At 62.4% G+C, this 48,367-nt stretch carries 49 protein-coding genes; 24 read left to right on the top strand and 25 right to left on the bottom strand.

The genetic code is table 11. The annotated features are described in order from the left end of the window. The 3 genes from AC2FM3_RS11820 to AC2FM3_RS11810 form a co-directional block, all read left to right on the top strand. The coding region (locus tag AC2FM3_RS11820; RefSeq protein WP_496681963.1) for an extracellular solute-binding protein at positions 1-807 on the top strand (807 nt) is incomplete at its 5' end. 108 nt (positions 808-915) lie between these two features. Continuing rightward, positions 916-1,470 (top strand): helix-turn-helix domain-containing protein, encoded by a 555-nt coding sequence (locus AC2FM3_RS11815; RefSeq protein WP_496681961.1) that lies wholly within the window; start codon positions 916-918, stop codon positions 1,468-1,470. Beyond that, on the top strand, positions 1,467-1,985 hold the full coding sequence (locus tag AC2FM3_RS11810; RefSeq protein WP_496681960.1) for a GNAT family N-acetyltransferase: 519 nt from the start codon (positions 1,467-1,469) through the stop codon (positions 1,983-1,985). The genes AC2FM3_RS11815 and AC2FM3_RS11810 overlap by 4 nt, the downstream gene beginning before the upstream one ends. Here the strand turns inward: AC2FM3_RS11810 and AC2FM3_RS11805 are convergent. The 4 genes from AC2FM3_RS11805 to AC2FM3_RS11790 form a co-directional block, all read right to left on the bottom strand. After that, positions 1,982-2,620, bottom strand: coding sequence for an AAA family ATPase (locus tag AC2FM3_RS11805; protein WP_496681958.1), 639 nt, complete (start codon positions 2,618-2,620; stop codon positions 1,982-1,984). The genes AC2FM3_RS11810 and AC2FM3_RS11805 overlap by 4 nt on opposite strands. After that, positions 2,617-3,393: an ATP-binding cassette domain-containing protein gene (locus tag AC2FM3_RS11800; protein ID WP_496681957.1), complete on the bottom strand. Its 777-nt coding sequence runs from the start codon at positions 3,391-3,393 to the stop codon at positions 2,617-2,619. The genes AC2FM3_RS11805 and AC2FM3_RS11800 overlap by 4 nt, the downstream gene beginning before the upstream one ends. Further along, positions 3,393-4,466, bottom strand: a complete 1,074-nt coding sequence (locus AC2FM3_RS11795; RefSeq protein WP_496681955.1) for an ABC transporter permease — start codon at positions 4,464-4,466, stop codon at positions 3,393-3,395. The genes AC2FM3_RS11800 and AC2FM3_RS11795 overlap by 1 nt, the downstream gene beginning before the upstream one ends. 114 nt (positions 4,467-4,580) lie before the next feature. Beyond that, positions 4,581-5,549 (bottom strand): sugar ABC transporter substrate-binding protein, encoded by a 969-nt coding sequence (locus AC2FM3_RS11790; RefSeq protein WP_496681953.1) that lies wholly within the window; start codon positions 5,547-5,549, stop codon positions 4,581-4,583. A gap of 305 nt (positions 5,550-5,854) precedes the next feature. On the opposite strand from AC2FM3_RS11790, the gene AC2FM3_RS11785 reads away from it, so the two are divergent. Next, positions 5,855-6,979 (top strand): ROK family transcriptional regulator, encoded by a 1,125-nt coding sequence (locus tag AC2FM3_RS11785; protein ID WP_496681970.1) that lies wholly within the window; start codon positions 5,855-5,857, stop codon positions 6,977-6,979. A 51-nt stretch (positions 6,980-7,030) separates the two neighbouring features. Here AC2FM3_RS11785 and AC2FM3_RS11780 read toward each other — a convergent pair whose 3' ends face one another. Together AC2FM3_RS11780 and AC2FM3_RS11775 are read right to left on the bottom strand one after the other, a co-directional pair. Then, entirely contained in the window at positions 7,031-7,507 is a 477-nt protein-coding gene (locus tag AC2FM3_RS11780; protein ID WP_496681951.1) for a GNAT family N-acetyltransferase, read from the bottom strand. Then, positions 7,508-7,819 carry an ETC complex I subunit gene (locus AC2FM3_RS11775; RefSeq protein WP_149777332.1) on the bottom strand — a complete coding sequence of 104 codons (312 nt, stop codon included), beginning with the start codon at positions 7,817-7,819 and terminating at the stop codon, positions 7,508-7,510. It lies immediately after the preceding gene. Positions 7,820-7,979: 160 nt separating this feature from the next. On the opposite strand from AC2FM3_RS11775, the gene uvrB reads away from it, so the two are divergent. Then, positions 7,980-10,166: an excinuclease ABC subunit UvrB gene (uvrB, locus tag AC2FM3_RS11770; RefSeq protein WP_496681948.1), complete on the top strand. Its 2,187-nt coding sequence runs from the start codon at positions 7,980-7,982 to the stop codon at positions 10,164-10,166. 15 nt (positions 10,167-10,181) lie between these two features. Here uvrB and AC2FM3_RS11765 read toward each other — a convergent pair whose 3' ends face one another. Further along, on the bottom strand, positions 10,182-10,919 hold the full coding sequence (locus tag AC2FM3_RS11765) for a hypothetical protein (protein ID WP_496681946.1): 738 nt from the start codon (positions 10,917-10,919) through the stop codon (positions 10,182-10,184). 292 nt (positions 10,920-11,211) lie between these two features. Here AC2FM3_RS11765 and AC2FM3_RS11760 point away from each other — a divergent pair, with 292 nt between their 5' ends. Continuing rightward, positions 11,212-11,919, top strand: a complete 708-nt coding sequence (locus tag AC2FM3_RS11760; protein WP_496681943.1) for an ORF6N domain-containing protein — start codon at positions 11,212-11,214, stop codon at positions 11,917-11,919. On the opposite strand, the gene AC2FM3_RS11755 is transcribed toward AC2FM3_RS11760, so the two are convergent. From AC2FM3_RS11755 to AC2FM3_RS11735, 5 genes are all read right to left on the bottom strand, one after another. Continuing rightward, the gene (locus AC2FM3_RS11755; protein ID WP_496681940.1) at positions 11,916-12,269 is read right to left on the bottom strand and encodes an MmcQ/YjbR family DNA-binding protein; all 354 of its coding nucleotides are present in this window, start codon (positions 12,267-12,269) and stop codon (positions 11,916-11,918) included. The two genes, AC2FM3_RS11760 and AC2FM3_RS11755, sit on opposite strands and share 4 nt — an antisense overlap. Before the next feature lie 64 nt (positions 12,270-12,333). Next, positions 12,334-12,561, bottom strand: a complete 228-nt coding sequence (locus AC2FM3_RS11750; protein WP_496681939.1) for a hypothetical protein — start codon at positions 12,559-12,561, stop codon at positions 12,334-12,336. A gap of 177 nt (positions 12,562-12,738) precedes the next feature. Next, a complete protein-coding gene (locus tag AC2FM3_RS11745) occupies positions 12,739-13,194 on the bottom strand; it encodes an excalibur calcium-binding domain-containing protein (protein ID WP_496681937.1) in 456 nt (151 codons plus the stop codon). 63 nt (positions 13,195-13,257) lie between these two features. Next, positions 13,258-13,665: a universal stress protein gene (locus AC2FM3_RS11740; RefSeq protein WP_496681934.1), complete on the bottom strand. Its 408-nt coding sequence runs from the start codon at positions 13,663-13,665 to the stop codon at positions 13,258-13,260. Positions 13,666-13,737: 72 nt separating this feature from the next. Next, on the bottom strand, positions 13,738-14,058 hold the full coding sequence (locus tag AC2FM3_RS11735; protein WP_496681932.1) for an antibiotic biosynthesis monooxygenase family protein: 321 nt from the start codon (positions 14,056-14,058) through the stop codon (positions 13,738-13,740). A 152-nt stretch (positions 14,059-14,210) separates the two neighbouring features. On the opposite strand from AC2FM3_RS11735, the gene AC2FM3_RS11730 reads away from it, so the two are divergent. Beyond that, positions 14,211-14,876, top strand: a complete 666-nt coding sequence (locus tag AC2FM3_RS11730) for a hypothetical protein (RefSeq protein WP_496681930.1) — start codon at positions 14,211-14,213, stop codon at positions 14,874-14,876. 43 nt (positions 14,877-14,919) lie between these two features. On the opposite strand, the gene AC2FM3_RS11725 is transcribed toward AC2FM3_RS11730, so the two are convergent. The 3 genes from AC2FM3_RS11725 to AC2FM3_RS11715 all read right to left on the bottom strand — a co-directional run bounded on the left by AC2FM3_RS11725 (position 14,920) and on the right by AC2FM3_RS11715 (position 19,370). Next, complete coding sequence (locus AC2FM3_RS11725) at positions 14,920-17,205, bottom strand: glycosyl hydrolase family 28-related protein (protein ID WP_496681928.1); 2,286 nt, start codon at positions 17,203-17,205, stop codon at positions 14,920-14,922. 139 nt (positions 17,206-17,344) lie between these two features. Beyond that, positions 17,345-17,746, bottom strand: coding sequence for a DUF4864 domain-containing protein (locus AC2FM3_RS11720; protein ID WP_496681925.1), 402 nt, complete (start codon positions 17,744-17,746; stop codon positions 17,345-17,347). A 49-nt stretch (positions 17,747-17,795) separates the two neighbouring features. Then, positions 17,796-19,370 carry a lysine--tRNA ligase gene (locus tag AC2FM3_RS11715; RefSeq protein WP_496681923.1) on the bottom strand — a complete coding sequence of 525 codons (1,575 nt, stop codon included), beginning with the start codon at positions 19,368-19,370 and terminating at the stop codon, positions 17,796-17,798. A gap of 258 nt (positions 19,371-19,628) precedes the next feature. On the opposite strand from AC2FM3_RS11715, the gene AC2FM3_RS11710 reads away from it, so the two are divergent. Continuing rightward, complete coding sequence (locus AC2FM3_RS11710) at positions 19,629-20,051, top strand: tellurite resistance TerB family protein (RefSeq protein WP_040633393.1); 423 nt, start codon at positions 19,629-19,631, stop codon at positions 20,049-20,051. 11 nt (positions 20,052-20,062) lie between these two features. Here the strand turns inward: AC2FM3_RS11710 and dacB are convergent, their stop codons facing one another. Together dacB and AC2FM3_RS11700 are read right to left on the bottom strand one after the other, a co-directional pair. Then, a complete protein-coding gene (gene dacB, locus AC2FM3_RS11705; RefSeq protein ID WP_496681921.1) occupies positions 20,063-21,541 on the bottom strand; it encodes a D-alanyl-D-alanine carboxypeptidase/D-alanyl-D-alanine endopeptidase in 1,479 nt (492 codons plus the stop codon). Between the two features lie 81 nt (positions 21,542-21,622). Then, a complete protein-coding gene (locus tag AC2FM3_RS11700; protein ID WP_496681920.1) occupies positions 21,623-22,228 on the bottom strand; it encodes a nicotinate-nucleotide adenylyltransferase in 606 nt (201 codons plus the stop codon). Between the two features lie 150 nt (positions 22,229-22,378). Between AC2FM3_RS11700 and ettA the strand changes: the two genes are divergently transcribed. The 4 genes from ettA to AC2FM3_RS11680 all read left to right on the top strand — a co-directional run bounded on the left by ettA (position 22,379) and on the right by AC2FM3_RS11680 (position 26,400). Further along, on the top strand, positions 22,379-24,046 hold the full coding sequence (ettA, locus tag AC2FM3_RS11695; protein WP_496681918.1) for an energy-dependent translational throttle protein EttA: 1,668 nt from the start codon (positions 22,379-22,381) through the stop codon (positions 24,044-24,046). Positions 24,047-24,141: 95 nt separating this feature from the next. Then, complete coding sequence (locus AC2FM3_RS11690; protein WP_496681916.1) at positions 24,142-24,963, top strand: sulfotransferase family 2 domain-containing protein; 822 nt, start codon at positions 24,142-24,144, stop codon at positions 24,961-24,963. A 154-nt stretch (positions 24,964-25,117) separates the two neighbouring features. After that, positions 25,118-26,002: a sulfotransferase domain-containing protein gene (locus tag AC2FM3_RS11685; RefSeq protein WP_496681913.1), complete on the top strand. Its 885-nt coding sequence runs from the start codon at positions 25,118-25,120 to the stop codon at positions 26,000-26,002. A gap of 191 nt (positions 26,003-26,193) precedes the next feature. Beyond that, a complete protein-coding gene (locus AC2FM3_RS11680) occupies positions 26,194-26,400 on the top strand; it encodes a cold-shock protein (protein ID WP_149777124.1) in 207 nt (68 codons plus the stop codon). Between the two features lie 29 nt (positions 26,401-26,429). Here AC2FM3_RS11680 and trxC read toward each other — a convergent pair whose 3' ends face one another. Together trxC and AC2FM3_RS11670 are read right to left on the bottom strand one after the other, a co-directional pair. After that, a complete protein-coding gene (gene trxC / locus AC2FM3_RS11675) occupies positions 26,430-26,855 on the bottom strand; it encodes a thioredoxin TrxC (protein WP_496681910.1) in 426 nt (141 codons plus the stop codon). 155 nt (positions 26,856-27,010) lie between these two features. Beyond that, complete coding sequence (locus AC2FM3_RS11670) at positions 27,011-27,676, bottom strand: arylesterase (RefSeq protein WP_496681908.1); 666 nt, start codon at positions 27,674-27,676, stop codon at positions 27,011-27,013. A 26-nt stretch (positions 27,677-27,702) separates the two neighbouring features. Here AC2FM3_RS11670 and AC2FM3_RS11665 point away from each other — a divergent pair, with 26 nt between their 5' ends. Then, positions 27,703-28,398: an ABC transporter ATP-binding protein gene (locus AC2FM3_RS11665; protein WP_496681905.1), complete on the top strand. Its 696-nt coding sequence runs from the start codon at positions 27,703-27,705 to the stop codon at positions 28,396-28,398. After that, positions 28,395-30,923, top strand: a complete 2,529-nt coding sequence (locus AC2FM3_RS11660) for an ABC transporter permease (RefSeq protein WP_496681902.1) — start codon at positions 28,395-28,397, stop codon at positions 30,921-30,923. Before AC2FM3_RS11665 ends, AC2FM3_RS11660 begins: the two co-directional genes overlap by 4 nt. A gap of 3 nt (positions 30,924-30,926) precedes the next feature. Here the strand turns inward: AC2FM3_RS11660 and AC2FM3_RS11655 are convergent, their stop codons facing one another. Further along, complete coding sequence (locus tag AC2FM3_RS11655) at positions 30,927-31,373, bottom strand: RrF2 family transcriptional regulator (RefSeq protein WP_005978780.1); 447 nt, start codon at positions 31,371-31,373, stop codon at positions 30,927-30,929. 96 nt (positions 31,374-31,469) lie between these two features. Between AC2FM3_RS11655 and AC2FM3_RS11650 the strand changes: the two genes are divergently transcribed. Further along, positions 31,470-32,039, top strand: a complete 570-nt coding sequence (locus AC2FM3_RS11650; protein ID WP_496681899.1) for a gamma-glutamylcyclotransferase family protein — start codon at positions 31,470-31,472, stop codon at positions 32,037-32,039. 69 nt (positions 32,040-32,108) lie between these two features. Here AC2FM3_RS11650 and gltX read toward each other — a convergent pair whose 3' ends face one another. Further along, on the bottom strand, positions 32,109-33,434 hold the full coding sequence (gene gltX, locus AC2FM3_RS11645) for a glutamate--tRNA ligase (protein ID WP_496681897.1): 1,326 nt from the start codon (positions 33,432-33,434) through the stop codon (positions 32,109-32,111). A gap of 140 nt (positions 33,435-33,574) precedes the next feature. On the opposite strand from gltX, the gene AC2FM3_RS11640 reads away from it, so the two are divergent. After that, entirely contained in the window at positions 33,575-34,507 is a 933-nt protein-coding gene (locus tag AC2FM3_RS11640; protein WP_496681895.1) for an MBL fold metallo-hydrolase, read from the top strand. Positions 34,508-34,635: 128 nt separating this feature from the next. On the opposite strand, the gene AC2FM3_RS11635 is transcribed toward AC2FM3_RS11640, so the two are convergent. Both AC2FM3_RS11635 and AC2FM3_RS11630 read right to left on the bottom strand, forming a co-directional pair. Further along, on the bottom strand, positions 34,636-34,902 hold the full coding sequence (locus AC2FM3_RS11635; protein ID WP_496681893.1) for a hypothetical protein: 267 nt from the start codon (positions 34,900-34,902) through the stop codon (positions 34,636-34,638). A gap of 270 nt (positions 34,903-35,172) precedes the next feature. Then, the gene (locus AC2FM3_RS11630) at positions 35,173-36,831 is read right to left on the bottom strand and encodes an NAD+ synthase (RefSeq protein ID WP_496681968.1); all 1,659 of its coding nucleotides are present in this window, start codon (positions 36,829-36,831) and stop codon (positions 35,173-35,175) included. A 155-nt stretch (positions 36,832-36,986) separates the two neighbouring features. On the opposite strand from AC2FM3_RS11630, the gene AC2FM3_RS11625 reads away from it, so the two are divergent. Further along, positions 36,987-38,456: a 2-isopropylmalate synthase gene (locus tag AC2FM3_RS11625; RefSeq protein WP_496681890.1), complete on the top strand. Its 1,470-nt coding sequence runs from the start codon at positions 36,987-36,989 to the stop codon at positions 38,454-38,456. Between the two features lie 4 nt (positions 38,457-38,460). Here AC2FM3_RS11625 and AC2FM3_RS11620 read toward each other — a convergent pair whose 3' ends face one another. Next, a complete protein-coding gene (locus AC2FM3_RS11620) occupies positions 38,461-39,126 on the bottom strand; it encodes an SDR family NAD(P)-dependent oxidoreductase (protein ID WP_496681889.1) in 666 nt (221 codons plus the stop codon). A gap of 287 nt (positions 39,127-39,413) precedes the next feature. Between AC2FM3_RS11620 and AC2FM3_RS11615 the strand changes: the two genes are divergently transcribed. Continuing rightward, entirely contained in the window at positions 39,414-40,985 is a 1,572-nt protein-coding gene (locus AC2FM3_RS11615) for a 2-isopropylmalate synthase (protein WP_496681966.1), read from the top strand. Positions 40,986-41,154: 169 nt separating this feature from the next. Here AC2FM3_RS11615 and AC2FM3_RS11610 read toward each other — a convergent pair whose 3' ends face one another. Continuing rightward, positions 41,155-41,940 carry a 23S rRNA (adenine(2030)-N(6))-methyltransferase RlmJ gene (locus AC2FM3_RS11610; protein ID WP_496681888.1) on the bottom strand — a complete coding sequence of 262 codons (786 nt, stop codon included), beginning with the start codon at positions 41,938-41,940 and terminating at the stop codon, positions 41,155-41,157. A 156-nt stretch (positions 41,941-42,096) separates the two neighbouring features. Here AC2FM3_RS11610 and AC2FM3_RS11605 point away from each other — a divergent pair, with 156 nt between their 5' ends. The 6 genes from AC2FM3_RS11605 to AC2FM3_RS11580 form a co-directional block, all read left to right on the top strand. Continuing rightward, positions 42,097-43,143 (top strand): rod shape-determining protein, encoded by a 1,047-nt coding sequence (locus tag AC2FM3_RS11605; protein ID WP_093963423.1) that lies wholly within the window; start codon positions 42,097-42,099, stop codon positions 43,141-43,143. A 61-nt stretch (positions 43,144-43,204) separates the two neighbouring features. Next, positions 43,205-44,110 carry a rod shape-determining protein MreC gene (gene mreC / locus AC2FM3_RS11600; RefSeq protein WP_496681886.1) on the top strand — a complete coding sequence of 302 codons (906 nt, stop codon included), beginning with the start codon at positions 43,205-43,207 and terminating at the stop codon, positions 44,108-44,110. Then, positions 44,103-44,639, top strand: coding sequence for a rod shape-determining protein MreD (locus tag AC2FM3_RS11595; RefSeq protein ID WP_496681885.1), 537 nt, complete (start codon positions 44,103-44,105; stop codon positions 44,637-44,639). Before mreC ends, AC2FM3_RS11595 begins: the two co-directional genes overlap by 8 nt. Next, positions 44,636-46,582, top strand: coding sequence for a penicillin-binding protein 2 (gene mrdA / locus AC2FM3_RS11590; protein WP_496681883.1), 1,947 nt, complete (start codon positions 44,636-44,638; stop codon positions 46,580-46,582). The genes AC2FM3_RS11595 and mrdA overlap by 4 nt, the downstream gene beginning before the upstream one ends. Beyond that, positions 46,579-47,718, top strand: coding sequence for a rod shape-determining protein RodA (gene rodA, locus AC2FM3_RS11585; RefSeq protein WP_496681881.1), 1,140 nt, complete (start codon positions 46,579-46,581; stop codon positions 47,716-47,718). Before mrdA ends, rodA begins: the two co-directional genes overlap by 4 nt. 15 nt (positions 47,719-47,733) lie before the next feature. Beyond that, positions 47,734-48,367 (top strand): NAD(P)-dependent oxidoreductase (locus AC2FM3_RS11580; RefSeq protein ID WP_496681879.1); only part of this gene is annotated, 634 nt, incomplete at its 3' end.

Here is a 48,367-nt window from a genome sequence, read left to right as displayed (position 1 = left end):
GCGAACTCGCCCGCCGACATCCTGCTGACCGTGGACACCTCGCGCCTGGCGCGGGCCAAGAACGTGGGCCTGCTGCAGGCGGTCAACAGCGACGTGCTGGAAGATCGCATCCCCGCCAACCTACAGGACGAGGACAACCAGTGGTTCGGCTTCTCGCAGCGCGCGCGCATCATCTTCTACGACAAGAATGACGTGACCAACCCGCCGGCAACCTACCTGGACCTGGCGAATCCCGAATACAAAGGTCTGGTCTGCATCCGCTCGTCGACCAACACCTACAACCAGACGCTGCTGGCCTCGATCATCACCCATCACGGCGCCGAGAAGGCCAAGGAATGGGCCGCGGGCGTGGTCGCCAACATGGCGCGTGACCCGCAGGGCGGCGACACCGACCAGCTGCGCGGCATCGTCTCGGGTGAATGCGAGATCGCCGTGTCGAACTCCTACTACTTTGCACGCGCCCTGCGCAAAGACGTCAAGGGCCTGTCGGACAGTGTCGACATGATCGGCATCCAGTTCCCGTCGCAGGACGCGGAAGGCGCGCATATGAACCTGTCGGGCGCCGGTGTCGCGGCACATGCTCCGAACAAGGACGCCGCCATCAAGTTCCTGGAGTATCTCGCCAGCGATAAAGCGCAGGTCTATTTCTCGAACGGCAATGACGAATACCCCGCCGTTCCCGGCGCGCCGCTGGCCGAGAACGTGGCTGCTCTGGGTGAGTTCAAGGCCGACGACGTGAACCTGTCTGAAGTCGCCAAGAACATCCCCGAGGCCCAGAAGATCTTCAATGAGGTTGGCTGGAAGTAAGCCGCCATCATATCGAGCAGTTCAAGGGGCGCGGCACACGCGCCCCTTTTTATTTTATTTATTTCTGTTACTTTTCTCACAATCGAAAATGTTTCCCGGATATGACCAATGCTTGACTGCTTGTCCAGCCGCCTCGCCCGCCACCTGAGCGACCTGCGCCGCAGTCGGGGCTGGTCGCTTGAACAACTCGCCCAGACCAGCGGGGTCAGCCGAGCCACTCTGTCTCGCATGGAGAAGGCCGAGGTCAGTCCGACAGCCGAGAATCTTGGCCGGTTGTGCGCAGCCTACGGACTGCCGATGTCGCGCCTGTTGATGATGGTCGAGGACAGCTTCGACCCCAAGGTTCCGTACGAACGGCAGATCGAGTGGCGCGACCCCGAAACCGGGTTCACGCGCCGATCGGTGTCGCCGCCCTCGGCGGGGCTGACGGGCGAGGTCCTGGAATGTCACCTGCCGCCCGGCACCACGATCGCCTATGACGCGCCGCCACGACCCGGGCAGGAACACCACCTGGTCGTACTGGATGGCGCGCTGACCCTGACGGTCGATGGCACGCCCCACGCGCTGAACGCGGGCGACTGCCTGCGCTATCACCTGTCCGGCGCAACCCGTTTTGAAACCGAGGCGTCCCGCGGCGCCCGCTACATTCTGGTGCTGATATGATTACACGCCTGACCGAAACGACTTTTGACCAGGCGGTGGATGATCTGGCGGATATCCTTTACGGCTGCGTGCATACCGGCGCCAGCATCGGGTTCATTCTGCCGTTTTCCCGCGACGCCGCGCGCGCCTATTGGCAGGAGCGCGTGCGCCCCGGGCTGTCAGCCGGAGAACTGGATCTTTTCGTAGCCCATGATGACGGACGCATCCAAGGGACGGTTCAGCTGATTCCGGCTGCGATGCCCAACCAACCGCACCGCGCCGATGTAGCCAAGCTGCTGGTGCATCCCGACGCACGGCGGCGCGGGCTGGGCCGTGCCTTGATGGGTGCCCTACTAGAGCGCGCCACCGAACTTGGCCGAACCCTGTTGGTGCTGGACACGCGCAGCACCGACCCCTCGCGTATCCTGTACCAAAGCCTGGGGTTTAAAACTGCCGGAGAGATTCCCGGCTATTGCCGCAACCCGTTCGAGCCCGTGTTCGAACCAACCACCTACATGTACAAGGCGCTTGGCTAACGCAGCACTAGGTCGGCCGAGCCCGAGTTCTGCACCACGCGCCGGGCGTTGGGAATGTCATTGGCGAAGGCTCGGCGCTCGGCTTCGTCGCGAGGCAGGCCCAGCCCGATCCAACGGTCCAGCAAGCGCGCCTCCAGCGTGGGCAATGGCACGTCCAAAAACACGGTCAACGCCCACAGGTCGCGCAGATCGCGCCACCCCGGTTCGTCCAGCAGGAGATAATTTCCCTCTACGATCACCACCTTCTGGTCGCGGGTTACGAACGAACAGGCGGCGATGGACTTGTCGAGCACACGGTCGAACTCGGGCACGGCGACCTCGTCTTCGGCCTGGAGGCGGCGCAACAAGGCATGAAAGCCCGGCAGGTCGAATGTCTCGGGCGCACCCTTGCGCGGCAGCAGATCGCGCGCCGTCAGAATCTGGTTGTCATAGTGGAAACCATCCATCGACAGCAGACCGGTCGGAATGCCGCGCACCTGCAGCGCCTGTTGTGCAAGCGCGGCCACCGTGGATTTCCCCGCGCCCGGCGGCCCGGCCACGGCGACAAGCTGGCGCGTTTCACGGGCCGCCAGCCCGGCTGCGGCGTCGGCGATCCGCTCGGCCAGCGCCTGCGGCGATGACCCTGCAGCCGTCATGCCGCGCGATCCTGTTCCGGCGGCTCTTTGGCGCCCGTCATGAACGCCACGGCATCGGACATGGTGTAATCATTGGGGTCGATCACGCAGAGCCGCTTGCCCAACCGATGCACATGGATGCGGTCGGCCACTTCGAACACATGGGGCATGTTGTGGCTGATCAGAATGATCGGAATACCACGCGATTTCACGTCTTGGATCAGCTCCAAAACCCTCCGGCTTTCCTTGACACCAAGCGCCGCGGTGGGTTCGTCGAGGATGATGACTTTGGATCCGAACGCCGCCGCCCGGGCCACTGCAACGCCCTGACGCTGTCCACCCGACAAGGTCTCGACCGCCTGGTTGATGTTCTGGATCGTCATCAGCCCCAGTTCGTTCAGCTTGTCGCGGGCGAACTTCTCCATCGCAGGGCGGTCGAGCATCCGGAATACCGAGCCCAAAGGACCCTTGCGCCGGATCTCGCGCCCCATGAACATGTTGTCGGTGATCGACAGGGCGGGCGACATGGCCAACGTCTGATAGACCGTTTCGATCCCGGCTTCGCGCGCGTCGATGGGCGAGTGGAAATCGACCTTGCGCCCTTCCAGCCAGATCTCGCCCTCATCCGGGGCGACGGCACCGGAAACCGCCTTGATCAAGGTCGATTTACCTGCACCGTTGTCGCCGATCACGGCCAGGATTTCGCCCGGCATCAGGTCGAAATCGCAATGATCCAGCGCCGTGACCCTGCCATAGCGTTTGACCAAGTTGCGCCCTTTGAGAATGGGTTCCATCACGCTGCTACCTTTCTGATCCACTGGTCCACGGCCACGGCGGCGATGATCAGCATACCGATAAGAAGGAAGGTCCACTGCGCATCCGCGCCCAACAACCGCAGGCCTAGGGTGAACACGCCCACGATCAGCGCCCCGAACAACGAGCCCAGGATCGACCCGCGCCCCCCGAACAAAGAAATGCCTCCGATCACGACGGCGGTGATGCTTTCGATGTTGGCCAACTGCCCCGAAGTGGGCGAGACCGAGCCTATGCGCCCGATCAGCGCCCAGCCGGCAAAGGCGCAAATCAGCCCCGAAAGCATGTAAACCGACATCAGCGTTCGATGCACGTTCACGCCCGACAGCTCGGCGGCCTCGGGGTCGTCGCCCACGGCATAGACATGGCGGCCCCACGCGGTATGCCGCAGCGCATAGGCCAGCACCAGGATCAGCACCAGCATGAAGATCACTCCGACCGTGAACACCGCCCCGCCGACATTGATTTTGGCGCCGAACAGCTGAAGGATCGGGGCGTTGGCCTCGATTTCCTGCGACCGGATGGTTTCATTCTGTGAATACAGGAAGTTGGCGGCCAGTACGATCTGCCACATGCCCAGCGTCACGATGAAGGGCGGCAGCTTGACCCGGCTGACCAGGAATCCATTCACCGCGCCGATTGCGGTCCCGATGGCCAGACCGCACAGGATCGCCACCGTAGGCGGCAGCCCGTAGCGGAAAGTGAACTGGCCCATCACAACCGACGACATGACCATGATCGCGCCCACGCTCAGGTCGATCCCGGCTGTCAGGATCACGAGACTCTGGGCGGCGGCCACGATGCCGACGATCTGCACCTGCTGCAGGATCAGGGTCAGGGCAAAGGGCGAAAAGAACTTGGCGCCCAGCAAGACGCCGAAAATCAGGATCGCCGCCACCAAAACGATCAGCGGCACCAGCGACGGGTTCACATGTAGAAAGTGTTGGACCGTCCCCATGAACCCGCGGTGGTGATCTTCGAATTCGGCAACCTGTTCCGGGCTGCCTTTGGCTGCGGCTTCGAAATCGTCGGACTGTCTCGATGTGTCGGACATCAATGAGGTTCCCCCATGCGTCAAGCTCCCGTCTTGGGGCGACTCTAGCAAAATTTCGGGTGAGGTCGTGGTTCAATTCAGGGGCCGCAGCGCGCGGCCCCTGAAGGGATCAGATCAGCCCCAGCAGAGGTCCATGCCCTCTTTGACCGAGATCGACTCGACGCCAGCGGCCGGCTTGTCCGTTACCAGCGCAACACCGGTGTCATAGAAATCTTTGCCGGGCGTGTTCTCGGGCTTCACGCCCTCGTCGGCCCATTTCTTGACCGCCTCGACGCCAAGCGACGCCATCAGCAGCGGGTATTGCTGCGAGGTAGCGCCGATCACACCGTCGGCCACGTTCTGCACACCGGGGCAGCCGCCGTCGACCGAAACGATCAGCACATCGTTTTCGCGGCCGATGGCCTTGAGCGCCTCATACGCACCGGCGGCAGCCGGTTCGTTGATCGTGTAGACCACATTGACCATCGGATCCTTGGCCAGAAGGTTCTCCATGGCCTTGCGGCCGCCCTCTTCGTTCCCGGCGGTGACGTCATGGCCCACGATGCGCGGGTCGGTCTCGTCGCCCCATTTGTTCGGGTCGCCCAGGTCAATGCCGAACCCCTGCAGGAAGCCTTGGTCGCGCAGCACCCCGACCGAGGGCTGGCTGACTGCCAGGTCCAGCATGGCGATCTTGGCGTTCTGGGCTTCGTCCCCCAGTGTGGCTGCGGCCCATTTGCCGATCAGCTCGCCGGCCAGAAAGTTGTCGGTGGCAAAGGTTGCATCCGCCGCGTCGATCGGCTCCAGCGGTGTATCCAGCGCGATGACCAGCACACCCGCGTCGCGCGCCTGCTGGACGGCCGGGACGATCGACGAGGTATCGGATGCGGTCAAGAGGATACCCTTGGCGCCATCCAGAATGCAGGTCTCGATCGCCTGCACCTGAGTTTCATGGTCGCCGTCGATCTTGCCGGCAAACGCCTTGAGCGTCATGCCCAGCTCTTCGGCCTTGGCGGTGGCTCCCTCTTTCATCTTCACGAAGAAGGGGTTGGTGTCGGTTTTGGTGATCAGACAGACCGTGTCCTGCGCGGCGGCAGCGCTCGCCATGGCTGTCAGGGCCAACGCGGTCGCGCCAGCAAATGCTGAAATTTTCAAAGCTTTTCCTCCCGTTATCTCCGACGCCCGCAGACGTCTTGGGCAAGCGGGCGAAATTCGATCCGCTCCCATGGGCAAAACCATCAAGCAATTCCCGATTCCTGTCAATAATTAAATCACTCTTAATTATTATTGACACCCCACGGCCCACACCACATTCTTGCGGGAACAAGGAGCACCCCGTGACCGAGAAACCCGCAATCGAGACCGGCCCCTCGCACCGCTCGTCAAACGTGCGCGGGACCAACCAAAGCGGCATGCGCGCGCGCAATGAAAAACTGGTTTTGTCGCTGGTCCGGCGCCATCAGGCGCTGGCCAAGTCAGAATTGGCGCGCATGGCCGGCCTGTCGGCGCAGACCGTCTCGGTCATCATGCGGCAGTTGGAAAGCGACGGGCTGCTGTTGCGCGGCGAGCCGCAACGAGGCAAGGTCGGACAGCCTTCGGTGCCGATGCGATTGAACCCGGACGGTGCCTATTTCCTGGGCCTGAAGGTCGGGCGCCGTAGCTCGGAGATGGTGCTGACCGATTTCCTGGGGCGGGTTCGCGACCGGTCCCGCACCACTTATGACTACCCCACCCCGCAGCAGACGCTCGATTTCGCAGTCCGGTCCCTGACGCACATGACAGAGGCGCTGTCCGAACCCGCACGCGCGCGAGTGGCAGGCCTGGGCATCGCCATGCCCTTTTACCTGTGGGACTGGGCACAGATCCTGCAGGTCCCGCAGGAAAAGATGGACCCATGGCGCATGGCCGACCTGCGGGCCAGCCTTTCGGACATCTGCGATGTTCCGGTCTATGCCCAAAATGATGCGACGGCCGCCTGCGGCGCGGAACTGGTATTCGGCCCAACCGAAGGACCGCGGGATTTCCTTTATTTCTATGTCGGCTATTTCGTCGGCGGCGGCGTTGTGTTGAACGGGTCCATCTTTGCCGGCCGGGGAAACGCCGGCGCGTTGGGGCCGATGCCGGTCTCCGTCGGGTCGGGGCCGGTGCAACCCCTGATCGAGGTGGCCAGCCTGTATGTCCTCGAACGCGCGTTGGCGGCCTCTGGTTGCGACGCATCGGGCCTGTGGCATTCGCCCGAGCGCTGGACCATTCCCGCCGACCTGCTCGAGCGGTGGCTGAACCGGGCGGCACAGGGTCTGGCCCACGCCATCCTGTCCAGTTGTAGCCTGATCGATTTCGAGTGCGTCAAGATCGACGGCTGGATGCCGAATGCGGTCAAGTCCCGGCTGATTACGTTGGTTCGGGACCGCCTGTCCCGGCTGAACCTAACCGGGCTGGAAGCACCGTCGATTTCGGCCGGCTCGGTCGGACCGGACGCACGCGCGTTGGGCGCCGCCAGCCTGCCATTGTCGGACCGATATCTGGTCGAGACGTGAAGCGGCCCTTGAACATGGGCTGTCGAATGTGTCGTCGGGTCACCTGGCCGATCAGGACCGGGGCACAAGATCCAAACGCATGAATGCGCTGTTGGGATCGTGATGATATCCAAAGATTGGGCCGCAATAGCCGTAGCCCAACGCCTCGTACAGTTTGCGAGCAGCGTCATAGTCCGGGAGATGCGCCGCGCCGGTTTCCAGAACAAGCGCTGCAAAACCTTCTGACCGGGCGATTTCAGCCAGATGCTCCATCATCCGGCGGGCCAGCCCCCGGCCCCGCGCCTGCGGCAGCACATGCACCGATTTGACCTCGGCCGTGCCATCGGGCAGCGCCTTGAGCGCCCCGCAGCCCAGCACCTGATCGTCCTCAAGGATCGCCCAGAACCGGATGTCCGGCGCGGTCAATGCATCAGGTTGCAGCGTATGATTGCTCTCTGCAGGGCCGGCCCACCGGCTGTGCGCGACATGGGCCTCTACCACCGGACGCAATGCATCCGATGTCGGATCGGCCGGACAAATCCGGATCATTCAGTGGGTCCAGGGGCCGCGCCGGTCGGTGGCAAAGTTTTCGCCATATCCGCGCGGGCGGATATTGGGCTTGCGCTTGTGGGGCTCGACGACCTGCGCGTCGATGCCGTGTTCCCGCGCATAGTGCAGCGCCTCTTCCTTGGTGTCGAACCGCAGGCGCACCTGGGTCTGGGTGTCGCTGGAAGATGTCCAGCCCATCAGCGGATCGACCTCGCGCGCCGAGGCCGGGGCGTATTCCAGAACCCATTTGCGGGTCTTGGCCATTCCCGACGTCATTGCGTTTCGGGCAGGCTGGTAAATCCGTGCGCGCATGTCGCCTCTCCATACTCGGGTTGTCGCGCCCGTTTATGCGTCAGAGCGCGGGCGGCGACAAGATTGCAATTGCCGCAGGGCGATGCAAATGACCCGCCCGGCGGGGGTTGCATGCGGACAAAATAAGAACAAATGTAAGGGGCCGAAGCGGAGCCTGCCCATGCCCTATGCTCATTCCGACAAGACCCAGCTGACTGCCGACGACGTGCGCACCCGCCTGAAGCTTGAGGGCGGCAAGCGTTTCGTGATGCACACCGAATTCGCCCCTGCAGGCGACCAACCCACCGCGATCAGGGAACTGGCGCAGGGCATTCTGGACGGCGAGCGTAACCAGGTGCTGCTGGGCGCCACCGGCACCGGCAAGACCTTCACCATGGCCAAGGTGATCGAGGAAACCCAGCGCCCCGCCATCATCCTCGCCCCCAACAAGACGCTGGCGGCGCAGCTCTATGGCGAGTTCAAGGGCTTCTTCCCGGACAACGCGGTCGAATATTTCGTCTCGTACTACGACTACTACCAGCCCGAAGCCTATGTGCCGCGCAGCGATACCTATATCGAAAAGGAATCGCAGATCAACGAACAGATCGACCGGATGCGCCACTCGGCCACCCGCGCGCTGCTCGAGCGTGACGACGTGATCATCGTGGCCTCGGTCTCGTGCATCTATGGCATCGGCTCGGTCGAGACCTACGGGGCGATGACGCAGGATCTGAAGGTCGGGAACGAATACGACCAGCGGCAGGTGATGGCCGATCTGGTGGCCCAGCAATACCGTCGCAACGATCAGGCCTTCCAGCGCGGCAGCTTCCGGGTGCGGGGCGATTCCCTGGAAATCTGGCCCGCCCACCTCGAGGACCGGGCGTGGAAACTCTCGTTCTTCGGCGAAGAACTGGAACAAATCACCGAATTCGACCCCCTGACCGGCGAGCGTACCGACACGATGGACCAGATCCGCGTCTATGCGAACTCGCACTACGTCACGCCGAAACCGACGATGCAGCAAGCGATCCTTGGCATCAAAAAGGAATTGCGCCAGCGCCTCGACCAACTGGTGGGCGAGGGCAAACTGCTGGAAGCACAGCGGCTGGAGCAGCGCACCAATTTCGACCTCGAGATGCTCGAGGCGACCGGCGTTTGCAACGGGATCGAGAACTATTCCCGCTACCTCACCGGCCGCGCGCCGGGCGAGCCGCCGCCGACCCTGTTCGAATTCATCCCCGACAACGCCATCGTCTTTGCCGATGAATCCCACGTCAGCGTACCGCAGATCGGCGGCATGTATCGCGGCGACTACCGGCGCAAGTTCACGCTGGCGGAACACGGGTTCCGCCTGCCCTCCTGCATGGACAACCGTCCCCTCAAGTTCGAGGAATGGGACGCCATGCGCCCGCAATCCATCTTCGTCAGCGCCACCCCCGCGGCGTGGGAGCTGGAACAGACCGGCGGCGTTTTCACCGAACAGGTGATCCGCCCCACGGGCCTTTTGGACCCCGAGGTCGAGATCCGCCCGGTCGAAATGCAGGTCGACGACCTTCTGGACGAGGTGCGCAAGGTCTCGGCCAAGGGCTATCGCACGCTGGTGACGACGCTGACCAAACGCATGGCCGAAGACCTGACCGAATACATGCACGAACAGGGCATCAAGGTCCGCTACATGCATTCCGACATCGACACGATCGAGCGGATCGAGATCCTGCGCGACCTGCGGCTGGGCGCATTCGACGTGCTGGTGGGCATCAACCTGCTGCGCGAGGGGCTGGACATTCCCGAATGCGGTCTGGTCGCGATTCTGGACGCGGATAAGGAAGGCTTCCTGCGCTCGGAAACCTCGCTGATCCAGACCATCGGCCGCGCCGCCCGCAACGCCGAGGGCCGCGTGATCATGTATGCCGACCGCATCACCGGCAGCATGGAGCGCGCGCTGGAGGAAACCAACCGTCGCCGCGCCAAGCAGATCGCCTATAACGAGGAACACGGCATCACGCCCGAGACGGTGAAGAAGAATGTCGAGGACGTTCTGGCCGGTCTCTATGCTGGCGACGTGGACATGAACCGCGTCACCGCCACCATCGACAAACCGATGCACGGCGCCAATCTCGAGGCCCATCTGGACGGGTTGCGCGAGCAGATGCGCAAGGCGGCCGAGAACCTGGAATTCGAGGAAGCCGCCCGCATCCGCGACGAGATCAAGCGTCTGGAAGCGGTCGACCTAGCCGTCGCCGACGACCCCATGGCGCGTCAATGGGCGGTCGAGAAAGCCTCGGAAGACGCGGTTCGCTCGCAGGGGCGGTCAACGGCCGGACGGCCGGGGCAGCGGGGTGGGAATGTGAAGAGAAGGAAGAGGTGAGTCTTTTGTTAGTCTTCACCAAACTTTTTCTGGCAGAAGCTCCTTCGCGGCATCAAGCGTTTCTTGATAGCGGTCATTATAGCGGCCTTTAAGTCGCTCAACTGACTCATTATAAAACGAAGTAGCGGAGCCGACTACTGATTGTGTCGACGCGGTAACCCACTCCCAGCTTTGAGCAAAGACTTCGGACTCAAGCAGTTCCGGAAAGTTTTCTTTGACTGTCGCCAATGCTTCGCCAGGTGCGGTGTATGCCGCTCTCCAAATCTCCGATGCGGACGGGAGGTCTTCTCGATCTGGTATTAGAGTTTCGGAACAATCAAAGCTTTCCATTGCCTCAATTTGTGCTGCCGTCGGATCCTTCTCTGCGTTGATAGCCGCCTCCAAGCCGGCCATTTCTTTTGCGTTTTGGCAGGCATCCTCGATTTCCAAGTATAATCCGCCAACAATTACTGCCGTACCCAGAAACGGAACCGCCTCACCAAAAGATGTTCCGATGTTTCTTGCCGCAGCTTTTCCCAGCCGTTCAGAGACACTTTTTCTCGTTTCTTTCGCGATTTTCTTTTGAGCCTTTCTTTTCCCAACACGCTCAGAAACCTCTTGAGTGGCGGCCGTTGTAATACCAACGCTGTTTAGGGCACCAGAAACCATCGCAAATGCGCCCCAAACTGAAAAGACAACGACATTCAATGCTACTGAAATACATAGCGTCACCGCCGCAAACAGCCTGAAAGCCAGCCTAATCCGTCGAGTCATGTCCTGAACTCCAATCTTTCAACAAACTTGTTCATCACGTAATTGGCGTTTGCACCAACTTTAGTCTTGCTTTCTCCAGCCAATTGCTTGCGCCTTCCGGACATGAAACATCGGGTTTTTGGTCTCTATGTGTGTTTGACTTGTTTCTGTGTCCTGACTGGCGAATGTGGGTCGATTGCTTTGGACGCCGACTGACTTTCGTTTATGAATGAGGTAGTCCCAATCCACCCTTGCCACCCACCCCTCCCTCCTCCACGTTTGAAATCACAAATTGTGATTCCAAACGGACGCTATGACGAACGCCAAGAACCTGCCCTCCACGCATGAGGTCCAAAGCGCCATTCACCGGGTGCGCGGCACCCGCGTGGTGCTGGCCGAGGATCTGGCACGGTTCTACGGAAAATCCGTGAGCGCCTTCAATCAGGCCGTCGCGCGCAACAAGGACCTGTTCGAGGGCTACCGCTTTCAGCTGACCGATGCCGAGGTGGCCGATTTGATATCACGGAATGTGATTTCAAAGCCCAAAGGCCGCGGTGGGCGGCGGGTCAATCCGTGGGTCTATACCGATTACGGCGTGGCCATCGCCTCGACCCTGTTCAAGGACCCGCGTGCGATCAAGATTACCCGCATGATCACCGAGGCCTTCGTCGACGGCGCCAACGCCCTGGCTGAAACCCCACGCAGCGCGCCCGAGATCCTGCCGCCCGAAGGCACTCCCGCCCCGCTGCTGCCCAATGGCGAGCAGTTGAGGGCGCTGGCCGAAAACATCCTCGATTCCGGGCAGCAGAGCCTGGTCGACTACATCGCCAACCCCACCACCAAGCGCCAGCAGGCGGTGGCGGTGATCATGAAGACGCTGGCCGAAACCGCAGGCGAAGAGGTGCGCACCCAGCACGAGCGCCTGCGCCTGCGCATCGCCGAACGGTTGGCCGCGGGCGATTACGCCGATGACGATGATCGCAAGCGGCTGATCGAACTGCTGCAGGCGATGAAGGGTTAAAGCCCCAGCTCTGCCCGCATCTTTTTCGTAAGCTTGGCCACGACCATCTCGTAGGACGTAACGATGTGGTCGCGCAGGGACGCGTCGCTGATCCCGCGTTCGTCGTAAACCTGCAGCCATTTCATGCCGCGCGAGGCCAGATAGGGCGCGGGGCGGATGCCGGGCTGATCCTGCAGTACTTCGTAGGTCAGATCGGTGGCCTTGAAAGTAAAGGCGTCCTTGCCGTCGTTCCAGCCGCAGATCGCAAACACCTTGCCGCCCACCTTCCACACATCCGCGTTGCCCCACTGCACAACGTGGCTTGTGGCCTTTAGAGAGGCGCAGAAGGCGTTGAATTCGTCCCGGGTCATGGGGCGCAGTGTCACCGACCCGCTCAACACTGGCAAGCGGGTAGCGATGGCCATGCCAAAGGGATCAGCCCTTGTCCCAGTGCGCCACCACATCAAAACCGGCCGGCGAGGGCGGTCCTTCCATGAATTCGGCGAAATGGCCCCACAGCTCGGCCACCTTCGGCGCATTCGCGTTCGAGGTTTCCTCGCTCTCGACCACCGAAATCACATATCCGCTGCCGTCTTCGTTCATCACGTTGGTAAAGCAATGCATGCCGGGCATGCCCATTATTTCGGCCTTCAATTCATTCATTTTTGCCGTGGCCGCCTCACGCGTTCCAGGCTTCATCTTGAATTGGGTTATTCTTGCAAACATGGTTTTTCTCCCTGTCTGTGGGCGAAATTGCCGCTTGCAGCTTAGCATACACGGGCAATTTTCCGTACAGACACAGGCAGAACGATCTCTGCATGCGGACGAGACAACCGCAGGTCAATCCACTTGGGGACGAACGAATTTGGCAGCGCCAATCTTACGTTGAGTTTGGCTGTTGGACCGGTCGGGCCTCGGCGCGACCGATTGAACTGGCGCCGGCGCGTTGAACCGATCTGTCGCGCCGGTTTCGCAGGCGATCCCGTTGCCATCGGGGTCGTTGCGCTCGTGATACCCCAATTGCCCCTTGCGCATCGGGCCAAGCCCGACCGAACGCGCCGCCTCGCAGCCCGCCAGCGCCCAAAGGTGCATCATCGCACCGGTGCGGTCATACTCGGACGTGCGCAGGTAGATACCCAAGGCGATGCCCGCAACGGTCACCGGCAGGGTCAGCACCATGAACAGGATGCGCCACGGCGAAAGCGCCCGCCGCCGCGTGGCGTCCGCCCTGCGTTGCCGCCGCAAGGCACGTCTGTCGGTAGCCGAGCCTTGGGCGGCCTTCGTTTCATCGATCATGCGCCGTTTCTGAACCAACACTGTGGCAATGCCGTGGCGCCGACACCGAACCGGCACACGGCGTCAACGCACCACATGCACCGCACATTTGGCGTGGCGCACCACATGGGTCGCCGTCGACCCCAGCAGCAGATCCTGCATGCCGGGCCGGTGCGAGGCCAGAATGATCAGGTCAGGCTTGTTGGAATCGGCCCAGTCAAGGATCGTACGGCCTGAATGACCCTCAACCACGACGCCCTTGGCGTTTGGCAGCTTTGCGGCCAGGGTGTTGAGCTCGTCCTGGATCGCCTTGCGCGCCTCGGTCAGATATTCTGCCGGCATATAGGAAATCGCATAGTCGGGAATGTGCTCGACCACATGCAACAGCGTCACCTTCGCATCCGGTGTCGCCAGGATCTTCGCCAGTTTCAGCGGCGCCGAGGTGTCACGCTCAGCATCGAAGGAAATCGGGACAAGAATATTGTGATACATGGCTCGCGCCTCCTTGAGTTTCGCCGGCAGAATGAAACGCCCGGCGGAAACGGACCTTGATCCAGGTCACGGTCAGCCGAAAGTTTCGGCAACGTCGTACATCACCGGCTCGAAACTTTTGCACAGTTCGTTGATCCGACGGTTGCGCTCTCGCATCTCGGGCGTCCGCAGCATGGCCAGAAAGTCCTCGCGCCGCCGCCACTGGGAATAATTCGCGATCCGAGTCTGGGCGTCGTTGACATGCAAGCCCGCGGCAATGAACCCGGGCTGCTTGGAAATGAAGTTCGCATAGGCGTCCGTCAGCGCTTCGAGCAGGTCCTGGCATGTGCCCGGCGTCATCTCGAACGTGGTGATAACGGTCTGAACATTCGCATCTTTTGAAATCCTGGGCATCTTGCTCCTCCTGTTTTGAGATCAAGATTATCACAGCTTTTCGTAAGGTCTCGGTTTTCCTGCATTGGCGGGAACGCCCCGGTTCAAGTGGCATTCAGAAAAATGAAAGCAAAGCTAACACTCTGTTAACCAAGATTGACGAATTTGCCTTCATGACCCGTTTGATCGCGCTTCTGCTCTCTTGCCTTCTTGCGTCCGGCCCGGCGCTGGCCGGTGCCTGGCTGCGCGAACAGAACAACGCGTTCACGGCCCTGTCCGTGACCGGGTTCCGCGAAGAGGATGGGGCGACCGCCTACAAGACGTCGCTGTACGCCGAATGGGGGCTGCGGCCGAACCTGACCATAGGGTTGGACGCCGAGGAACACCGCGATCTCTACGGCCATGCGCTGGTGTTCGCGCGGGTTCCCGTGGCGGATCTCGAAGAGGCGGGGCGTTTTGCCGCCGAATTCGGCATCGGCGCCCATCATCGGCAGCTTCAGGCCTGGGCGATGTACAAGGCGACATTGTCGTGGGGAAAAGGGTTCAAGACCCGGGTCGGCGGAGGGTGGATGGCGGTGGACGCGTCTTTTGAATACCGAACCCACGAGGCGGTGATCCGAAAGCTGGACTTTACCGCAGGCCTGTCCTCGCCGCGGCGCATCGACCCGCTGTTGCAGGTCGAAACCTCTTATGTGTCCGGGCGCCCGTTCTATTGGAGCGCCCGGCCATCCATCATGTATCGCCCGAAAGACGGCCCAAACACCTGGCTCGTGGGGCTCGAGAAGAACTCGTTCAAAGAGTCGGTCGGCCTCAAGCTATCCCTGTGGCGCGATTTCTGATCGCAGGCGACCGGCAGCGCTGAGACTGCCGGTCAACGGACGATCACCTCTCGACGCGCATGACCACAGTGACCTGACCACTCAGGCTTTCTGGCCACCGCAACCGCACCCGATCCTCTGCGCCACCCTGTTGCAATTGCACGTAAGGGGCCGCATAGCGAACCGCGCCCAGCGATGACTTGAGCGCCGCAACGGCCACAACACTGTCGCAACCGCGGGCTTGCCCGCCAAAGGGCAAGGCGCCACCGGAATCGACCAACCAGGCTTGCGCGGCCGAGTTCTGTTCGTGGCGCACCCGCAGAGGGTTGGCGGTTTTAATGGTCACGTTGTGATAGGTATTGTTGGCGAAGGTGACGTTGACAAAGCGGTCTGGGTCCAGCCCGGCAAAGCTGGTGTCGACGCGATCCACCCGATCGATCTTCCCATTGGCGGTACGGAACTTGTTGCCCGTAACCGTCAGCCCGTTCAGGAAGTGGCCGCTTCCATAAGGCCGGATCACGATATAGCTGAACCAGGCCGCGACATCGCTGCTGTAGAAGATGTTGTCGGTGATGCTCATGGCGCTGAACGAAAAGCCCGAGGCATAGTCCGGCGCCGCATCTCGTTCGTTGGTCCATTCGACAAAGCAGTTGTCAATGTAATTCTCGGCAATGGCTGAGCTGTTGTACGTGCCGATCATGACCAACCCGGCGTTCCGCACCCCGTTCGGAACGCTGTCCCCCTGAAAGAAGTGGTTGCCTAGGACAAGGTTGTTGTCGCCGCCCAGCACCGCAAAGTGATGGAACCGCACCGCCCGGTTGTGGCGCAGCTTGACGTCATTGGCGTTGGCATTCAGCGCGATCGAACTGCGATCCGGCACATCCAGGGCCTCCTCGCTGGACAGAAACTGACACCCGTCGATCAGCATCCCCTGGCAGCCCACCCCGATCGAGGTGATGCCGCGATCCTTGGGCCGGCTGACGAAACAATTCTTCAATACGAAGGTGTTGCCACCCGGTGCCAAGCGAATGCCGCTGGACCGGCCGTTGCACTGGAATTCGATGTCCTCCATGCCGAATTTCTGCAACGCGCTGAAGCCGCTGAAGTCCAGCAGATACTTGAAATCCACGAAAGTGTAGGTCTGTGTTCCGGCGGCGTCATGGATCGGAGCGTTCAACGTGATCTCGTCCGCGCCTTCGTTTTTGGACCGCACATAGATTTCGCGTCCGACGCCGCTTCCCTGGACCAGGGCGCCGACCGGAATGTTGGCAACGTTTGCCACGTTGGTCAGCCTGTATGGATCCGCCGGATCATAGGTCGCGGTCGAGGTGAACGTCTGGGTATCCCACGCAGTGCTGTCCTTAACGTCGAACTGCCCGTTTCGGATCACGCGGCGGGTGGAATAGCTGGAGCGGTTTGGCACGGCGGCCTGCATGTCGATGCGGGCCGAGACCGAAATCTTGCGGCCGCACAGATCCAGCGACTCGTGATCGACGTTGTTCAACAGCGCCTGAAACGCCTTCTTGAAGGCAAGTGTTTCGTCGCCAAACGCCGTGACATAGGTCGACAGGTCGAAATTCTTGGTCAGCAGCAGCATCCGGTCATCGGGCATAATGACCGTACCTTCGAAATCGACCTCCGAGTCCAGCCCCACGTCCTGGCCTAGGTAATAGACGCCCTCGGGCACGTAGACCCGGCGGCCGTTTGCAGCCTGATCGGCCGCCTCGAAGGCGGCAGAATCATCAGTGACCCCATCGCCCACGGCGCCGAAATCGCGCACGTCCACCAAGCTGATCATGTCGCGCAGAAACACGCCGGTCACGTCGGTGATCTCGATGTCATCGACGCGCACCACGGCCCCGTTGGCGCCTTCGATATCCAGCCCGAAATGCCCATAAATGGCCGACATGCCCCACGGCATGTCCACGCCGGAGCGCTGGCCAGTGCCGACGATGGCCGTGATCTCGTGAACCAAGCCATAGGCCGTCAGTTGCGTGGCAGGCCCCTGTTCAACCAGTCCCGGAACATGCATGTCGCCGGCACCGCCGGCCCAACCGGCAATCCGTACTTGCGGCAGCGGACCGCTGACCGCCTTGACCCGTGCCTTGATCTGCAAATAGCACCCTGGCAACAGCGGTGTCTGTCCCATATAGCGCAGCTGCTGGATTGTATTGACCTTCAAGATCTCCAGGCACCCGCCGAAATCCGCATCCGCCGGCACAAACGCCCCCGAACCCGATCCATCGTATGTGGGCGTACCGGGCGTCCCGTCGCCGCTTGACCATACATCCAGACCATTCGCGAATTGCGGCGGCATGAACACGATGCCGTCGGTGATTGCCTTGTTCATTGAATACCCTTTCCCAATCGCGCCACGCTCCAACGCAGCACATACCCATTCCCCGGCCCGGATGTTTCCGGACACACGGGCTTGAGATATCGGAAAGGATTTAACCGCCGCTCACGGCACCGTGACGGTGGGTGTTGCGTCAGGCCGCGGGGTCGGCGTTGCCCAGAAGGAGAACGCCATTGATTTTCCAGCCGCTCTCCCGCTGCACCATCTGATAGTCCAGGATATGCGCCCGACCGTCACCATCGACCACCATAACCTTTTGCCACCAATGGCCGTCGATCTGACGCAGGTCGAGAAACCTGACATCGGCCGGTCGCCAAACCATCGGATAGCCGTTGCGCACCATGGCACCGAAGTTTTCGGGCGTACGAAACAGGGTCTGGATTCCGGGGCTGGCGTAGGTGAAAGCGGTAACGAAGTCATCCGCCTGGAACGCCCGCATCTGGGCGCGGATATTAGCCTCGATCTCGGCGTTCTGGGCCAGGGCACCGGTTGCCATACCGGCGATCAGAGAAACGGCAATCAACAAACGACGCATGGGGCCACCTCCTGTGTCAGATCGTAGCCCCGGGCGCGTTCGGGTCAAATCAGGCCAATTCTCCGGCCAGGGCCTTATCGATCAGGGCGATGGTTTCCGGCACGCCATAAAGCGCGATGAACCCGCCGAAGCGCGGCCCCTGGCTGGCGCCCAGCAGCACCTCGTACAGCGCTGTGAACCAGGCGCGCATCGGATCGAACCGTTCGCGGCCGATCGCATAGACCACCGATTGCAACGCTTCGTCTTCGACCGGGCCGTCATAGGTCTCCAACGCCGCCTGCAATGCCTCCAGCGCCTCGCGCTCCTGCTCGGTCGGCAGGCGGAACGTGCGGGTCGGCTTGACGAAATCGTTGTAGTAACGCACCGCGAACCCGGCCGCCTGGTCCAGGTCGGGATGGGTCTCGGGTGTGGCCTCGGGCGCATAGCGGCGGATGAAGCCCCACAGCGTCTCCTTGTCCTCGGCGCCGGATACCGAGGCCAGGTTCAGCAGCATGGCAAAAGGCACGATAAGGGTAGATTCAGGCACCTCGCCGCCGTGGATATGCCAGACGGGGTTGTTCAACTGCGCCTTCAGCTCCTGCCCCGGATAGGCCCGCAGTTGCTGATGATATTCGTCCACCGCCTTGGGGATCACGTCGAAATACAGCCGCTTTGCCGTCTTGGGCTTCTGGTACATGAAGTACGACAGGCTCTCGGGCGCGGCATAGGTCAGCCACTCCTCCATCGACAACCCGTTGCCCTTCGATTTCGAGATCTTCTGACCGTGCTCGTCGTTGAACAGCTCATAGCTCAGCGACTCGGGCGGCTGCTTGCCCAGCGCCCGGCAGATCTTGGAGGATTGCGTGACCGAGTCGATCAGGTCCTTGCCCGACATCTCATAATCCACGCCCAGAGCGGCCCAGCGCAGCGCCCAATCGGGCTTCCACTGCATCTTGACGTGACCACCGGTGACCGGGATCTCGACCCGCTCGCCATCGGGTTCTTCGTAGACGATGGTGCCCTTGGCGACATTGCGCTCCAGCGTCGGCACCTGCAACACATGGCCCGTCTTGGGCGAGATCGGCAGGAACGGCGAATAGGTCTCGCGCCGCTCGGGGCCGAGCGTCGGCAGCATGATCTCCATGATCTTGTCGAACCGTTCCAGCGCCACCAGCAGCATCTCGTCAAAGCGCCCGGAGGTGTAATACTCGGTGGCCGAGGCGAACTCGTAGTCGAAACCGAAACTGTCGAGAAACTCGCACAGCCGCGCGTTGTTGTGCTGGGCAAAGCCCTCATGCGTGCCGAACGGATCGCGCACCTTGGTCAGCGGCAGGTTCAGGTCCTGCTTCAGCTCTTCCTGCATCGGCACGTTGCCGGGCACCTTGCGGAACCCGTCCATGTCGTCGGAAAAACAGATCAGCTTGGTGGGGATGTCGCTCAGCTGCTCGAAGGCGTGACGCACCATCGAGGTCCGCGCCACCTCGCCGAAGGTCCCGATATGCGGCAGGCCCGAGGGGCCATAGCCGGTCTGGAACAGCACATATCCCTTTTCCGGGGGAGCCTTCTGATAGCGTTTGAGCACCCGGCGCGCCTCTTCGAAAGGCCAGGCCTTGGACGACATCGCGGCTTCACGCAGTTCAGACATTTGATCGGGTCTCCATCGGGACAAACAGCGCCGGCCACCCCATGCAACCGGACCACCCCTCCTATTGTGCCGGTGCAGCATAAGTCAATAAAGCACGCCCCCTCTTGCCCGACAAAACTGCTGTTTTTCGCAGCAACCTCGCACCCGCCAGGTCCTGCCGCACACCAGGGTCGTTCGGCGCGTTCGCAAGAAGCGGTTGAACCCTGCTGCGCGCGCTCCTATCGTGCCGCGGCAGACAGCGCAATTCAGGACGAACCGATGACCCAAGCCGTTGCCCACCCCATGTCGCCCCAGGACTGCCTCGTGGCAATCATGGTGGCCGTCTCCGCATCTGACGAGAACATCCGCACGGCCGAACTGGTCAAGATCGAGGCTGCGGTGAATATGCTGCCGGTTTTTGCCGAATACGACATCGACCGCATGCGGCGCGTCTCGCAGATCGTGTTCGACCTTTTCGAGCAGGAAGACGGCCTGGATGCGCTATTCGGTCTGATCCGAGACAACCTGCCGGAGCGGCTGCATGAAACGGCCTATGCGCTGGCCTGCGACGTAGCTGCCGCAGATGGTGCGCTAGCCGAAACCGAGCTGCGCCTGCTGGAAGAAATTCGCTATGAATTGAGCATCGACCGCCTGCATGCCGCCGCGATCGAACGCGGCGCCCGGGCCCGGCATACGGTCTGACGCGATTCGGTTCAGCTTCCGTACAGCGCGCCCCAGCGTTCGATCAGCGCCTTCTGCAGCCTGCGAGACCGACGGTTCCAGCTGCGCGCGCCGTCGGGGCGTTCCCGGGCTTGACGCGGGATAGTCGCACGGTGCGCCATGTCGGCGGTGAAGATCGCAAAAGCCAGATCGGTTCCGCCGGCCGTGGTCAGAAACCCGCCAAGACCGGACACGAAGTTCAACGTCCCGGTCTTGGCATCGACCCGGACCGGGTTTCCGACCACACGCCTCCCCTTGGCGTCCGTCAACGTGAACGGCTTGAGTAACGGCCGCAGCAGCCCATCCTGCCGGGCGGCGACCAGCGCCTTGACCAGATCCGAAGGCGCCATACGAGACGCTTCACCCAGACCCGAATGATCCACCATCGCAATCCGTCTGGTCCCGTATTTTGCGGCGGCCCAGCGGTTCATTTCGGCGGCGGATGCCGCCAATGAACCCGGGTACACCCCGCGCGCCCTTGTCGCAGCCATCCCCACCATCTCGGCCGTCAGGTTCGTGGAATATTTGAGCATGCCCTTCAGGATGCTGTCCAACGCATCGCTCTGATGCACAACCAGCACCTGTCCCCGTGGGGCCTGCCGCGTGACCTGCACCCGGCCCAGAACGATCCCGTTTACCCGGGCCAGCGTTCGGAAAACGTCGCCGGCATAAAGCGCCGGCTTGCGCACCGGCAACCACCGCGCGCCGCCCTTGCCCAACGCGCCCTTGGCCACTGTCCACCGGTCCTGCCGGGCGCTGCGTTGATAGGTGTAAATCGGCAGACTGCGCGGCTCGACCCGAATCCGCGCCATGTCCACGGACGGGGTGTAGTTGGCGCTGCGCGCATCCATCGACACGTCGTACCCCGAAGTCCCCAGTTTCCACTCGAAATGCACGCGGTTGAAGTTCAGCGAGATACCGCTGACCGACGGACTGTAACCCACATGGTCCGGCTGACCCGGGTCAATGCTGAACACAAAGGGCAAGGCCCCGTCATACACCTTGAAGGCGCCGCGCACCTCGGTCACCCCGGCCTTGCGCAGATTGGCGGCCATACCTGCCAGCGCATCGGTATCCAACAGCGGATCACCGCCGCCCGCCAGAATCAGATCGCCCTTCAGGATACCGTTCTCGATGGGTCCATCCGCAATCAGCGCCGTCTCGAACCGATGGTCTGGTCCGAGCACATCCAGCGCGTAAAGCGCCGTCAGCGCCTTGGCGACGCTGGCTGGCGGCAACCCCTGATCGCCCCCGAAAGCCTCCAGTTCTGCGCCTGTTTCGACATCGGCTACGGCAAAGACCACCTCGCCTTTAAGGCCCGCCGCCGCAACGATCCTCTCGGCCGCGGAGAGCTCGGCACCCCGAGCAATCGGCCGCAACGACACCGCTGGCGCACCGGCCGCGCCGACTGTGGGGATCAAACTGGCCCCCAATCCCCCCAAAAATACACGGCGCGAAAAACGATCAGGCATGGGTCAATTAAAATCCCATAGATCAGAGCAGACAACTACTCAAATCCAATATGCGCCAACAGGGGCCATTCCGGCAACACTTCAACCTGTCCATTCGCCGCTGGAACGAATCTGGGTCGAACTGACGTCAATCATCGGCACGTTCACGAAACACCAAGCAGGAGAGTCGGCACGACCCAGCAGGTGCCGTGCAGTCCCGTCGATGCGATACCGCGCATAGATCCGCGCCGCGGGCGACATCCGCGCCGAGATCCTGTCTCCGGGCCGGGCAACAACACCGACCGAAACGTTGTCCATGATCCAGCGCCAGTCCTTCCAAAGGTGGAACTGCGCGAGGTTGTCGGCGCCCATCAGCCAGACGAACCGGACGCCGGGATACAGGCGGCGCAGGGCGGCCAGCGTATCGGCCGTAGCCCGCGTGCCGATGCGCGCCTCGATATCCGTGACCGCGACGCGGGGATGACGCAAGATCGCGCGCGCCGCCTCCATGCGGCGCATCAATGGCGCGGGACCGCGCTCCTTCAGCGGGTTGCCCGGCGACATCAACCACCAAACACGGTCCAGCCCGAAGGCCTTCATCGCCTCCAACGTCGCGTGGACATGCCCCGCATGCGGCGGATCGAATGACCCGCCGAACAAGCCAACGACCTGCCCGGGCCGCGCGAATGGGATGGCGCTGCGAAACATCCTCCGTGGATGTTCAGAACCGGGCGGACTTGTCAATCCAAGGCCGCCACCGGACGGCGAGCGAATGCACGGAACGCATCAGCTTGCCCCGCCTGCCATGCTTGGCTATCAAGCGGGTCAACCCGAATTCCCCGATCCAGAGGACGTGACATGGCCGCCTATCAATATGTCTACCACATGCAGGGTGTCTCGAAGACCTATCCCGGTGGCAAGAAGTGTTTTGAGAACATCCACCTGAGCTTTCTGCCCGGCGTGAAGATCGGTGTCGTCGGCGTCAACGGCGCCGGTAAATCGACCCTGCTCAAGATCATGGCCGGCCTCGACAAGGACTTCACTGGCGAGGCGTGGGCCGCCGAAGGCGCCAAAGTGGGTTATTTGCCGCAGGAGCCGCAGCTGGACCCGAACCTGACCGTCCGTGAAAACGTCATGCTGGGCGTGGCCGAGAAAAAGGCCAAGGTCGACCGCTTCAACGAGATCGCGATGGAAATCGCCGAGAACTACTCGGACGAGTTGATGGAAGAGATGACCGCCCTGCAGGACGCGATCGACGCGGAAAACCTGTGGGATCTGGACAGCCAGATCGACGTGTCGATGGAGGCGCTGCGCTGCCCGCCCGACGATGCCGATGTCACAACCCTTTCGGGCGGCGAGAAACGCCGCGTGGCGCTGTGCAAGCTGCTGCTCGAAGCACCCGACATGCTGCTGCTCGACGAACCCACCAACCACCTGGATGCCGAGACCATCGCCTGGCTGCAGCAACACCTGATCGACTACAAGGGCACCATCCTGATCGTCACCCACGACCGGTACTTCCTGGATGACATCACCGGCTGGATTCTGGAACTCGACCGTGGACGCGGCATCCCGTACGAGGGCAACTATTCCTCGTGGCTGGAACAGAAGGCCAAGCGGCTGGAGCAGGAAGCCCGCGAGGACAAGTCCAAGCAGAAGACCCTACAGCGCGAACTGGAATGGATGCGTCAAGGTCAAAAGGCCCGCCAGGCCAAATCCAAGGCCCGCATCAACGCCTACAACGAACTGGCCCAGCAATCCGAACGCGAAAAGCTGTCGCGCGCCCAGATCGTCATTCCCAACGGCCCGCGCCTGGGCAGCAAGGTGATCGAGGTCAACGGGTTGTCCAAGCACATGGGCGACAAGCAACTGATCGAGGATCTCTCGTTCAGCCTTCCGCCGGGCGGCATCGTCGGCGTCATCGGCCCCAACGGCGCCGGCAAGTCGACCCTGTTCAAGATGCTCACCGGCCAGGAAAAGCCCGATGCCGGCACCATCGAATACGGCGATACGGTGCAGCTGTCTTATGTCGATCAATCGCGCGACGACCTCAACGACAACGACACCGTGTGGGAGGCCATCACCGGCGGCGCCGAGATCATCCAACTGGGCGATGCACAGGTCAATTCCCGCGCCTATTGCTCGTCGTTCAACTTCAAGGGCGGCGACCAGCAGAAAAAGGTCTCGCTGCTGTCAGGGGGCGAGCGCAACCGCGTCCACATGGCCCGCCTGCTGAAAGAGGGCGGCAACGTCCTGCTGCTGGACGAACCGACCAACGATCTTGACGTCGAAACCCTGCGCGCGCTGGAAGACGCGCTGGTCGATTTCGCCGGCTGCGCGGTCGTGATCTCACACGATCGTTTCTTCCTCGATCGGATCTGTACGCATATTCTGGCCTTCGAAGGTGACGCCCATGTCGAATGGTTCGAGGGCAACTTTGCCGACTACGAGGAAGACAAGAAACGCCGCTTGGGGCCGGATGCGCTGGAGCCCAAACGGCTGAAGCACAAGAAGTTCGCGCGATGAGACAGTTGGAATGAGAATACGTTTGCGGATATGTCCGCCCCGTGATCGTGACAGGGTCAATACAGGCTGCTTCGCAGTATCGAAAGGCTAAAGTGATGATTAGAGCATCCAAGCGACGCATCCAGCATTGCCGTTCGCTACTTCAGGAGAGGCTCGCCTTGCTGGAATCTAAACTTTCGCGGTCTTTCGAGCGCAAAAAGAACGCGATCAATCGCCAACTGAACTATCACCGTGGACGGCGCGAAGTTCGGCAAACGGGTTTTTGGTTCGTGGACATCCCGCGCACATCATCTTCGTCCATTCGAGCGCAACTTGGTGAAAGGTTTGGTATTGGTCATGGAAAGCTGAATATCCCCGAAAAAGACAAAGCGACCGAACAGATTTTTGAAGACCACCTGACCGCCGTTGAAATGCGCGACCTCCTTGGCGTTGAACTCTGGGAGAAGATCTTCACTTTCACGGTCGTGCGCAATCCGTGGGAGCGGATTCTGTCTCTGTACATGTACATGCGAAAAAACACGTCAGCTGTGGACGATTTGACATTTGAGCAGTTCGTGAAAAGCATCCATCAGGAACGTCTGTCCCCGGGCTCAACGATATTTACGTACCGTCCACTGACGCGAACGTGCCTGGAATTCATTTCTGATGAAAATGGCAAAATCATCGTCGACAAGATCGTTCGCTTTGAAAACCGACAGGAGGAATTGCCGAAAATCGGACAACAAATCGGCTGCCCGGAACTCGGCTCTCTGAAAATCAACAGCGCGCGTCCGCAGAAATCAAGGTACCAAGACTCTTACACTGACGAACTTCGTGATTTGGTCGCTGAGATCTATGCGCAGGACATTGACTATTTTGGCTATTCGTTCGACGAGCCGACGGACAACCAAGACTCAAGCAGCGCGGATAGCGGTTAGGTAGGTTTCGGCTCTGCTACAGAAGGCAGTAGCGTCGAAAAAATGCCGCAAATACCTTTTCGCTCGCCGACAGTCGGATAAACTGAACAAATAGCCGCCATTACGCAAGACAACTGGCTTTTCCCATTGCTGCCAGGCCCAGACGAGGTTGAAATTGAAGAAACTGTTCGAAAAACTGCATCGTTCCGTTGATGAAGATCCGACACCCATCGAGCCGCCGATGCAGGAACAAGAGCTTTTCCTAGCCGCCAAGGAGCGGGTCTTGGAGGCGAACAACCGACCAAAGACACACAAGTCTTTTCTATTCTTCACCACGCATAAGTGTGCTTCGACCTTCGTCACCGCCCTGTTGGAAGAGCTTGCAGATCAAAGCGAATATGAAACCTTCAACTACGCCAGTGCGTATTGGGAACTGGGCGATGCGGTTGACTCGGCGGGCCTTCACATCCGCAAATTCCTTCCGCAGAACTACGATATGCTCTTCCGGCAATACGGCGAAATCTACGGCCCGCTCCGATTTCCTGTAGAGTTTCCCGGCCGGGAAAACTTCAAGCACATTTTCTTCTTTCGTGATCCGCGCGACGTCCTTGTTTCTTCCTTTTATTCATGGGCATATACTCATCCGGAACCCCTGAACACCAAGGCTCGCGAGAAATTCTTGGAGAAGCGCGCCAAGTTGTCCGAGGAAGGAATCGACGCATATGTGCTCAGGCAAGCACAGGAGTGGATTCTGCCGTTGTTCACGGAGTACCGAGAACTCGCCGAGACGGTTCCGGATGCCTTGTTCTTGACATACGACGAGTTCTCGCAACACACGGATGTCTTCCTGCGCAAGGTCACCGACTATCTTGAGATCGACCTGAGCGAGGAAAGCATTGAAAAACTGTCGAATTTTGCAAGCCCCATCCAGAAAGGCGCGCCAAAGCTGGAACACAAACGTTCGGGCAAAAGCGGGCAGTGGAAAAATGAGCTCAAGCCGGAAACCGCCGACGAACTGAATCGGATTCTTGCACCGATTCTGGACTATTGGCGGTTTTGATCCCGACATGTTCGCCCCGGTCGTGGTGACAATCGCCCTTGTCACCTGACCCGGGCAGTGCCATATACAACAAGCTTACGTTTTTCTACTTCGACCTACTGTCTCCGTTTTCGGCGTTCAGTCTATCGATACAGACAACGACGCCAGGCTGCCGCACTTCCGCGGGCAGCACCAAAACAGGAGACTACGGAATGCCCGCAGGCACCGTGAAATGGTTCAACACCACCAAAGGCTACGGCTTCATCGCACCCGAAACAGGCGGCAAGGACGTGTTCGTGCACATCTCGTCCGTCGAGCGTTCGGGCCTGACCGGTCTGGCCGACAACCAGAAAGTGACGTACGAGCTGCGTTCGGGCCGTGACGGCCGCGAAAGCGCCGACAATATCGAACTGGTGTAAGACCCTAAGGGTGGGCGCTCAAGCCCACCCTATCCCTTCACCCACGCCACGATCTGCCCGTCCCGCATCGCGCCGGACTGCCGCTTGGTCTCTTTCCCCCGCTGAAACTCCACCATCGTCGGGATACCCCGTATCCGATACCGCGCACCGGCGGATTGGTGTTTCTGAGTGTCCAGCTTGACCAACCGGGCCTGCCCGGCCAGCGTGTCGGCCGCTTTCGAGAACTCGGGTGCCATCATGCGGCAGGGTCCGCACCACGGCGCCCAGAAATCGACCACCAACGGCAGGTCGTCATGTTTTGCCGCCTTCTCCAATATGGCCGGGTCCACTTCGACCGCCTTGCGCGGAACCAACGCAGCGCCACAGGTCCCGCATTTAGGACCAGCCGCCAGTTTTTCTGCGGGTACGCGGTTGAGTTGACCGCATTCCAGACAGGTCAATGTCTTGTCAGCCATTCCGGCTCCCATATTCAACTTCTCGAATGCATATAGGCAGGATGGCCGATCGTGCAATGGCCGCACCAAACACGTTCCATCCGTATTTCACGACCAAGCAGCACAAGGCAATCAGTACTGAAACGTCGGTGCATCAGAAAGCCCGCGCGAACTTTCTAGCGATCCTCTTTGACGGCTTCGACCAGCTCCAGAACCCTCGGGCCAAGGTTTTCCACGATCAACGCCACCCCTCGAGAGTTGGGATGAATGCCATCGGGCTGCATGTATGCCCGGGCCGCGCCCGGGTCGCCCCCAGCCGACAGCCCGGCAAAAAAACTGGGCGCAAAGATGGTGCCGTATTGTTGGGCCAGCTCCGGATAGATGGCGTCGAACGCGTCTTTGTAGTCCGCCCCGTAATTGCCCGGCGCCTGCATGCCGATCAGCAGAACCGGAACGCCCGCGGCCTGGGCCGTCTGCAGAATGCGCTCGAGATTGGTGCGCGACACTTGCGGCTCGATCCCTCGCAACAGGTCGTTGCCGCCCAGCGCGACGATCATGGCGTCGACATCCGGCGTCAGAGTCCAGTCGACCCGCGCCGCGCCGCCCGCCGTGGTATCGCCCGAGACCCCGGCATTGATCACCCGCGCCTCAACGCCGCGTTCCCGCAACCAGCGGGTCAACTGCGGTACGAACCCGTCCTGCTCGATCAGCCCATAACCCTGCGTCAGCGAATCCCCCAGCGCCGCGATGACGACCTGCTCGGCTGTGGCAGCAAAGCCGCAAACGGCAAATGCGCCCGCCGTCAGCACCTTGCGCAAATTCCGCATCGCTCCATATCCCATCTAAATCGCTCCAGCCGGATTGCCCGATGACTACACCCGTTCTGACCCTTGAAAATGCCGCTTTGACGCTGAATGGCAATGCCGGACCCATCGAAATCCTGCACGACATCTCCCTTTCGGTAGGCCGGGGCGAGTCTCTGGGCCTGATCGGCCCGTCCGGATCGGGCAAGTCGTCTCTGCTAATGCTGATGGGGGGGCTCGAACGGGCCTCGGCGGGCCGAGTTACGGCGCTGGGGCACGACCTGACCACGATGGACGAAGACGCGCTGGCCCGCTTCCGCCGTGATGCAATGGGTGTCGTCTTTCAGAATTTCCACCTGATCCCGACCATGACCGCTTTGGAAAACGTCGCCACACCGTTGGAACTGGCCGGCCACCGCGATGCCTTTGTCCGGGCCGAGGCCGAGCTGGACGCGGTGGGCCTGTCGCACCGGCGCGATCACTACCCTGCGCAGTTGTCCGGGGGCGAGCAGCAGCGGGTCGCCCTGGCCCGCGCATCGGCGCCGCGCCCGCGGATTCTACTGGCGGACGAGCCCACCGGCAACCTGGACGAAGCCAACGGCGCCGCGATCGTCGATCTGCTATTCGGCCTGCGCGACCGCTACGGCGCGACGCTGATCCTTGTCACCCACAGCCGAAGTCTGGCCGCCAGATGCGACCGGGTCGTGCACCTGCGCGACGGCCGCATCAACGAAGATACCGCGCAAGAGGCCGCGGAATGAGCCTGAGTCAGGCCGCGCGGCTGGCCCGGCGCGAATTGCGCGGCGGGCTGAACGGATTCCGGGTATTCCTGGCGTGTCTGACCCTCGGCGTGGCGGCGATTGCCGCGGTGGGGTCCGTCCGCCAAGCCATTCAAACCGGCCTGACGCAAGAGGGCGCGGCCCTTTTAGGGGGCGACGCGCAGATCGAGCTGACCTATCGCTTTGCCGATGATGCCGAGCGCGCATGGATGGAACGCACCGCGGCGGAGGTGTCCGAGGTAGTCGATTTCCGCTCGATGGCCGTGACCCGAAACGGGCCCGACCGCCTGCGCGGACTGACGCAGGTCAAGGCGGTAGACGACACCTATCCCCTGATCGGCACGGTTGTCCTGAATCCCGATATCCCGCTCTCCCGCGCGCTCGATGGTGAAGGCACCCGTCCCGGTGCTGTGATGGATCCGGTTCTGATCGAACGGCTAGGTCTGGCTATCGGCGACCGTTTTGCGCTGGGAACCCAGGAATTCATCCTGACCGCCGCCTTGATCCACGAACCCGATGCCGCTGGCGACGGGTTCACGCTGGGCCCGCGGACCCTTGTCCGCACGCGGGATCTGCGCGCCTCTGGCCTACTGCAACCCGGCACGCTGTTTTCCACCAAGTACCGGCTCGACCTGCCGCCCCAAGAGGATCTGGCCGCCGTATCGGCGCAAGCGGCGCAGGTCCTGGACGGGTCCGGTATGCGCTGGACAGATGCGCGCAACGGGGCGCCGGGCATTGCCGAATTCGTGGCGCGTCTGGGCGCGTTCCTCGTACTGGTCGGCCTGTCCGGGCTGGCAGTGGGTGGTATCGGCGTCTCGGCCGCGGTGCGCGCCTATCTTGCCCGCAAGATCGAAACCATCGCCACGCTGCGAATCCTAGGCGCCGACCGGGCCACGATCTTTCAGACCTACCTGATCCAGATTGGCGTTCTGTCGGTCTTCGGAATCGCCGCCGGCGCCTTGCTGGGCGGTTTGGCACCGGTTCTGCTGGCCCCGGTGATCGAGAGCCGCCTTCCCGTTCCTGCGGTATTCGCGCTCTATCCCCAGCCGCTGTTCGAGGCCGCGCTTTATGGCCTGCTGACCGCGCTTGTGTTCACGCTCTGGCCGCTTGCCCGCACGGAAGACGTCCGCGCCGCGACCCTGTTCCGCGATGCGCTGTCCGCGGCCCGGGTCCTGCCGCGCCCGGCATTCCTGCTGGCCACGGCCATGGCCCTTACTGCACTGATCGCCACCGCTGCAGTGTTCAGCGGATCCACGCGGCTGACGCTCTGGACGGCTGCAGGGTTCCTTGGCGCCCTGACGCTGCTGGCCCTTTCGGCCTTCGCTATCCAGCGGGTTGCACACTGGTCTGCCCGGCGGGCCCGAGGCCGCCCGGCCTTGCACTGGGCACTGGCCGCCATTTCCGACCCGCACGAAGGGGCGGCCCCGGTCGTTCTGTCGCTGGGGCTGGGCCTGTCGGTTCTGGCAGCCGTCGGCCAAATCGACGGAACCCTGCGCAACGCGATCTCGGGCAACCTGCCCGACGTGGCGCCCTCGTATTTCTTCGTGGACATCCAGAAGGACCAGATGTCCGGGTTTCTGGACCGGCTGGAAAACGATCCCGGCGTTACGCGGTTGGAAAGCGCGCCGATGCTGCGCGGCATCATCACCCGGATCAACGGCCGTCCCGCGCACGAGGTGGCCGGAGACCATTGGGTTCTGGAAGGCGACCGCGGCGTGACCTATTCGGAACGTCCACCCCGGAATGCACGCATCACGGCAGGCGACTGGTGGGCGCCGGACTATTCCGGCCCGCCGCAGATCAGCTTTGCCACCGAAGAGGCCGAAGAGATGGGCCTGAAACTGGGCGACACCCTGACCGTCAATATCCTGGGCCGAGACATCACGGCCACGATCACCTCGCTGCGCGAGGTGGACTTCTCGACCGCCGGCATGGGCTTTGTCATGTCGATGAACCCGGCCGCACTGGCCGGCGCGCCGCACAGCTTCATCGCCACCGTTTATGCCGAGGAACGGGCCGAGACCGCCATCCTGCGCGATTTGGCCGATCAATTCCCCAACATCACCGCGATCCGCGTGCGCGACGCGATCGACCGCGTCTCGGGCCTGTTGGCGGGGCTGGCGTCGGCCACATCCTATGGGGCGGGCGTGTCGCTGCTGACCGGGTTTCTGGTGCTGATCGGGGCGGCGGCCGCCGGTGAACCCGCCCGGCGCTACGAGGCCGCGATCCTCAAGACCATCGGCGCGGACCGCCGAAAGATCCTACTGAGCTTTGCGCTGCGCTCGGCCTTGCTGGGCTTGGCGGCAGGCAGCATCGCGCTGGCTGCAGGCGTACTGGGCGGGTGGGCCGTGGCGACCTACATTTTCGATACCCGGTACACGATCATCTGGCCCGCGGCCCTGGGGATCGTGGCGGGGGGGTTGATCGTCACACTGCTGGCGGGCCTTGCCTTCGCACTGCGCCCGCTGTCCGCCAGCCCGGCGCGCATCCTGCGCGCCAGTGACTGATAATCACCGAGCGCAAGTCACGGGCTGCAGAATCTTCAACAACGGATCGTTGTCACAGACCAACGCATCCAGCGTGATTTCGTCCAACGAAGCAAAAAACACCTCGGCTGCATCCTGCAGGGCCAGGCGCAACCGGCAGGCATCGGTCAACGGGCAGGTGTTGTCGGCATCCGCAAAACATTCGGCGATCGGCAAGTCGCCCTCGACATGGCGAAAGACCGACCCGATCCGGATCTGATCGGCCGGACGGCCCAGTTCCATCCCGCCGTTCCGGCCACGCTGCGTGCTCAGATACCCCAGCTGGCTGAGCTGGTTGATCACCTGCGCCAGGTGGTTTTCCGAGATGTTGCACACCTCGGCGATTTCCGACTTGGTCACCAGCCGGTCGGGATGGGCGGCGCAATACATCAGCAGCCGCACCGCGATATTCGTTCGTTTGGTGATCCGCATGAGATCCTCCCCCCGAAAAACAAGATGCAGCCTTATTGCACGCACCGCAAAAAAACGGTTTGACATACATCAATCGAAACTTCGGACAGCGCGTGAATGACTGACCCGTATTTCTTTGGCTATGGCAGCCTCGTGAATCTGGCCACACATGACTTCCCCGACCCGCATCCGGCCCTTCTGCGCGGCTGGCGGCGCGCCTGGTGCCACACCGACCTGCGCCCGGTGGCCTTCCTGACAGCGGTCCCCGACGCAAAGTCCGAGATCGACGGGATGATCGCCCATGTTCCCAAGAACGACTGGGCCGCGCTGGATGAACGCGAATGGGCCTATGACCGGGTCGCGGCCACCGAGCAGGTCAGCCATCCCCTGCCGCGCGAGATCGAGATCGCGGTCTATGCCGTCCCGCTACAGCGGCAGAATGATCCCAACCGGAATCATCCGATCCTGCTCAGCTATGTCGACGTGGTCGTGCAGGGCTATCTGCGCGCCTTCGGTGAAACGGGTGTCCGGGATTTCTTTGACACGACGGATGGCTGGAACGCCCCAATCCTGAACGACCGGGCCGAGCCGCGCTATCCGCGTCACCAGCAACTGCGCCCGGAAGAAACCGACCTGGTGGATGCCCACCTGAACCGCATCGCTGCGCAGATCGTTCAGGCCGCATGACAAAGGCGGGTCCAGTTCGCGCCCGCCTTGTCGTTTGTTCGAGTTCACTCACGCCTGCACGGCACGGGCCTATGCGCGCGCGCGGATAACCTGCAGCAACGGCAGCAGGGCCGCCATCTCGGGGCCACGCTCCATACCGGTCAGCGCCTTGCGCAGGGGCATGAACAGGCCCTTGCCTTTGCGGCCGGTCGCCTCTTTCACAACCGCCGTCCACTTGCCCCAGGTCTCGCCGTCAAACGGCCCCTCGGGCAGCAGTTCCATCGCCTGCGCAACGAATTCGCGGTCCTCCTCGTCGATAAGCGGCTCGGCGCCGTCGCGGCACAGCTCCCACCAACCCTTCAGGTCGTTCAGCGTGGTGATGTTCTCGCGCGCCATCATCCAGAACGGTTCGGCCAGTTCATCGGGCACACCGGCCGCGGCAACCGCGTCGGCAACCTTCTCGAGCGGTAGCGTCTGCAGATACCGGGCCGTCAGCGGGAACAGGTCCTGCACGTCGAACTTGGTCGGCGCCGACCCGAACCGGGTCACGTCGAAACCTTCGATCAGCTCAGCCATGTCGCTGCGCAGTTCCACCGGATCTGACGACCCCAGACGGGCCATCAGGCTCAACAGCGCCATCGGCTCGACACCCTGCTCGCGCAGATCGCGCAGCGCCAGAGTCCCCAACCGTTTGGACAGCGCCTCGCCCTGCGGGCCGGTCAAAAGCGAATGGTGCGCAAAGTTCGGAACGGTTCCGCCCAGGGCCTTGATGATCTGGATCTGGGTCGCGGTGTTGGTGACATGATCGGCGCCGCGCACCACGTCCGTCACGCCCATCTCGGTGTCATCCACCACCGAAGCCAGCGTGTACAGAACCTGCCCGTCGCCGCGGATCAGCACCGGATCCGACACCGAGGCCGCGTCGATCGACACGTCGCCCAGGATGCCGTCTTTCCATTCGATGCGCTCGTGATCCAGCTTGAACCGCCACACGCCGTTGCCGCGCTCGGCCCGCAGCGCCTCTTTCTCGGCCCCCGACAGGTTCAGGGCGGCCCGGTCATAAACCGGCGGCTTGCCCATGTTCAGCTGCTTCTTGCGCTTGAGGTCCAGCTCGGTCGGGGTCTCGAAGGCCTCGTAGAACCGGCTGATCTCGCGCAGCTTGTCGGCGGCCTCGGCATAGCGGTCCAGCCGGTCCGACTGCCGCTCGACCCGGTCCCAGTGCAGGCCCAGCCACTCGAGGTCCTGCTTGATCGCATCGACATATTCCTCCTTCGACCGCTCGGGGTCGGTGTCGTCGATGCGCAGGATGAACGTGCCGCCGGCCTTGCGGGCGATAAGATAGTTCATCAGCGCGGTGCGCAGATTGCCCACATGAATGTAACCGGTGGGCGACGGGGCGAAACGGGTCGTTGTCATGGATGTCTCCTGTTGGCGCGGCTCTTGTCATATGGGCGCGTTTTTGTCCAGCGATTGCTGGGCGGCCGACGCCGCCCGGGGTTGCCGGGACGCGCGGCCACCCTAGTTCATCACGCGTGATCACACAGGGAGACAGTTCAATGACACCGAAATTCACCCGCCGCGCCGCTTTGGGTGCCGCAGCCGCGCTGCCCCTTGCCGCCTCGGTCAAACCAGCCCTAGCCGCCGGACCGGGGGCCATGGCCAATTCGGCCGCCGCCCGCAGCTTCATGCTGGGCGATCTCACCGTGACGACCCTGCTTGACGGCAGCCTGCCAAGGGAAGGCGCCAAGGAAATCTTTGGGGGAGGCGCCTCGGACGAGGAATTCGCCCGAGTGTCGGCGGAAAACTTCATCCCTGCCGACAAGGCCCAGTTCTTCTTCACGCCCACGCTTGTGAACACCGGCAGCGAAATGATCCTGTTCGACACGGGCCTGGGCCAGGGCGGCATTCAAAAGGCCTTGGCCGATGCCGGCGTTTCGCCCGATGACATCGACGTGGTGGTTCTGACCCACATGCACCCCGACCACATCGGCGGGATGACCACGAATGACGCTCCGACCTTTGCCAACGCGCGCTATATCACGGCCGCGACCGAATATGACTTCTGGTCGGCGCAAGAGGCCGGAAACCGCGTCGGTGACATGGTGGCCGCCAAGGTCACTCCGATGGCGGACAAGATGACCTTCGTGGAAGATGGCGCCGAGGTCGCGCCGGGCATCACCGCCATGGCCGCATTCGGCCACACGCCCGGGCATATGGTCTATCACCTGGAAAGCAACGGTCAGCGGTTGATCCTGACTGCGGATCTGGCCAACCACTATGTCTGGTCCTTCGCCCATCCCGAATGGGAGGTTCGGTTCGACATGGACAAGTCTGCGGCGACCGCGGCGCGGCGCAAGGTTCTGGGCATGCTGGCCGCCGACAAGATACCGATGATCGGGTATCACATGCCGTTCCCGGCCGCAGGCTTCGTCGAACAGCGCGGTGAAGGCTTCCGCTTCGTGCCCGTCAGCTATCAGATGATGGGGTAAACGACGGCGCACCATTGGACTGCCCGCGCTTAGCGCGGGCTTTTCATGGATGGAAGTTCGACAAACAACAGTTGCTGGGTGCCGCTCTGCTGCTCTCAACGCTCGGTCTCGACGCACCCCGCCCGGGCTCAGGCCGCGCCTGCCAGTTCCGCCAGTTTCTGCCTGAAGGTCCCCACCAGGCTCGGCGCGGACTTCCCATCGTCGGGTTCCTCGTCGGCACGCAGATCAGGAAATTCCGGGCGCTTGATCGCTGCGGCCGGCATTCGGCGCCGTTCCTTTTGCATAATATCCGCGATCGAGGCATCCACGTCCGCCACATCCAAATCTTGCGGCGGCGACTTCATCGCTTTGTACTGCAAAGGAGCATGCAGCGGCTTGTCATAATCGTTAAACATCTCAACACCAACCAACTAACGTTTGGCACCCCACCACGGATGCTTTACCAGCGGCCCTGTCTTTCAAGATGCACGCGGCCGAAACGGCCAATCAAGGCAGGACCTGTACCAAATTATGTCGAAAAGATGTCATCGCAGCAAGGATCTGCGGGGCCAAAGCCTCTATCCGGCCAACAAAACACACAATGATGGATATTCAGATGACATTGTTTCTTTTCGCAAAACTAAACTGTGCATTTTGCCGCCCAAGACTCATCCCGGGCGTGCGGCTCACCCGCGATCCCGCCAGCGGTTCACGATCGGATAGCGCCGGTCCAACCAGAAGGCCCGTTTGGTTAGCCGGGTGCCCGGCGCCGACTGGAATCTCTTGTATTCGCTGATGTAGATTAGATGCTCGACCCGGCGGGCATCGGCCTCGTCGAACCCGGCGGCGACGCAATCGGCGATCGAACCGTCCCGATCCACGAGAATCTCAAGAATGCCATCCAGCACCGGATAGTCAGGCAGGCTGTCGCTGTCCTTCTGATCCTCGCGCAGCTCGGCACTGGGCGGCTTGTCGATGACCGAGGAGCTGATGACCTCGCCCCCCGGCCCTTTCATCCAGTCGCGGTGATTGGCATTGCGCCAGCGGCAGGTTTCGAACACCCGTGTCTTGTACAAATCCTTGATCGGGTTGTAGCCGCCATTCATGTCGCCATAGATCGTGGCATAGCCCACGGCGACCTCGGATTTGTTGCCGGTGGTCAGCAGCATCTCGCCGAACTTGTTCGAGATCGCCATCAGCAGCAGACCGCGCAGACGGGACTGGATGTTCTCCTCGGCAATGTCGGCCGGTCGACCCGCGAACAGCGGCTCCAAGGTCTCGGTCACGGCGGCGCGCGATTGGCTGATCGGCACATAATCGTACTGCACGCCCAGCGCCTTGGCGACGGCCTCGGCGTCCTCGAGCGACGCGGCACTGGTATATTCCGACGGCAGCATCACGCAGCGCACGTTTTCAGCCCCCAGCGCATCGACGGCGATTGTGGCCACCAACGCAGAATCGACCCCGCCCGACAGGCCCAGCAACGCCTTGGAAAACCCGGTCTTGGCCATGTAGTCGCGCAGCGCCTGCACCATAGCGCGATAGTCCTGCTCCCACGTGTCGGGCTGTTCCGCGACCGCGCCCGGCGCGATGGTCCAGCCCTGTTCGCCGCGCTGAAGATCGACATGAGTCACCGCCTCGTCGAAAACCGGCATGCGGAAGGCCAGCGCCCCGCCGGGATTCAGGCCAAAGCTGCCCCCGTCAAACACTTGGTCGTCCTGCCCACCGACCATGTTGAGATAGATCACAGGCAAACCTGTCTCGACCACGCGCGCGACCATCTGGTTAAGGCGCACATCGTATTTGTCGCGGAAATATGGGGACCCGTTGGGGATCAGCAGGAACTCAGCGCCGGTCTCGGCCAGCGTCTCGGCCACGTCCTCGTGCCAACCATCCTCGCAGATCGGGCTGCCGATCCGGGTGTTGCCCACGGCATAGGGCCCGCCCAGCGGCCCGGCATCGAACAGGCGCACTTCGTCGAAAACCGTTTCATTGGGCAGGTGATGCTTGAATACCTTGCTGACGATCCGCCCCTGGTTGAGGATCAGATAGGCGTTGTAGAGCTTGCCGTCCTCGACCCAAGGCCCGCCGATGGCCATGGCCGGCCCGTTCGCGCAGTCTGTGGCCAGTTGCCGCAACGCGTCCATGGCGGCGGCGTGAAAGGCGGGCTTCTGCACTAGGTCCTGCGTGTTGTAGCCGGTGACGAACATCTCGGGCAGTGCGACCAGATCGGCGCCCGCCGCACAGCCCTGCTCCCACGCGGACCGGGCCTTGGCTACGTTGCCCGCGATGTCGCCCACCGTTGGGTTCAGCTGTGCCAGCGTGATGCGGAAATGGTCGGCCATGTTTGCCCTCTTGCCCTCGTCACCTGCCAAGGCATTTAGCAGATCGGGCCGCAAGTGAAAGGCCATAGCGGCAAAACCCGTTGCCCGACCGGATGCTGTGTCATAGTTTTGCACGAGCGAACCCAACAGATGACAACCGGGCAGGCGGGACCCAGATGAAGCTTCTCAGGAATTCGATTGCCATCGCCGCGATGGGTGTGGCCGGCCAGTCTCTGGCGCAGCAGGGCCAGGTCATCGTTGCCGATGACGACGTGGGCGGTGTCTACGAGGGCACCTTCGAAAACGGTCTGCGCCACGGTACAGGCACCTACCGGCTGCCGGACGGGTTCGAGTATACCGGCGAATGGGTCGAAGGCGAGATCCAGGGCAAAGGGATCGCGCGCTACGCCAACGGCTCGGTCTACGAGGGCGACTTCGTCAAGGGCCGGCCCCACGGCAAGGGCAAGATCACCTTCGCCGATGGCGGCACCTACGAAGGCGAATGGGTGGACGGCGCGATCAACGGCACCGGTGTCGTGACCTATGCCAACGGCATACGTTACGAGGGCGGGTTCAAAAACGCGCAACACCATGGCAAGGGCGTGATGACCGACCCCGGAGGCTATGTCTATGACGGCGACTGGGTCGATGGCGTGCGCCAGGGCAAGGCCAAGATCACCTATGCCGATGGCGCCGTTTACGAGGGCGACATCAAGGCCGGGCAGCGCGACGGTCAGGGCACGCTGACGATGCCCGACGGGATGATCTATGCAGGTGAATGGTCCGAGGACCGGATCAACGGAACCGGACGCCTGACCCAGCCTAACGGAGACGTTTACGAAGGCCCGCTGGTCGACGGCCGGCGTCAGGGCGCGGGCAAGGTGACCTATGCCAATGGTGACATCTACGAAGGCGAATTCGACGATGACCGGCGCGACGGCAAGGGCACCTACACGGGCACCGACGGATATGTCTATTCGGGCGAATGGAAGGACGGCCAGATTCACGGGCTGGGCGAGGCGACCTATCCCGACGGCTCGGTCTATGTCGGCGATTTCAAAGCAGATCTGGCCGACGGGCAAGGGCGCATCACCTATCCCGACGGCTCCTCGTACGAAGGCGACTGGGTTGCCGGGGTAATCGAAGGCCGGGGTACAGCCACGTATGCCAACGGCACGATCTATAAAGGCCAGTTCAAAAACGCCCGCACTCACGGAAAGGGTGTTCTGACCCGCGCCGACGGGTCCAGCTATGACGGAGACTGGGTGGACGGCGTGCGCCAGGGCAAGGGCAAGGCGACCTATGCCGACGGCACCGTATACACCGGCGATTTCCTGAACGGCCAGCGCCACGGCCAGGGCGAGGTGGTGATGCCCAACGGCTTCAAATATTCGGGCGCGTGGTCCGAGGGCAAGATCACCGGATTTGGCGTTGCGACCTACCCCAACGGCGACGTGTACGAAGGCAATTTCGTCAATGGCAAGCGTCAGGGCAGCGGCACGATGCGCTATGCCAACGGGGAAGAAGAAACAGGCACCTGGGAAAACGGCGCGCTGACCGAATCCGGCGCCGAACAGCCGACCGAGGCTGAACCGCAAGCGCCCGAAGCCGAAACGGACCCGGATGCCGCCCCGTCGGACGGGTAGAACGTCACCATGGCACCGGCTTTCCGGCCCAGTCGAAGAACTGCCCTGTCTGCTCGGGACATAGACCATCGACAACCTGCATCAGGTTGCTCGCCGCCTCGTCCGGCGGGACCGCAGGGTGCCGGCCCAGGTATTTCTGCGTGAACGGGGTCTTGACCGTTCCGGGGTGCAGGGCGACGCAGATCGCATCCTTGTGGGTTCGGGCCAGTTCGATTGCGGCCGTATGCACGATCTGGTTCACCGCCGCCTTGGCCGCGCGATAACTGACCCAACCGCCCAGACGATTGTCCCCGATCGAGCCCACCCGTGCCGACAGTACCGCGAACACCGACCGCCCGTTGCGCGGCAACAGGCGATGCGCGTGTTTCAGCACCAGGGCCGGTCCCACCGCGTTCAGGGCGAATTGATCCATCATGGCCTTGGCCGAAACCGCCCGAATAGTCTTTTCCGGTTCCGCCCCGTCGATCTCGAGCGCACCGGATGCCACCAGAACAAGGTCGAACGGCCCTTCGACACGGCCCAGCATCTCGTCGGCCAGTTCCGGCTGCATCAGATCCAGCCCGTTTTCCGACCGCGACAGACCGACGACATGAACCGACCGCGACAGAAGCTCATTGCAGACGGCCCGGCCGATCCCGCCGCTTGCACCTATGACCAAAGCATTTCTCATCGCTCTCCAGCTAGCGGAGTTGCCTGCGCAATCAATCCCCGTTTCCGATCCTTTCGCGAAATCGGACGGCCGCGCATTTTCCTTCTTTTCATTCCCGGTTTGGGGTGTATAACCTCGAACCCATGATCAACCGCGCAGATATCCCCTCGTTCGACGCCACCGCCCGTGGCGCGTCCCTGCGTGGCCTACTGATCCTAATCCGCCTCTGAGCGTGCCATCCGGCGCGCCCGCTCAGAGGAGGACGCCTGCGCGCCAATGGCTTTAGGACAGACAAGAAAGTGACCCCCATGACCAACGTGACCGACCAAGACCGCGTCTTGATCTTTGACACCACTTTGCGCGACGGCGAGCAAAGCCCCGGCGCAACCATGACCCATGACGAAAAGCTGGAAATCGCCGAGCTGCTGGACGACATGGGCGTCGACATCATCGAGGCCGGCTTTCCAATCGCTTCCGAGGGGGATTTCAAGGCCGTGTCGGAAATCGCGCAGCGCGCGAAGAACGCCCGCATCTGCGGCCTGGCCCGTGCGAATTTCGCCGATATCGACCGCTGCTGGGAGGCGGTGAAACACGCCGAGAAGAACCGGATCCACACCTTCATCGGCACCTCACCACTGCACCGGGCCATTCCGAACCTGACTCAGGACGAGATGGCCGAAAAGATCCACGAGACCGTCAGCCACGCCCGCAACCTGTGCGAAGACGTGCAATGGTCGCCGATGGATGCGACCCGGACCGAATGGGACTATCTGTGCCGCGTGATCGAGATTGCGATCAAGGCCGGCGCGACCACGATCAACATTCCCGATACGGTGGGCTATACTGCTCCGGCGGAGTCGGCCGATCTGATCCGCAGGTTGATCGAAACCGTTCCGGGCGCTGACGAGGTGGTCTTTGCCACCCATTGCCATAACGATCTGGGCATGGCGACCGCAAACGCCCTGGCCGCGGTTGCCGGCGGCGCACGGCAGATAGAATGCACGATCAACGGCCTGGGGGAACGCGCGGGCAATACCGCGCTGGAAGAGGTCGTGATGGCCCTGCGTACCCGCAATGACATCATGCCGTGGAAAACGGGCATCGACACCACCAAGATCATGCATATCTCGCGTCGGGTGGCGACGGTTTCGGGCTTTCCGGTGCAGTTCAACAAGGCGATCGTCGGCAAAAACGCCTTTGCGCATGAAAGCGGCATCCATCAGGATGGCATGCTGAAGAACCGCGAGAATTTCGAGATCATGCGCCCCGAAGATATAGGCCTTTCGGGCACCTCGCTTCCGCTGGGCAAGCATTCGGGCCGGGCCGCGCTGCGCGACAAGCTGGAGACACTCGGCTACGAGGTCGGGGACAACCAGCTCAAGGACATCTTCGTGCGGTTCAAGGAACTGGCCGACCGCAAGAAAGAGGTGTTCGACGACGACCTGATCGCGCTGATGAGCGCTGATGACGCGACCAACGACCACCTGCAGCTGGTCTCGATGAAAGTCACCTGCGGCACCGGCGGTCAGGCCGAAGCCACGGTCGAACTGGAGGTCGACGGCAAGGATGTCATTGCCACCGAGCACGGGGACGGGCCGGTCGACGCCACCTTCAAGGCGATCCGAGTGATCTACCCGAACAAGGCGCATCTGCAGCTGTACCAAGTGCATGCCGTGACCGAGGGTACCGACGCGCAGGCCACGGTTTCCGTCCGTCTGGAGGAAGACGGCATGATCGCCACGGGCCAATCCGCGAACACGGATACCGTGGTGGCGTCGGCCAAGGCCTATATCAGCGCGCTGAACCGCTTGATCATGCGCCGCGAAAAGGCCGGCCCGGGCACGGATGCACGCGAGATCAGCTACAAGGATCTGACCTGATCAGAAATGGCAGGCAGGGCTCCCGCGCCCGCGGCAGCCCGGCTTCGCCGCGCAGCTTGACGGCCTTGGGCCTGGCACCGCTCCCAAGGCGCGGTGCCGGGCCCAACACGTTTGGCGGCATCTTCGATGCTGTCAGACGGGGCGGGAAACCATCGCCCCTGAAGCGCCGTCAGATCTTTGCGAACAGGTCGGAAAGACGCGCCGCCTCGTCTTCGATCCCGAAGGGTGCATTGACCACGAACATGCCCGAACCGATCATCCGGTGCCCCTTCCGCGCAGGCGGAAACCGAACTTCGTGCACGAACGTTTTGGGAAGATCCAGGCTCTTCAGTGCCGACACCATCGAAACGTGCCGATCGTCCGTCAGGATCGGGTACCACAGGGCAATGAGGCCCACGTTCCACTTGCGGTGCAACTTGGCGATCAGCCCAGGCAGGCGGCCATAATCCGCCTTAACCTCGTAGCTGGGGTCAATCAGCATCATCCCGCGCCGAGGTGTGGGCGGCAGAACCGACTGAGCCAGCTCGAACCCGTCCTGTCTGTACGTCTTGGCACCGCGCCCAGTCAGAGCCTGGTTCAGCGCCGCGTATTCCTGCGGGTGAAGCTCGGCGAAATGCAGACTGTCCTGCGGACGCAGCAGGCTTGCCGCAATCAGCGGCGATCCGGGATAGGCCGTTTCGCCAAACTGCGCCTGCACCGAGTGCAACGCGCGTGCCAGCGGGTGATCATCGGCAAACCACCCGTTGCTCAGCGCGCGCCCGATCCCTGCCGCTGCCTCTCCGGTCTGCACGGCCTCGGGGGCATTCAGGTGATACAAGCCCCGCCCCGAATGAGTCTCGAGATAGCTGATCGGCTTGTCCTTGCGGCTCATGTAGTCCAGCATCCATGCCAACAAAGCGTGCTTTTGCACGTCCGCTAGATTTCCCGCGTGGTAAATGTGTTGATATGAGAGCATGTTGCCTTCTAAAGTCCCTGTCAGAAAGGCGGAAAGGCGCTGACTTACGCGGAATCAGCCCTTTTACCGGGCGTCTTGGCACCCTATAAGTCATCCGTCCCGGAACCGTCGAGTCGCGGGCAGTAGAAATTTCTGACAGACAGGATCAGGGGAAATATGGGGATCTTCGACAGTTTGGGCGGCCTGTTCACAGCGGATATGGCCATCGACCTCGGGACGGCCAACACGCTGGTCTATGTCAAGGGGCGCGGCGTGATCCTGTCGGAGCCCTCGGTTGTCGCCTACCATGTCAAGGACGGGGTCAAGAAGGTTCTGGCCGTGGGCGAAGATGCCAAGCTGATGCTGGGCCGTACTCCTGGCTCGATCGAGGCCATCCGCCCAATGCGCGAGGGGGTGATCGCCGATTTCGACACCGCGGAAGAGATGATCAAGCATTTCATCCGCAAGGTGCACAAGCGTTCGACCTTTTCGAAGCCCAAGATCATCGTCTGCGTGCCGCACGGCGCAACGCCAGTTGAAAAACGCGCGATCCGTCAGTCGGTTCTGTCGGCGGGCGCCCGCCGCGCGGGTCTGATCGCCGAGCCGATTGCCGCCGCCATCGGCGCCGGGATGCCGATCACCGATCCTACCGGCAACATGGTCGTGGATATCGGCGGCGGCACCACCGAGGTGGCCGTTCTGTCGCTGGGCGACATCGTCTATGCCCGATCGGTCCGCGTGGGGGGCGACCGCATGGACGAGGCGATCATCTCGTATCTGCGCCGTCAGCAGAACCTGCTGGTGGGCGAATCCACCGCCGAGCGGATCAAGACCACCATCGGCACGGCCCGGATGCCCGATGACGGGCGCGGCCAATCGATGCATATCCGCGGACGCGACCTTCTGAACGGTGTTCCCAAAGAAATCGAGATCAGCCAAGCCCAGGTGGCCGAGGCTCTGTCGGAACCCGTCCAGCAGATCTGCGAGGCGGTGATGACCGCACTGGAAACCACCCCACCAGATCTGGCTGCGGACATCGTGGACCGGGGCGTGATGCTGACCGGCGGCGGCGCGCTGCTGGGCGATCTGGACCTGGCCCTGCGCGAACAGACCGGATTGGCCGTGTCGATTGCCGACGAAAGCCTGAACTGCGTGGCTTTGGGCACCGGCAAGGCCCTGGAATACGAAAAACAGCTGCGCCACGCGATTGACTACGAAAGCTGAGGCGCGCACCCTCTGATCCGAGGGTCAACGATCGGGCACGAGCAGCACGGGAAGGAGTCCTGTGGCAAAAGACCGGGCACAGCGCGACGACTATACCACCCCCCTGCGCCGCTTGTTCACGGGGATCGTCGTCTTGTGCCTGCTGGGCATCTTTCTGGTCTGGCGCATCGACAGTCCTCGGGTCGAGCGGTTCCGGGCGCAGGTGGTCGATACGGTGGTGCCCTCGATGGATTGGGCCATGGTGCCGGTGACGGCCACCGTTAACCTGGTGCGGGATTTTCAAAGCTATCAGCGGCTCAGCGAACAGAACCGCGAACTGCGCAGCGAACTGCGTCGCATGCGCGCCTGGAAAGAAGCCGCGCTACAACTGGAGCAGGAAAATGCGCGCCTATTGGACCTGAACAATGTTCGACTTGATCCGCGTCTGACTTACATCACCGGCGTCGTCATGGCCGACAGCGGGTCACCGTTCCGGCAATCGGTTTTGCTGAACGTCGGCGAGCGCGATGGCATCGTCGACGGCTGGGCCACGATGGACGGCATCGGGGTGGTGGGGCGTATCTCTGGCGTGGGGCCAGACACGGCGCGGGTGATCCTGCTGACGGACGCGTCCAGCGCGATACCCGCCACCATTCAACCGTCCGGCCAGACGGCGCTGATCCAAGGGGACAACACCCCGGCGCCCGTGGTCGAATTTCTGGAAAATCGCGAACTCGTGCGTCCTGGCGACCGCGTGGTGACCTCGGGCGATGGCGGCGTCTTTCCGGCGGGCCTGCTGATCGGCCAGATCGCGGAAGACCCCAGCGGCCGCCTGCGCGTACGCCTGTCGGCAGATTTCGAACGCTTGGAGTTCCTGCGTGTGCTGCGCTATCACGCGGCCGATCCAATCCGCGATCCGGGCGGGTTGGTCGGTCCGAAACGCCCCGAAGCGTTGCTGGTTCCCGATGACGAGGCCGCCGATGGATAGGGCCGCGTCGCGCCTGTGGATGATGCGGGGCCTCTATCTGGCCTTGGGCATGCTGGTGATGTTTTTCCACCTATTGCCATTGGACACCCGCCCCGATCGCTGGCCGTTTCCCGAATTACTGATTGCCTTGACCTTCGCATGGGTCCTGCGGCGGCCTGACGACGTTCCAACCCTCAGCGTGGCGTTCGTCATGTTGATGGAAGATTTGTTGCTGCAACGCCCACCGGGCCTGCTGGCAGCGCTGGTGGTCATGGGCGCGTCCTATCTTCGGTCGGCCGGGCCGGGCATGCGCGATATGGGCTTTGTAGCGGAGTGGACATCGGTCGGGGCGGTCATTGCGGCTGTTTTTCTGTCAAACCGCATCGTGCTGGGGCTGCTATCGGTCGAACAGGGGGCGTTGGCGCCGGTTCTGGTCCAGGCGGCTCTGACCGTGATGGTCTACCCGCTTGTCGTCATCTTCGGCCAGGGCGTTCTGGGCGTCCGGCGCCCGTCGGCGGTCGACCCGACGATCCGGGGGGGGCAGGCATGAAACGCCCCACCAGGGACAAAGGCCTGGCCCACAAACGCCTGACCCGGCGGGCCCTGGTACTGGGCGGCATGCAGCTTGCCTTTGCCGGGGGGCTGGCGGCGCGCATGCGGTACATGCAGGTCGAACAGGCCGATCAATACCGGCTGCTGGCCGAAGAGAACCGCATCAACATCCGGCTGATCCCGCCGACCCGAGGCCGTATTTATGACCGGAACGGACAGGTGATCGCGCAGAATTCGCCCTCGTACCGGATCGTCATCGTGCGCGAGGACGCCGGCGACGTCGACAAGGTGATCGCTGATCTGGCGCGGCTGATCCCGTTGAAGGAAGACGAGATCGAGCGCGCCAAGACCGAAATGCGGCGCACGGCCCCGTTCCTGCCCGTCACCTTGGCCGACCAGGTGACGTGGGAGGACATCTCGAAAGTGGCGATCAATGCCCCGGCCCTTCCTGGCGTCACGCCCGAGGTCGGCCTGACCCGCCAATATCCCCGCTACGAGGATTTCGCCCATGTGGTCGGCTATGTCGGACCTGTCAGCGACTACGACCTGAGCAAGATGGAAGACCCCGAGCCGGTGTTGATGATCCCGCGCTTTCAGATCGGCAAGGTCGGGCTTGAGGCCAAGAAGGAAGACCTGCTGCGCGGCAAGGCGGGCGCCAAGCGGGTCGAGGTCAATGCAACCGGCCGGGTCATGCGCGAACTTGACCGCCGCGAGGGCCAGCCCGGCGCTGACCTGCAATTGACCATCGACGCCGACCTGCAGGAATACGCGCAGGCCCGGCTGGCCGGCGAAAGCGCCGCCGTGGTCGTGATCGATTGTGAGACGGGCGATCTGCGGGCCATCAGCTCGACACCCAGCTTCGACCCCAACCTGTTCGTGCGTGGGATCTCGGTGGCGGATTACCAGGCCCTGACCCAGAACAACCATCGCCCGCTGGCCAACAAGACGGTTCAGGGCACTTATCCGCCCGGGTCGACCTTCAAGATGATCACCGCGCTGGCCGCGCTGGAGGCCGGCGTCGTGGGCCCGGGCAACACCGTCTATTGTCCCGGCTACCTGAAGGTGGGCAGCCGGCGATTCCACTGCTGGAAACGCGGCGGGCATGGGACCGTCGACCTTGAAACCTCGCTGAAGCGCAGCTGTGATGTCTACTACTATGACGTGGCCCTGCGCGTTGGGATAGACAGAATCTCGGACATGGCGCGCAAGTTCGGTCTGGGCATCAAACACGACCTACCGATGTCGGCCGTGGCCGCGGGTCTTGCCCCGAACCAGGAATGGAAACGGCGCGTCCACGGCCAGGAATGGCTGATCGGCGACACGGCCAACGCCTCGATCGGGCAGGGCTACATGCTGGCATCGCCCTTGCAGCTGGCCGTCATGTCGGCCCGGATCGCCACAGGGCGCGCGGTCACGCCGCGTCTGATCCGCAGCGTCAACGGGGTCGAACAGCCCACGGGCGAGGGCGCGCCGCTGGACGTGAACCCCCGCAACCTTGAACAGGTCCGCAAGGCGATGTTTACGGTCTCGAACGACCGTCGCGGGACGGCCTATCGCAGCCGCATCATCGCCGACGAGTTCCGGATGGCGGGCAAGACTGGCACCAGCCAGGTGCGCAACATCACCAAGGCCGAGCGCGCCGCTGGCGTGATCCGCAACGAGGACCTGCCGTGGGAGCGCCGCGACCATGCCCTGTTCGTCAGCTTCGCGCCCTATGACAATCCGAAATTTGCGGTGGCGGTGGTCGTCGAGCACGGCGGCGGCGGTTCCAAGGCGGCGGCGCCGGTCGCCCGCGACGTGATGCTGCAGGCGCTGTACGGTGGCACGCCCCCGCTCGAGGCCTATCCGGTGGCCGACCGAGAGCGTATCAAGGAACAGCAAAAACGCCTGGAAGGCGATCGGCGTCCCAAGGCGCGGCCCGAGAAGAAGGATCGCGCATGAGCTATTTAGAATATGCCGTAAAGACCACGCCGACCGGGCTGCGCAAGTTTCTGTACATGAACTGGCCCCTGACCCTGTTGCTGATCAGCGTCGCCAGCGCCGGCTTTCTGATGCTGTATTCGGTCGCCGGAGGGTCGTGGCGCCCTTGGGCGGAACCGCAAATGGAGCGTTTCGGCCTCGGCCTTGCGGTCATGTTCATCGTGGCGCTGATCCCGATCTGGTTCTGGCGCAGCATGTCCTTGCTGGCTTATCTCGGCTCTCTAGGCCTGTTGGTGCTGGTCGAGCTGTTCGGCACGGTTGGCATGGGCGCCCAGCGCTGGATCGACTTGGGGTTCATGCGGCTGCAGCCCTCCGAACTGACCAAGGTCACGCTGGTGATGGTGTTGGCTGCCTACTACGACTGGCTGCCTTCGGAAAAGACGTCGCGACCGCTCTGGGTGCTTCTGCCTCTTCTCCTGATCCTGATCCCGACCGCGCTGGTGTTGAAACAGCCAGACCTGGGAACCGCGATCCTGCTGCTGGCGGCCGGAGGTGGGCTGATGTTTCTGGCAGGCGTGCATTGGGCCTATTTCGCCGCCGTCATCGCGGCGGGGGTGGGCCTGATCACTGCCGTGTTCAAAAGTCGCGGTACCGACTGGCAGTTGCTGAAAGACTATCAGTTCCGCCGCATCGACACCTTTCTCGACCCCTCAAGCGACCCTCTGGGCGCCGGATATCACATCACCCAGTCGAAAATCGCGCTGGGGTCCGGCGGCTGGAACGGACGTGGGTTCATGCAGGGCACGCAATCGCGCCTGAACTTCCTGCCCGAAAAGCACACCGACTTCATCTTCACGACCCTGGCCGAAGAATTCGGCTTCGTCGGGGGCATCACGCTGCTGACGCTCTACGGGCTGATTCTTGTCTTCTGCCTTGTCACCGCCCTGTCCGCCAAAGACCGGTATTCGTCCCTGGTGACCTTGGGCATCTCGCTGAACTTCTTTCTGTTCTTTGCGGTCAACATGTCGATGGTCATGGGTCTGGCCCCGGTGGTGGGGGTGCCGCTGCCGATGGTCAGCTATGGCGGCTCGGCCATGCTGGTGCTGATGGTCGCCTTCGGCATCGTCCAGAGCGCCCACATCCACCGCCCCCGCTGACCCGAAAGGCTTGCGATGTCGATCAATGTCCTGTTCTCTGCCCGCCCTGCCCTGTGGCCGGTCTATGAACCGCTCTTGACCAAGGGCCTGTCGGGGATGGACGCCACCATCGCCACCGATCTTCCGCCGGAACAGGTGGACTATGTCGTCTATGCCCCCAATGGCGGTCTGCTGGATTTCACCCCGTTCAAGCGGTTGAAGGCGGTGCTCAGCCTCTGGGCGGGGGTCGAGAAGATCGCCGGAAACGAAACCCTGACCGTTCCGCTGGCCCGGATGGTCGATCACGGCCTGACTCAGGGTATGACCGAATGGGTGGTGGGCCACGTCCTGCGCTACCATCTGGGCATGGACCGGCACATCACGGTGCAAGACGGTGTCTGGGCCCCGGACCCTCCGCCTTTGGCGTCCCAGCGAACGGTCTGCGTGCTGGGGCTGGGGGCGCTGGGGCAGGCGGCGGCCGTGGCGCTGTCCAGACTCGGGTTCAACGTCATCGGTTGGAGCCGCACCGCCAAGACCATCCCCGGAGTCAGCGGCATGCATGGGCCTGACGGCCTGCGCCGCGCGTTGCGACAGGCCGACATCGTGGTTCTGTTGCTGCCCGATACCCCGGCGACCGAAAACACCCTGAACGCCGAGACGCTGGCCCTGC

The organism is Ruegeria sp. BHSB172, assembly GCF_059613165.1.
The sequence above is the reverse complement of the archived record's forward strand: the minus strand, read 5'-3'. Positions and strand labels throughout refer to the sequence as shown.

Bases quoted from the DNA above. Each gene is read 5' to 3' on its own strand.
- AC2FM3_RS11815 (WP_496681961.1), top strand. From the start codon at position 916: ATGCTTGACTGCTTGTCCAGCCGCCTCGCCCGCCACCTGAGCGACCTG.
- AC2FM3_RS11810 (WP_496681960.1), top strand. From the start codon at position 1,467: ATGATTACACGCCTGACCGAAACGACTTTTGACCAGGCGGTGGATGAT.
- AC2FM3_RS11805 (WP_496681958.1), bottom strand. From the start codon at position 2,620: ATGACGGCTGCAGGGTCATCGCCGCAGGCGCTGGCCGAGCGGATCGCC.
- AC2FM3_RS11800 (WP_496681957.1), bottom strand. From the start codon at position 3,393: ATGGAACCCATTCTCAAAGGGCGCAACTTGGTCAAACGCTATGGCAGG.
- AC2FM3_RS11795 (WP_496681955.1), bottom strand. From the start codon at position 4,466: ATGTCCGACACATCGAGACAGTCCGACGATTTCGAAGCCGCAGCCAAA.
- AC2FM3_RS11790 (WP_496681953.1), bottom strand. From the start codon at position 5,549: ATGGCGAGCGCTGCCGCCGCGCAGGACACGGTCTGTCTGATCACCAAA.
- AC2FM3_RS11785 (WP_496681970.1), top strand. From the start codon at position 5,855: ATGCGCGCGCGCAATGAAAAACTGGTTTTGTCGCTGGTCCGGCGCCAT.
- AC2FM3_RS11780 (WP_496681951.1), bottom strand. From the start codon at position 7,507: ATGATCCGGATTTGTCCGGCCGATCCGACATCGGATGCATTGCGTCCG.
- AC2FM3_RS11775 (WP_149777332.1), bottom strand. From the start codon at position 7,819: ATGCGCGCACGGATTTACCAGCCTGCCCGAAACGCAATGACGTCGGGA.
- uvrB (WP_496681948.1), top strand. From the start codon at position 7,980: ATGCCCTATGCTCATTCCGACAAGACCCAGCTGACTGCCGACGACGTG.
- AC2FM3_RS11765 (WP_496681946.1), bottom strand. From the start codon at position 10,919: ATGACTCGACGGATTAGGCTGGCTTTCAGGCTGTTTGCGGCGGTGACG.
- AC2FM3_RS11760 (WP_496681943.1), top strand. From the start codon at position 11,212: ATGACGAACGCCAAGAACCTGCCCTCCACGCATGAGGTCCAAAGCGCC.
- AC2FM3_RS11755 (WP_496681940.1), bottom strand. From the start codon at position 12,269: ATGACCCGGGACGAATTCAACGCCTTCTGCGCCTCTCTAAAGGCCACA.
- AC2FM3_RS11750 (WP_496681939.1), bottom strand. From the start codon at position 12,561: ATGAATGAATTGAAGGCCGAAATAATGGGCATGCCCGGCATGCATTGC.
- AC2FM3_RS11745 (WP_496681937.1), bottom strand. From the start codon at position 13,194: ATGATCGATGAAACGAAGGCCGCCCAAGGCTCGGCTACCGACAGACGT.
- AC2FM3_RS11740 (WP_496681934.1), bottom strand. From the start codon at position 13,665: ATGTATCACAATATTCTTGTCCCGATTTCCTTCGATGCTGAGCGTGAC.
- AC2FM3_RS11735 (WP_496681932.1), bottom strand. From the start codon at position 14,058: ATGCCCAGGATTTCAAAAGATGCGAATGTTCAGACCGTTATCACCACG.
- AC2FM3_RS11730 (WP_496681930.1), top strand. From the start codon at position 14,211: ATGACCCGTTTGATCGCGCTTCTGCTCTCTTGCCTTCTTGCGTCCGGC.
- AC2FM3_RS11725 (WP_496681928.1), bottom strand. From the start codon at position 17,205: ATGAACAAGGCAATCACCGACGGCATCGTGTTCATGCCGCCGCAATTC.
- AC2FM3_RS11720 (WP_496681925.1), bottom strand. From the start codon at position 17,746: ATGCGTCGTTTGTTGATTGCCGTTTCTCTGATCGCCGGTATGGCAACC.
- AC2FM3_RS11715 (WP_496681923.1), bottom strand. From the start codon at position 19,370: ATGTCTGAACTGCGTGAAGCCGCGATGTCGTCCAAGGCCTGGCCTTTC.
- AC2FM3_RS11710 (WP_040633393.1), top strand. From the start codon at position 19,629: ATGACCCAAGCCGTTGCCCACCCCATGTCGCCCCAGGACTGCCTCGTG.
- dacB (WP_496681921.1), bottom strand. From the start codon at position 21,541: ATGCCTGATCGTTTTTCGCGCCGTGTATTTTTGGGGGGATTGGGGGCC.
- AC2FM3_RS11700 (WP_496681920.1), bottom strand. From the start codon at position 22,228: ATGTTTCGCAGCGCCATCCCATTCGCGCGGCCCGGGCAGGTCGTTGGC.
- ettA (WP_496681918.1), top strand. From the start codon at position 22,379: ATGGCCGCCTATCAATATGTCTACCACATGCAGGGTGTCTCGAAGACC.
- AC2FM3_RS11690 (WP_496681916.1), top strand. From the start codon at position 24,142: ATGATTAGAGCATCCAAGCGACGCATCCAGCATTGCCGTTCGCTACTT.
- AC2FM3_RS11680 (WP_149777124.1), top strand. From the start codon at position 26,194: ATGCCCGCAGGCACCGTGAAATGGTTCAACACCACCAAAGGCTACGGC.
- trxC (WP_496681910.1), bottom strand. From the start codon at position 26,855: ATGGCTGACAAGACATTGACCTGTCTGGAATGCGGTCAACTCAACCGC.
- AC2FM3_RS11670 (WP_496681908.1), bottom strand. From the start codon at position 27,676: ATGGGATATGGAGCGATGCGGAATTTGCGCAAGGTGCTGACGGCGGGC.
- AC2FM3_RS11665 (WP_496681905.1), top strand. From the start codon at position 27,703: ATGACTACACCCGTTCTGACCCTTGAAAATGCCGCTTTGACGCTGAAT.
- AC2FM3_RS11660 (WP_496681902.1), top strand. From the start codon at position 28,395: ATGAGCCTGAGTCAGGCCGCGCGGCTGGCCCGGCGCGAATTGCGCGGC.
- AC2FM3_RS11655 (WP_005978780.1), bottom strand. From the start codon at position 31,373: ATGCGGATCACCAAACGAACGAATATCGCGGTGCGGCTGCTGATGTAT.
- AC2FM3_RS11650 (WP_496681899.1), top strand. From the start codon at position 31,470: ATGACTGACCCGTATTTCTTTGGCTATGGCAGCCTCGTGAATCTGGCC.
- gltX (WP_496681897.1), bottom strand. From the start codon at position 33,434: ATGACAACGACCCGTTTCGCCCCGTCGCCCACCGGTTACATTCATGTG.
- AC2FM3_RS11640 (WP_496681895.1), top strand. From the start codon at position 33,575: ATGACACCGAAATTCACCCGCCGCGCCGCTTTGGGTGCCGCAGCCGCG.
- AC2FM3_RS11635 (WP_496681893.1), bottom strand. From the start codon at position 34,902: ATGTTTAACGATTATGACAAGCCGCTGCATGCTCCTTTGCAGTACAAA.
- AC2FM3_RS11630 (WP_496681968.1), bottom strand. From the start codon at position 36,831: ATGGCCGACCATTTCCGCATCACGCTGGCACAGCTGAACCCAACGGTG.
- AC2FM3_RS11625 (WP_496681890.1), top strand. From the start codon at position 36,987: ATGAAGCTTCTCAGGAATTCGATTGCCATCGCCGCGATGGGTGTGGCC.
- AC2FM3_RS11620 (WP_496681889.1), bottom strand. From the start codon at position 39,126: ATGAGAAATGCTTTGGTCATAGGTGCAAGCGGCGGGATCGGCCGGGCC.
- AC2FM3_RS11615 (WP_496681966.1), top strand. From the start codon at position 39,414: ATGACCAACGTGACCGACCAAGACCGCGTCTTGATCTTTGACACCACT.
- AC2FM3_RS11610 (WP_496681888.1), bottom strand. From the start codon at position 41,940: ATGCTCTCATATCAACACATTTACCACGCGGGAAATCTAGCGGACGTG.
- AC2FM3_RS11605 (WP_093963423.1), top strand. From the start codon at position 42,097: ATGGGGATCTTCGACAGTTTGGGCGGCCTGTTCACAGCGGATATGGCC.
- AC2FM3_RS11595 (WP_496681885.1), top strand. From the start codon at position 44,103: ATGGATAGGGCCGCGTCGCGCCTGTGGATGATGCGGGGCCTCTATCTG.
- mrdA (WP_496681883.1), top strand. From the start codon at position 44,636: ATGAAACGCCCCACCAGGGACAAAGGCCTGGCCCACAAACGCCTGACC.
- rodA (WP_496681881.1), top strand. From the start codon at position 46,579: ATGAGCTATTTAGAATATGCCGTAAAGACCACGCCGACCGGGCTGCGC.